Annotated in this window: 49 protein-coding genes and 2 pseudogenes (1 of these 51 only partly in view); 18 read left to right on the forward strand and 33 right to left on the reverse strand. The window is 65.9% G+C overall.

Features of this window, described 5'->3' with window-relative positions:
- A pseudogene (locus tag BN4332_RS10940) lies at positions 1 to 4,335 on the reverse strand (fatty acid synthase subunit beta domain-containing protein); the annotation flags it as partial.
- 581 nt (positions 4,336 to 4,916) lie between these two features.
- Positions 4,917 to 5,528, reverse strand: a complete 612-nt coding sequence (locus tag BN4332_RS10945) for a MerR family transcriptional regulator (RefSeq protein ID WP_074133046.1) — start codon at positions 5,526 to 5,528, stop codon at positions 4,917 to 4,919.
- 318 nt (positions 5,529 to 5,846) lie between these two features.
- Here BN4332_RS10945 and BN4332_RS10950 point away from each other — a divergent pair, with 318 nt between their 5' ends.
- The gene (locus BN4332_RS10950; RefSeq protein ID WP_066898463.1) at positions 5,847 to 7,115 is read left to right on the forward strand and encodes an MFS transporter; all 1,269 of its coding nucleotides are present in this window, start codon (positions 5,847 to 5,849) and stop codon (positions 7,113 to 7,115) included.
- On the opposite strand, the gene BN4332_RS10955 is transcribed toward BN4332_RS10950, so the two are convergent.
- A complete protein-coding gene (locus BN4332_RS10955) occupies positions 7,100 to 8,320 on the reverse strand; it encodes a low temperature requirement protein A (RefSeq protein WP_084459240.1) in 1,221 nt (406 codons plus the stop codon). The two genes, BN4332_RS10950 and BN4332_RS10955, sit on opposite strands and share 16 nt — an antisense overlap.
- Before the next feature lie 203 nt (positions 8,321 to 8,523).
- On the opposite strand from BN4332_RS10955, the gene BN4332_RS10960 reads away from it, so the two are divergent.
- A complete protein-coding gene (locus tag BN4332_RS10960; RefSeq protein WP_066898579.1) occupies positions 8,524 to 9,111 on the forward strand; it encodes an AfsR/SARP family transcriptional regulator in 588 nt (195 codons plus the stop codon).
- A 131-nt stretch (positions 9,112 to 9,242) separates the two neighbouring features.
- Here BN4332_RS10960 and BN4332_RS10965 read toward each other — a convergent pair whose 3' ends face one another.
- The 5 genes from BN4332_RS10965 to BN4332_RS10985 all read right to left on the reverse strand — a co-directional run bounded on the left by BN4332_RS10965 (position 9,243) and on the right by BN4332_RS10985 (position 14,972).
- A complete protein-coding gene (locus BN4332_RS10965; protein ID WP_066898580.1) occupies positions 9,243 to 9,881 on the reverse strand; it encodes a twin-arginine translocation pathway signal in 639 nt (212 codons plus the stop codon).
- 2 nt (positions 9,882 to 9,883) lie between these two features.
- Complete coding sequence (locus BN4332_RS10970; RefSeq protein WP_066898465.1) at positions 9,884 to 10,444, reverse strand: Rv1363c family protein; 561 nt, start codon at positions 10,442 to 10,444, stop codon at positions 9,884 to 9,886.
- 325 nt (positions 10,445 to 10,769) lie between these two features.
- Positions 10,770 to 12,287, reverse strand: coding sequence for a FadD3 family acyl-CoA ligase (locus BN4332_RS10975; RefSeq protein WP_074133040.1), 1,518 nt, complete (start codon positions 12,285 to 12,287; stop codon positions 10,770 to 10,772).
- A 2-nt stretch (positions 12,288 to 12,289) separates the two neighbouring features.
- The gene (locus BN4332_RS10980; protein WP_066898466.1) at positions 12,290 to 13,480 is read right to left on the reverse strand and encodes an amidohydrolase family protein; all 1,191 of its coding nucleotides are present in this window, start codon (positions 13,478 to 13,480) and stop codon (positions 12,290 to 12,292) included.
- Positions 13,481 to 13,559: 79 nt separating this feature from the next.
- Positions 13,560 to 14,972, reverse strand: a complete 1,413-nt coding sequence (locus BN4332_RS10985) for an AMP-binding protein (RefSeq protein ID WP_066898467.1) — start codon at positions 14,970 to 14,972, stop codon at positions 13,560 to 13,562.
- Between the two features lie 58 nt (positions 14,973 to 15,030).
- Here BN4332_RS10985 and BN4332_RS10990 point away from each other — a divergent pair, with 58 nt between their 5' ends.
- On the forward strand, positions 15,031 to 15,747 hold the full coding sequence (locus BN4332_RS10990) for an enoyl-CoA hydratase/isomerase family protein (RefSeq protein WP_066898582.1): 717 nt from the start codon (positions 15,031 to 15,033) through the stop codon (positions 15,745 to 15,747).
- 83 nt (positions 15,748 to 15,830) lie between these two features.
- On the opposite strand, the gene BN4332_RS10995 is transcribed toward BN4332_RS10990, so the two are convergent.
- Positions 15,831 to 16,355, reverse strand: coding sequence for a VOC family protein (locus BN4332_RS10995; protein WP_066898468.1), 525 nt, complete (start codon positions 16,353 to 16,355; stop codon positions 15,831 to 15,833).
- A 100-nt stretch (positions 16,356 to 16,455) separates the two neighbouring features.
- Between BN4332_RS10995 and BN4332_RS11000 the strand changes: the two genes are divergently transcribed.
- Both BN4332_RS11000 and BN4332_RS11005 read left to right on the forward strand, forming a co-directional pair.
- On the forward strand, positions 16,456 to 16,887 hold the full coding sequence (locus tag BN4332_RS11000; RefSeq protein ID WP_096866881.1) for a Zn-ribbon domain-containing OB-fold protein: 432 nt from the start codon (positions 16,456 to 16,458) through the stop codon (positions 16,885 to 16,887).
- A gap of 16 nt (positions 16,888 to 16,903) precedes the next feature.
- Entirely contained in the window at positions 16,904 to 18,058 is a 1,155-nt protein-coding gene (locus BN4332_RS11005; RefSeq protein WP_066898470.1) for a thiolase family protein, read from the forward strand.
- A 76-nt stretch (positions 18,059 to 18,134) separates the two neighbouring features.
- On the opposite strand, the gene BN4332_RS11010 is transcribed toward BN4332_RS11005, so the two are convergent.
- Positions 18,135 to 18,740: a TetR/AcrR family transcriptional regulator gene (locus tag BN4332_RS11010; RefSeq protein ID WP_066898471.1), complete on the reverse strand. Its 606-nt coding sequence runs from the start codon at positions 18,738 to 18,740 to the stop codon at positions 18,135 to 18,137.
- A 191-nt stretch (positions 18,741 to 18,931) separates the two neighbouring features.
- On the opposite strand from BN4332_RS11010, the gene BN4332_RS11015 reads away from it, so the two are divergent.
- From BN4332_RS11015 to BN4332_RS11025, 3 genes are all read left to right on the forward strand, one after another.
- The gene (locus BN4332_RS11015) at positions 18,932 to 20,218 is read left to right on the forward strand and encodes a cytochrome P450 (RefSeq protein WP_066898472.1); all 1,287 of its coding nucleotides are present in this window, start codon (positions 18,932 to 18,934) and stop codon (positions 20,216 to 20,218) included.
- Between the two features lie 186 nt (positions 20,219 to 20,404).
- The gene (locus BN4332_RS11020; protein WP_200820404.1) at positions 20,405 to 20,857 is read left to right on the forward strand and encodes a hypothetical protein; all 453 of its coding nucleotides are present in this window, start codon (positions 20,405 to 20,407) and stop codon (positions 20,855 to 20,857) included.
- Between the two features lie 3 nt (positions 20,858 to 20,860).
- Positions 20,861 to 21,298 (forward strand): Rv2576c family protein, encoded by a 438-nt coding sequence (locus tag BN4332_RS11025; RefSeq protein ID WP_066898474.1) that lies wholly within the window; start codon positions 20,861 to 20,863, stop codon positions 21,296 to 21,298.
- 62 nt (positions 21,299 to 21,360) lie between these two features.
- Here the strand turns inward: BN4332_RS11025 and BN4332_RS11030 are convergent, their stop codons facing one another.
- Positions 21,361 to 21,732, reverse strand: coding sequence for a hypothetical protein (locus tag BN4332_RS11030; RefSeq protein ID WP_066898583.1), 372 nt, complete (start codon positions 21,730 to 21,732; stop codon positions 21,361 to 21,363).
- A 216-nt stretch (positions 21,733 to 21,948) separates the two neighbouring features.
- On the opposite strand from BN4332_RS11030, the gene BN4332_RS11035 reads away from it, so the two are divergent.
- On the forward strand, positions 21,949 to 22,458 hold the full coding sequence (locus tag BN4332_RS11035; RefSeq protein WP_066898475.1) for an Rv2253/PknI dimerization domain-containing protein: 510 nt from the start codon (positions 21,949 to 21,951) through the stop codon (positions 22,456 to 22,458).
- 101 nt (positions 22,459 to 22,559) lie between these two features.
- Here BN4332_RS11035 and BN4332_RS11040 read toward each other — a convergent pair.
- The 10 genes and pseudogenes from BN4332_RS11040 to BN4332_RS11085 form a co-directional block, all read right to left on the reverse strand.
- Positions 22,560 to 24,147: pseudogene (locus BN4332_RS11040) on the reverse strand (MCE family protein).
- Positions 24,148 to 25,518, reverse strand: a complete 1,371-nt coding sequence (locus BN4332_RS11045; RefSeq protein WP_066898476.1) for an MCE family protein — start codon at positions 25,516 to 25,518, stop codon at positions 24,148 to 24,150. It lies immediately after the preceding pseudogene.
- Positions 25,515 to 26,978: an MCE family protein gene (locus BN4332_RS11050; RefSeq protein ID WP_066898477.1), complete on the reverse strand. Its 1,464-nt coding sequence runs from the start codon at positions 26,976 to 26,978 to the stop codon at positions 25,515 to 25,517. The genes BN4332_RS11045 and BN4332_RS11050 overlap by 4 nt, the downstream gene beginning before the upstream one ends.
- A complete protein-coding gene (locus BN4332_RS11055) occupies positions 26,978 to 28,060 on the reverse strand; it encodes an MCE family protein (RefSeq protein ID WP_066898478.1) in 1,083 nt (360 codons plus the stop codon). Before BN4332_RS11055 ends, BN4332_RS11050 begins: the two co-directional genes overlap by 1 nt.
- Positions 28,060 to 29,085, reverse strand: coding sequence for an MCE family protein (locus tag BN4332_RS11060; protein WP_066898479.1), 1,026 nt, complete (start codon positions 29,083 to 29,085; stop codon positions 28,060 to 28,062). The genes BN4332_RS11055 and BN4332_RS11060 overlap by 1 nt, the downstream gene beginning before the upstream one ends.
- Positions 29,082 to 30,359 (reverse strand): MCE family protein, encoded by a 1,278-nt coding sequence (locus BN4332_RS11065; RefSeq protein ID WP_066898480.1) that lies wholly within the window; start codon positions 30,357 to 30,359, stop codon positions 29,082 to 29,084. Before BN4332_RS11065 ends, BN4332_RS11060 begins: the two co-directional genes overlap by 4 nt.
- Before the next feature lie 9 nt (positions 30,360 to 30,368).
- Positions 30,369 to 31,226 carry an MlaE family ABC transporter permease gene (locus BN4332_RS11070; RefSeq protein ID WP_066898481.1) on the reverse strand — a complete coding sequence of 286 codons (858 nt, stop codon included), beginning with the start codon at positions 31,224 to 31,226 and terminating at the stop codon, positions 30,369 to 30,371.
- 9 nt (positions 31,227 to 31,235) lie between these two features.
- Entirely contained in the window at positions 31,236 to 32,033 is a 798-nt protein-coding gene (locus tag BN4332_RS11075) for an MlaE family ABC transporter permease (RefSeq protein WP_066898482.1), read from the reverse strand.
- 539 nt (positions 32,034 to 32,572) lie between these two features.
- On the reverse strand, positions 32,573 to 33,784 hold the full coding sequence (locus BN4332_RS11080) for a CaiB/BaiF CoA transferase family protein (protein ID WP_066898483.1): 1,212 nt from the start codon (positions 33,782 to 33,784) through the stop codon (positions 32,573 to 32,575).
- A complete protein-coding gene (locus BN4332_RS11085; protein WP_066898584.1) occupies positions 33,781 to 35,256 on the reverse strand; it encodes an aldehyde dehydrogenase family protein in 1,476 nt (491 codons plus the stop codon). The genes BN4332_RS11080 and BN4332_RS11085 overlap by 4 nt, the downstream gene beginning before the upstream one ends.
- 267 nt (positions 35,257 to 35,523) lie before the next feature.
- On the opposite strand from BN4332_RS11085, the gene BN4332_RS11090 reads away from it, so the two are divergent.
- From BN4332_RS11090 to BN4332_RS11110, 5 genes are all read left to right on the forward strand, one after another.
- The gene (locus BN4332_RS11090) at positions 35,524 to 36,225 is read left to right on the forward strand and encodes an SDR family NAD(P)-dependent oxidoreductase (protein WP_066898484.1); all 702 of its coding nucleotides are present in this window, start codon (positions 35,524 to 35,526) and stop codon (positions 36,223 to 36,225) included.
- A 39-nt stretch (positions 36,226 to 36,264) separates the two neighbouring features.
- Positions 36,265 to 37,137: a mycofactocin-coupled SDR family oxidoreductase gene (locus BN4332_RS11095; RefSeq protein ID WP_066898485.1), complete on the forward strand. Its 873-nt coding sequence runs from the start codon at positions 36,265 to 36,267 to the stop codon at positions 37,135 to 37,137.
- Positions 37,138 to 37,171: 34 nt separating this feature from the next.
- Positions 37,172 to 37,366: a ferredoxin gene (locus BN4332_RS11100; protein ID WP_066898486.1), complete on the forward strand. Its 195-nt coding sequence runs from the start codon at positions 37,172 to 37,174 to the stop codon at positions 37,364 to 37,366.
- Positions 37,367 to 37,397: 31 nt separating this feature from the next.
- Positions 37,398 to 38,759, forward strand: a complete 1,362-nt coding sequence (locus tag BN4332_RS11105) for a cytochrome P450 (RefSeq protein WP_066898487.1) — start codon at positions 37,398 to 37,400, stop codon at positions 38,757 to 38,759.
- A 126-nt stretch (positions 38,760 to 38,885) separates the two neighbouring features.
- Positions 38,886 to 39,233 (forward strand): hemophore-related protein, encoded by a 348-nt coding sequence (locus BN4332_RS11110; RefSeq protein ID WP_066898488.1) that lies wholly within the window; start codon positions 38,886 to 38,888, stop codon positions 39,231 to 39,233.
- A 97-nt stretch (positions 39,234 to 39,330) separates the two neighbouring features.
- Here the strand turns inward: BN4332_RS11110 and BN4332_RS11115 are convergent, their stop codons facing one another.
- From BN4332_RS11115 to BN4332_RS11160, 10 genes are all read right to left on the reverse strand, one after another.
- Positions 39,331 to 40,110 (reverse strand): spirocyclase AveC family protein, encoded by a 780-nt coding sequence (locus BN4332_RS11115; RefSeq protein ID WP_066898489.1) that lies wholly within the window; start codon positions 40,108 to 40,110, stop codon positions 39,331 to 39,333.
- Positions 40,111 to 40,248: 138 nt separating this feature from the next.
- Positions 40,249 to 41,127 carry a mycofactocin-coupled SDR family oxidoreductase gene (locus BN4332_RS11120; RefSeq protein ID WP_066898490.1) on the reverse strand — a complete coding sequence of 293 codons (879 nt, stop codon included), beginning with the start codon at positions 41,125 to 41,127 and terminating at the stop codon, positions 40,249 to 40,251.
- 25 nt (positions 41,128 to 41,152) lie between these two features.
- Entirely contained in the window at positions 41,153 to 42,421 is a 1,269-nt protein-coding gene (locus BN4332_RS11125; protein ID WP_066898491.1) for a cytochrome P450, read from the reverse strand.
- Positions 42,422 to 42,509: 88 nt separating this feature from the next.
- Positions 42,510 to 43,718 (reverse strand): cytochrome P450, encoded by a 1,209-nt coding sequence (locus BN4332_RS11130; RefSeq protein WP_066898492.1) that lies wholly within the window; start codon positions 43,716 to 43,718, stop codon positions 42,510 to 42,512.
- A gap of 13 nt (positions 43,719 to 43,731) precedes the next feature.
- Entirely contained in the window at positions 43,732 to 45,210 is a 1,479-nt protein-coding gene (locus BN4332_RS11135; protein WP_066898493.1) for an aldehyde dehydrogenase family protein, read from the reverse strand.
- Positions 45,203 to 46,093: an SDR family oxidoreductase gene (locus tag BN4332_RS11140; RefSeq protein WP_066898494.1), complete on the reverse strand. Its 891-nt coding sequence runs from the start codon at positions 46,091 to 46,093 to the stop codon at positions 45,203 to 45,205. Before BN4332_RS11140 ends, BN4332_RS11135 begins: the two co-directional genes overlap by 8 nt.
- Entirely contained in the window at positions 46,086 to 47,213 is a 1,128-nt protein-coding gene (locus BN4332_RS11145) for a spirocyclase AveC family protein (RefSeq protein WP_066898495.1), read from the reverse strand. Before BN4332_RS11145 ends, BN4332_RS11140 begins: the two co-directional genes overlap by 8 nt.
- Entirely contained in the window at positions 47,210 to 48,331 is a 1,122-nt protein-coding gene (locus BN4332_RS11150; RefSeq protein ID WP_066898496.1) for an ABC transporter substrate-binding protein, read from the reverse strand. Before BN4332_RS11150 ends, BN4332_RS11145 begins: the two co-directional genes overlap by 4 nt.
- Positions 48,332 to 48,419: 88 nt before the next feature.
- Complete coding sequence (locus BN4332_RS11155; protein ID WP_066898585.1) at positions 48,420 to 49,268, reverse strand: CbbQ/NirQ/NorQ/GpvN family protein; 849 nt, start codon at positions 49,266 to 49,268, stop codon at positions 48,420 to 48,422.
- Positions 49,269 to 49,423: 155 nt separating this feature from the next.
- Positions 49,424 to 51,073 carry a nitric oxide reductase activation protein NorD gene (locus BN4332_RS11160; protein WP_084459243.1) on the reverse strand — a complete coding sequence of 550 codons (1,650 nt, stop codon included), beginning with the start codon at positions 51,071 to 51,073 and terminating at the stop codon, positions 49,424 to 49,426.
- A 214-nt stretch (positions 51,074 to 51,287) separates the two neighbouring features.
- On the opposite strand from BN4332_RS11160, the gene BN4332_RS11165 reads away from it, so the two are divergent.
- Together BN4332_RS11165 and BN4332_RS11170 are read left to right on the forward strand one after the other, a co-directional pair.
- Positions 51,288 to 52,217, forward strand: coding sequence for an SDR family NAD(P)-dependent oxidoreductase (locus tag BN4332_RS11165; RefSeq protein WP_066898498.1), 930 nt, complete (start codon positions 51,288 to 51,290; stop codon positions 52,215 to 52,217).
- Between the two features lie 192 nt (positions 52,218 to 52,409).
- Positions 52,410 to 53,729, forward strand: coding sequence for a TetR/AcrR family transcriptional regulator (locus BN4332_RS11170; protein WP_066898499.1), 1,320 nt, complete (start codon positions 52,410 to 52,412; stop codon positions 53,727 to 53,729).
- 123 nt (positions 53,730 to 53,852) lie between these two features.
- Here BN4332_RS11170 and BN4332_RS11175 read toward each other — a convergent pair whose 3' ends face one another.
- On the reverse strand, positions 53,853 to 55,028 hold the full coding sequence (locus BN4332_RS11175) for an acyl-CoA dehydrogenase family protein (RefSeq protein ID WP_066898500.1): 1,176 nt from the start codon (positions 55,026 to 55,028) through the stop codon (positions 53,853 to 53,855).
- A gap of 1 nt (position 55,029) precedes the next feature.
- Positions 55,030 to 56,031 (reverse strand): acyl-CoA dehydrogenase family protein, encoded by a 1,002-nt coding sequence (locus BN4332_RS11180; protein ID WP_066898501.1) that lies wholly within the window; start codon positions 56,029 to 56,031, stop codon positions 55,030 to 55,032.
- Between the two features lie 277 nt (positions 56,032 to 56,308).
- On the opposite strand from BN4332_RS11180, the gene BN4332_RS11185 reads away from it, so the two are divergent.
- Both BN4332_RS11185 and BN4332_RS11190 read left to right on the forward strand, forming a co-directional pair.
- Positions 56,309 to 57,424 carry an amidohydrolase family protein gene (locus BN4332_RS11185; RefSeq protein WP_066898586.1) on the forward strand — a complete coding sequence of 372 codons (1,116 nt, stop codon included), beginning with the start codon at positions 56,309 to 56,311 and terminating at the stop codon, positions 57,422 to 57,424.
- 20 nt (positions 57,425 to 57,444) lie between these two features.
- Positions 57,445 to 57,671 carry the beginning of an amidohydrolase family protein gene (locus BN4332_RS11190; RefSeq protein ID WP_066898502.1) on the forward strand. The gene runs 928 nt beyond the window's last position, so only the first 227 of its 1,155 coding nucleotides appear in the window; its start codon is at positions 57,445 to 57,447; its stop codon lies beyond the right edge, outside the window.

Below are 57,671 nucleotides of genomic sequence, written 5' to 3' on the forward strand. Positions count from 1 at the left end.
GGGGCGGCAGCCGGGGCCGGGGCCGCCTCGGCAACGGGCGCCGATTCCGCGGTTTCGGCGGACGGGCTCGCCGGCTCTTCAGAGACCTCGGGCTCCGGCTCGGGATCGGTGTCGCTGGCGAACAGCACCGCGGCATCGCGCTCGGCGTTGAGCACCTCGACGGTGCTGTGGGCGTATTCGGGCAGCTTCAGCGTGTTGGTGGCCAGTCCGGCGACCGTCGGCGCGTTCTTCACGCCGATCTCGACGAACCGCTCCACCCCGAGTCCGCCCGCGGCTTCCTCGATGAACAGCAGGTCCTGGGTCTCGATCCAGCGCACCGGGCTGGCGAACTGCCAGGCCAGCAGCTCGATGACGATCTTGCGGCACAGCTCGATCGGCCGCTCGTTACGCCAGGTGTCGTAATCGGCGAGGATCTCGTCGAGCGGCTCGGCCGGCACCAGGTCGCGGATCTCCTGGATGAAGTCACGGTCCAGCGTGAACGGCCGGGGCACCAGGTTCGGGATGTAACGGCCGACCACCAGCTCCGGGTCGCGGTCGCGCGGCAGCACCCGCTCCAGGCTGCGCCGGAAGTCGTCCACGCCCACCCGCAGCACGCTGGAGTGGAACGGCACGTCGATGCCGGGCACCAGGATGAACGACCGCTTGCCGCCGCTGATCTCGCGACGACGCTCGACCTCTTCCTCCAGCGCTTCCAGGCCACGCACCGTGCCGGCGATCGCGTACTGCGAACCGCGCAGGTTGAAGTTCACGATCTGCAGGAATTCACCGGTGCGTTCGGCGATCTCGGCGACGAAGCTCTCGACGTCCTCGTCGGCCAGGTCGATCTGGCTCGGCCGGATCGCGGCCAGCCGGTAGTTGGACCGGCCCCGCTCGTCGCGCGGCACGATGTCGTGCATCTTGGAGCCGCGGTGGAACACCGCCTCCAGCAGACCTTCGAGTTCGATGACACCGGACACGCAAGCCAGTGCGGTGTACTCACCGACGGAGTGACCGCAGGCGATCGCGCCTTCGACGAACGCACCCTGCTCGCGCATCTCGGCGACCTGAGCGGCGGCCGTCGTGGCCATCGCGACCTGAGTGAACTGCGTCAGGTACAGCACGCCCTCGGGGTGCTCGTAGTGCACACCGGAGGCGATCAGCGAGGTCGGGTTGTCGCGCACCACGTGCAGCACCGAGAAGCCCAGCGTCTCGCGAGTGAACTTGTCGGCCTTGTCCCAGATCTTGCGGGCGGCCTTGGACCGGGCCCGGACCTCCATGCCCATGCCCTTGGACTGGATGCCCTGGCCTGGGAATGCGTAGACGGTCTTGGGTGCGGCGAGCCGTGCGGTCGCGGCCATCACCAGTTCGGAGCCGATGCGGGCCTGAACCTCGACAACCTCTGCGCCGACGTCGATTCCGACCCGGTCGACACGGAAGTCGACCTCGTCGCCCGGCTTCACCATGCCCAGGAATCGGGCGGTCCAGCCGACCAGCTTGGCCGGCGGAACCGGCTTTCCGTCGGTCGCGGTGAGGACGTGCTGNCGGACCGGTCACGTCGGCACGGCCCTGACGGCGCGACAGCACCGCCTGCGGCTGAACTCCCGCGGCCAGCACCTCGTCGACGGCGGCCTGCTCGAAGCGGTCCAGCAGGTCACCGACGGGCTCGTCGACCCGGGTGATCCCGGCGACCGCGGCGGTACCCGGGATGACGCACACCTGATCGGCGTCGTAGCGCGCATCGTGGGCCTGCCACAGCGAGTCGCTGCGCCACCAGCGGCGCACGTCCTTGTCGATCACCGGCACGAAGTTGACCGGCTTGCCCAGCGTCTTGCACAGCTCGACGAAGAACGGCACGTCGGCCGGGTGCAGCTGCACCGAGGCGGCATCCGGGTAGGCGGAGACCAGCGCGGCCAGTGCGGCCTTCGGGTCCTCGAGCAGCTGCTCGTCGTTGAAGAGGGTTTCGATCGGGCCGAAATCCTGTGCGTGCAAACGTGCTTCGGCCCGCTTGAGCATCTGCTCGAAGCGGTCGCGCCAAGTGATGTCGAGCCACGGCGAGTGGTCGCGCTTGGTGTCGGCGGTGCTGTTGCCGTCACCGATGGCCAGTTCGATGTAGCGGCGCAGCCACTGCAGGTAGGTCATCTCGGCGACGTCACCGAAGTAGGGCTTGGCGGTGTTGGCCATCGCGGCGATGATCTCGTCGCGGCGGGCGGCCACCGCGTCGGCGTCACCGGCGACCTCGTCGAGCAGGCGGCCGCAACGCGAGGCGGTGTTGTCGATCTCGTGGATGTCGGCGCCGAGCTGGCTGCGCCCGGAGGCCATACCGCCCGAGGCCTTGCCCGCACCGACCCATGCCTCGGTGCCCTTGGTGTCCACCAGCAGCTGCTTGACCTGTGGGCTGGTGGTGGCTTCCAGGGTGGCCATCGCGGCGGTGCCGACCAGGATGCCGTCGATCGGCATCAGCGGGTAGCCGTGGGCAGCCGACCAGCGGCCGGACAGGTACTCGGCGGACCGCTCGGGGGTGCCGATGCCGCCGCCGACGCAGATGGTGATGTTGGACCGGCTACGCAGCTCGGAGTAGGTGGCCAGCAGCAGGTCGTCGAGGTCTTCCCACGAGTGGTGGCCACCGGCGCGACCGCCCTCGATGTGGACGATCACCGGCTTGGTCGGCACCTCGGCCGCGATCCGGATGACCGAGCGGATCTGCTCGACGGTGCCCGGCTTGAACACCACGTGGCTGATGCCGAGGTCGTTGAGTTCGCCGATCAGCTCGACGGCCTCTTCCAGGTCCGGGATGCCGGCGCTGACCACGACGCCGTCGATCGGCGCACCGGACTGACGGGCCCGTTGCACCAGCCGCTTGCCGCCGACCTGCAGCTTCCACAGATAGGGATCGAGGAACAACGTGTTGAACTGGATGGCCCGGCCGGGCTCCAGCAGCTCGCCCAGCTCGGCGATGCGGTCGTTGAAGATCGGCTCGGTGACCTGCCCGCCACCGGCCAGTTCGGCCCAGTGGCCGGCGTTTGCTGCAGCCGCGACGATCTTGGCGTCGACCGTGGTGGGGGTCATACCGGCCAGCAGGATCGGCGAGCGCCCGGTCAACCGGGTGAACTTGGTCGAAAGCTTGACGGATCCGTCGGGCAGGCTGACGACGGTCGGGGCGTAGCTGGACCACGGGCGGGCCACCTCGGGCACCGCGCCGATGGTGAAGAGATTGCGCTGGCCGCCACGGGTGGCGGCGGGCACGATCCCGATGCCCAGACCACGCACCACCGGGGCGGTCAGGCGGGTCAGGATGTCCCCCGGCCCCAGGTCGAGAATCCACCGCGCGCCGGCCTCGTGCAGGTCGGTGATCTCGTCGACCCAGTCCACCTGGCTGACCAGGATGGCCTCGGTCATCTCACGGGCGAGCTTGACGTCGATTCCGACGGCCTCGGCCCACCGGCCGACGATCTCCACGCCATCGGCCAGACGCGGCGTGTGGAAACCGACCTCGACCTGCACCGGGTCGAAGACGGGAGCGAAGACCGCGCCACCGCGGACTTTGCTCTTGCGCTCGGCCTCTTCCTTCTCAGCGATCTGGTTGCAGTAGAGCTCGAAGCGGGACAGCTGCTCGGGTGTGCCGGTGATCACAACGGAGCGCCGGCCGTTGCGGATCGACAGCACCGGTGGCAGGACCGTGCGGACGTCCTGGCTGAATTCTTCGAGCAGTTCGTAGATGCGCTCGGGCTCGGCATTGGTCACCGACACCATCGGCGGCCGGTCCCCCAGGACGGTGATCCCGCGGCGGCGGGCCACCAGGGTGCCCGCCGCGCCGATCAGCTGGGCCAGGGCCAGCAGCTCCACATCCTTGGCGCCCTTGGCGGCCAGCGCCTCGACGGCCAGCACGCCTTGGGAATGCCCGGCCACTGCCACCGGCGGGGTGGCGGTGAGATCCATGCCCTGGCGGGCGAGCGCCCGCACAGCGGCGATCTGGGTCAGCAGCACGCCGGGCACCGACACGGCGGCCGAGGTGAGCTGCTTGTCGGAGGGCACCGGCTCCTCGGCGGCCAACGCCCGGACCCACTGCAACGGCTCGAAGCCGATGGGCCGCACCACGACGAGCTCGGAGGCCACCGGCTCCAGCAGCAGTTCGGCCTCACCGGCCAGGGTCGCCAGTTCGGACTCGATGCCGGCCGAGGACACCAGTTCCTCAAGAGTCTCCAGCCAGGCACTGCCCTGGCCGCCGAATGCGACCGCGTACGGCTCACCGGCGCTCAGCCGGTCGACGAGGGCATGGGTGGAGTCAGCCTGCCGACCGTCGGATCCTGAGTCGTCGTTGCGACCGGCGGACACCCGGTCGTGTTCATAGATCGTCACTGGCGCTATCTCCTCGGTGCTGCTGTGGTTCTGCGGTGAATGGTGTCGCGTATGGCTGTCGCGTGCGGTCTGATGTCTGTCTGCATGTCTGGGGCGGTGTGGCTGCCCGGCGACAGGCCAACGGCGATTCAGCGTCGAATCAAGCTGGAACGCGGTGCCGCCGGAGCCCTCCGGTCGGGGCACTCGCACTCCCGCCGTACTAAGAGTGTCATAAGAGCGGATGGGCTTTTTCCGCCCAGATTGGTTACTGGCGAGTTCTACGCATGGGTAACCGCCGGTAACGTCACGCCGCGCAGAGGGGCGCCCAAAGCTATTCGGGACAAACGTCCTGTTGGCAGGTGGTTACGGTCGAGTAGGGATAACTGCGCAGATCAAGGCAGTATTGTTATCGAATCGTTATCTAAATTTTCGGCCAGATCCGAGCCCGCCAACCGGCCGCGAACCAGCAGACAATCGGGCCGATTCTGTCTAGCGAATCCCGACCGAGAGCTCGAAAAGTTTGCTGAAATATCTTACTAGCCGGTAACTATTCCGTCCCACCGACCGAATCGCGGCTTCAGGACGTGGTTGACGCGGCGGATCTATTCGGCGGCGAAGAGACGGTGTCGCAGCGCGCGGTCCACCCCAACCGACGCCACCGCTTCGGCCAGTTCGCGAAGATCGGTGCGCGGCTGAAATCGCTCACATTCGGCAACCGCCGCGGCAGCCGATGCGGCCAGTTGATCGACGGCCGCGTCTGTGGACCGGGCGATGTGAGCCACGATCCGGACGTAGGCACGCGCATCGTCGGCCGTACCGACGATCGCGGCGACTGCGGGCTCGGTCAGTTCGACCTCGTCGTCCACGACGCGCGCCAGCCCGAACTCGACGAGCGTGCGGACGTCATCGTCGTCCGGGTCGACCGGCAACGTCGTTCCCGGCCCGCGCCAGTCCGAGCCCTGGATGCCCAAGGCATCGGCCAGATCCTGGCCGCGGCGGAGACCTGCGAAGAAGTCGGCGATGTGGGCCGAGCTGAAGCCCTTGGCCAGTAGCTGGCTGATCGCCGCGAGCTGCGCCACGTGCTGCTCGCCGTAGTACGCCGCGCGCCCCACGCGTCGCGGCGAATCCAGCAATCCACGCTCACGATAGGCGCGGATATTGCGAGTGCTGACGCCGGATATGCGCGCCAAGTCCTCGAGACGGTACTCAGCCAAGCCGACGTCCTCCGCGCCGGATGGAACAGCGAAACATGCCGACACCCTACCCCCGAAAAATGCTGCGAGCGAATTTCCACATCCACCATTCCATCGACCTCAGATTTCTCCATAGGTGCGACTATCTGCATCTATGCCGCACGCGTCGATAAAAGTCGGACGCGAGAGTGCATTTTCAGCCAACTCGGCGAATCAGTGGAAAGCCGCGTTGGAGACGAAACTCACTACCGCGACAAAGATCTCCGGTCGCTTCGGCGGCCATGGTGCTGAGAGCATGGACTCCGGTCGGAGAGAAACACATTGACGAAAGGTTCCCGCGTGCGTCCCTGGATCGTTTGGGCCACCGGGCTACTCGCCTACATCATCGCGGTGCTGGACCGAACCACCCTCGGTGTCTCCGGCCTTCAGGCTGCCGACAGGTTTGCCGCAAGCCCCGGCCTGCTGTCCACCTTCGTCGTGCTGCAGGTGATCGTCTACGCGGCGGCGCAGGTGCCCGCCGGATTGTTGTTGGACCGCTTCGGTTCCCGGATGCTCATCGTCTGCGGCGCCGCGCTGATGACCACCGGCCAGCTCGTGCTGGCCCTGAGCGAATCACTGCCGGCAGCAATCGGCGCGCGCGCAGTGGTCGGCCTCGGCGACGCGCTGACCTTCATCTCGGTACTGCGCTTGGTGCCCTATTGGTTCGAGCCGGCCCGCGTGCCCCTGGTGGCCCAGCTGACGGGGATCTGCGGTCAGCTCGGGCAGGTGCTGTCCGCCGTCCCGTTCCTGGCGATACTCACCGGCTCGGGTTGGACCCCGGCGTATCTGTCGGTGGCGGCGTTCGGACTCGTGGTCATCGCACTGGCGATGGCCCTGATCCGCGACACCCCGCACGGCGTGGTCACGACCGCCGAACCGATCTCGCTACACACGACCCTGTCCCGGATCAAGACCGTTTGGCTACGGCCGGGCACCAGGCTGGGCTTCTTCACCCACATGGGCACCCAGTTCTCGGTGACGGTGTTCGCCCTGATGTGGGGCGTGCCCTATCTCACCGAGGCACAGGGCCTTTCGGAGACCGCGGCAGGCACGCTGCTGACGGTGTCGGTGGTGGCCGCCATCTCAGCCGGCATCGTCATCGGCATATTCACCGGCCGGCATCCACACCGCAGATCTCGCCTGGTGCTCTGGATCATCGCGAGCAACGCCCTGGTGTGGACCGTGGTCCTGGCGCTGCCGGGCCCGGCACCGGTGTGGCTGTTGGTGGTGCTGATCGTCGTCATCTCCGTGGGCGGGCCGGGATCGATGGTCGGCTTCGACTTCGCCCGCACCTTCAATCCGACCCACACGCTGGGCACCGCCCAGGGCATGGTGAACATGGGCGGTTTCCTGGCGGCGCTGTTGGTGATGCAGGCCATGGGGCTGATCCTGTCCGGAACCGACGGGTATTCCTTCGCATCGTTCCGCCTGGCCTGGTCGGCGCAATACGCGGTCTGGATCCTGGCCACCATCGGAATTCTGATCACTCGCAGCAAGACGCGCCGCTTATTGGCAGCCGAGCAGGAACGAATGCTGTTGGAAGGCTTCGAGGCTCACCCTGGTCGCTGAATGCCCAGCCGGCGGTCGACGATCGCCGCGGCGTGCCGGTGGCCGATCGCCTCGAAGCCGATGACCACCACCAACGGCGCCGCGGTGACGACCAGCAGGCACACCGACATCGGCGTGCCACCGGCGGCCAGTGCGACCGCGCCCACCAGCGCCGCCGCGGACAGCACCAGCAGCAGGGCGTGAATGAAATCGACCTGCCCGACCAGAAGCGTGTAGATGACGAACATCGCCGTCAGGTAGATGCCCACCGGAATGGCCACTGCCAGCACGGTGCCGAACGAACCCAGCTTCGATTCGCCCTCGACGTAGTAGGCCGCGACGTGCAGTCCGGCGCCGGTGGCCACGATCGAGCCGAACACCGCGAGGTGCACGTAGCCGTACCAGAACGACAGCCGACGGCCGGCGTGCAGCAACGCCCCCGCGGGCACCAGGAAGTAGACCCACCACATTCCGAACGTCAGACCGATGCCCGCCGCCACCAGCAGGATCGCATCGGTGGTCCAGCCATGCTCCCCCACCGCGGCATTCAGCGACGCCACGGTGCCGACCACTCCTTCGCCGAGCGCGATGATCGCGAGCAGGCCGTAGCGCTCGGCGATGTGGTGGGCATGCCACGGGGTGCCGCCCATCCGCCGCTCGGCCAGCACCGGCCCGCTCAACTCGACCACCACCAGAACCACGGCGGTGACGAAGAAGACCACCACCGAGGTCTGCACGAAGATCTGGGCCGCCCACCCGATCTGGGCGACGACGACGGCGCACGCATAGGTCAGGCAGGCGGCCCGGCGCTGCGGATCCTGCGCCGCGGCGCGTAACCACTGCCCCACCAAGGCAATTCGCATGACGACGTAGCCGGCGACCATCACCGAGTTGTCGACGTGCCCGCCGTGCTCGACGGAGGCGAACACCGGCGGAATCCCGAGCGCCAGGATGATCACGCCGACCATCTGCAGCATCGTCATCACCCGGTACACCCAGTCGTCGGTGTCGTAGGCCGAGGCGAACCAGGTGAAGTTCATCCACGCCCACCAGATCGCGAATGCGCAGAAGCCGAAGCCCACCAACCCGGCCGCCACGTGGTCTGCCGCCATCAGATGCGCGAGCTGCGAGGCCGCCACCCCGAACGCGATCACGAAGGTCAGGTCGAACAGCAGCTCCAGTGGAGTCGCGGCCCGGTGCTGCTCGTGCGGATCCCGACCGGACATGCGGCTCAGCCGATGGGTCTGAACCGGGCTCGGCTTGTCTTCGTTCAAACTGGTATGCCCCTTCCTCGCTACATCTCACCGCAATTTCATCGCATCAGGACGCCTGGCCCCGGATTGGCCACGGCGTGGTGGGCAAAACGCACTCCAAATACAGGTAGTGCACTACTGATGTCATGGCCGCCGCCGCGCTCGAGGATGGATGTGTGTCCAAGCAATTCACGCTGAACCTGCTCGGCGAGTTCGCTGTCTACCGAGACATGCAGCCGTTGGCACTGCCACCGTCGTGTCGGCGGTTGGTGGCCCTGGCCGCCGTGAAGCGCCGCGAGCTGCATCGGAGCTGGGTGTGCGACCTGTTGTGGCCGGACAGTCCGCCCCACAAGGCGGTCTCGTCGCTACGTTCGGCGTTGTGGCGGCTTCGTCCGCTGGGTGCCGATGCCTTGCTGGTGGTGCGGCATCAGTACGTCAGCCTGGCACCCGAGGTGAAGGTCGATTGGCACGAGGCGATGGCGTTGCACGAGACCATGGCGATGATCGAGGGCCGCCTGCTCATCGCCGCAGGCAATCCGGCGCTGCACCGTCTGCTGCGCAGCGGCGATCTGCTCGAAGGCTGGACCGAATCGTGGTGCGCCGCCGAGCGCGAGCGGTACCGGGCCATCCAGCGCTCCTTGCTCGGGGTGCCGGACAATCCCGCACCGAGGCAGGTGACGCACTATGCGGGCCCCGGCTCGCCGAACCGCCCCGGATCGTCCGGAGGCCGGCACCACAACGACAGCGCGGGTTGCCGGCCATGAGCGGGCTGTTGCTCGGGCTGGGCGGGGTCAGCGCGCTGGCCGCGGCCTTGGGCGTGCACGAACTGCAGGCCTGGCTCGAGCGCTGGGAATACGAGCGGCACGCTCAGGACTGACGGTCCCCACTCGCGTCACTACACCGGGTCGAACGAGCCGATCAGCCATTTCCCGTCGACCTTGTTCATCCCGACTTTGACGGCGCTGGCCGAGAAGCTTCCGTTGGGATTCTCGTTGCTGGTGGTGGCCTGATTGACGAACACCAGCACCACCGCCGAATCGGGATGGATCTCCGCGACCGCCGAACGCACCACCGCTGCCGTCGTCTTGACCGACTTCTGCTTGGCGGCCGGAGCGACGATCTCGTCGGTGAACTGGGTGTAGTACGACAGGAAGTCGCCGGTCAGATGCGATTTCGCGGCGGTGAAATCTCGGTCCAGGCTGTCCGGCGCGTAGCTCAGCAGCGCCACTGTGCCGTCGTTGGCGGCCTTGAGCACGGCGGCCGACGCGGCCTCACCGGTCTGCTGGTCGACCTTGTACTGCGCGAAGTACAGCCAGCCGGCCAGCGCGGCCGACGCGATCAGCGCCGCCGCCAAGGCCAGTGGGAACCACAGGCGGGTCAGCTTCTGGCGCTGGCCTGGTGCGGTATCACCGGCGCTGTTGTCACCGGCCGTTGCGGCGGCGTCGCTGTCGGTGGCCTCGACGGCACCGCCGGTTTCCTCCGTTTCGACTGCCGTCTCGGTTTCTTTGTCGGTCTCTTTGACGTCTTGATCCAGGGTCACGGCACGAACTCGACTTTCGAGAGCTTGATCTGGTCGCCCTCACGGACCATGTCGACGGCCACCCGCCAGGGGCGTGGTTGCTGGTTGGCCCCCGTGGTGTTGGTGACCTTGGTGTTCACCGCCACCAGTACGACGGCGTTGTTGTCGGTCATGGTGTCCACGGCGGCGGCGGTCACGTTCGCCTCGGTCACCACCTTGGCGTCCTGGGCCAGTTTGACGAAATCCTTCGACTGAGCCTCGAAGTCTTCCCGGAACTCGCCCGTCGAGTTGTCGAGAATGTTCTTGACCGCGTCCTGCGCCCGATTGAAGTCCAGGGACATGAGCGTCACGACGGTTTGACGGGCCGCGGCGGTGTATTCGGCGGCCAACTGCTGGCGGTGCTCGGCTTGCCGGTGCTGCCAGATCATCCAGCCGCTCGCGGCGAGGAGGGCCGCGATGACGATGAGGGTCAGGCAGCTCGCCAGCACCTTCCAGAACAGACGCGATGCCCGCACTTGCGGTAAGCGGCTCGACTTCTTGTCCGCCGCGTCGAGAGGTTCGGCCGCGACGGCTTCCAACTTCTGCTCGGTGTTCGGTGTCTCCGGTTCGGTCCCCGCGCTGTCGGTGACCTCGGCGTNGCGGCGGCTGCCACCGCCTCTGCCTCGGCGGCCTCGGCTTCGGCCAATTCCAGCGCATCGCTGCGCGACGCGTCATCTTCGCTAGTATCGATTACCGGCGACGAAGGCTTGCGGGACGGCATGCCGACCTCCTGTCCGTTCAGCAGCCTGCTTAACGAGAATTACGTTATCAGTTTGCGATAGTGACCCGAGACTACAGCATCGGCAGCGGCCATCTGAATGGCCATTTACCTGCGGAAATGCTGTTTACGTGTTGTGCGCTCGCTTAGCTTGGACGGGCGGATAGCCGCGCCTCGAGTTGGTTCTTCATCACCTTGCCGGTGGCGTTGAGCGGCAGCTCGTCGAGGAACTCGACGTAGCGCGGCACCTTGTAGCCGGCCATCCGTTCACGGCTCCAGGCGATCAATTCCTCGGCGAGGACCTCCGCGCCGCCCGGTGCGTCCCGCAGCACCACGAACGCCTTGCCGACCTGGCCCATCCGCTCGTCGGCCACGCCGATCACAGCAACCTGCGCAACCGCCGGGTGCTCCAGCAGGAAGCCCTCGATCTCGGCGGGGTAGGCGTTGAACCCGCCCACGATGAACATGTCCTTCTTCCGGCCGACGATCCGTAACCGGCCGGATTCGGTGAACTCACCCAGATCGCCGGTGTGCAGCCAGCCGTCGGTGTCGATCGCCTCGGCGGTGGCCGCCGGATCATCCAGGTAGCCCTGCATCACGTTGTAGCCGCGGACCAGCACCTCACCGTCGTCGGCGATGCGCACCGCGACGTCCGCACACGGCAGCCCCGCGGTGGTCGCGACGTCCTCGGCCGTGTCCCCCGGCCGTGACAGTGTGACATTGCCGGCCTCGGTCAGCCCGTATCCGGTCATCAGCGTCTGGAAGGGCAGTTCGTCGCGGATACGTCGCACCAGTTCCACCGGAATGTCGGCGGCCCCGGTCACCCCAGCTCGCAGCGTCGCCAATCGGTCGCGGTCGGCGACCCCCAGCAGCGAGTGATACAGCGTCGGCGGGCCGGGCAGCATCGTGATGCGTTCGCGCTCGACCAGATCCACCACGTGATCGACCTCGAACACCGCGACCGGCAACATCGTCGCGCCACGCAGGAACGAGGCCACCAGCCCGGCCTTCAACCCGAAGGTGTGAAAGTAGGGGTTGATCATCAGATAGCGGTCGCCCTCGCGCAGATCGGCCAGCGTCGCCCACTCGTCGTAGGCCCGCAGCGTCTGACGGTGGTTCATCATGGCGCCCTTGGGCCGACCCGTGGTGCCCGAGGTGAAGATGACGTCCGCGATGTCGGTGGGCTCGAGCCACTCGGCCGGGGCCCGGCCGAATGTCGGTCCGCTGTTCAGGAAGTCCGACTTCAGATCGATGGTCGCGACTTCGAGATCGGCCTGGGAGAACGTGAAATCCTGTCCCAGGAAACCCTTTTGGACCAGCACCGCCTTGGCGCCGCTGCGGGCCACCACGTCCGCGGCCTCGTCGGTCTTGAACCGGGTGTTGACCGGGACCAGAACTCCACCGGCGACCATGATTCCGAACGCGGCGATGATCCATTCGGCCGAATTGGGCGCCCAGATCGCGACCCGGTCCCCCTTGCCGACACCGATCTCGGCGAACGCACCCGCCGCTTTCCGGATGCGGTCGCCCAGTTCGGTGAACGACAGGCGCAGCGGACCGCCGGCCCCGGCCGGATTGTCGCCATAGTCGACGACCGCTTCCGCGTCGCCGAACCGGTCCGCTGCGCTCAAGACCATCTCGGGGATGGTCTGCCAGGACACCACTCTCAGGTGGTGACGAGACGACCGAGGTTGCCGCCCATGATCTTTGCCTGATCCTCGACCGAGAGGTGTTCGAGCGCGGTCACGTAGTGAGTCGGCTCGGCCAGGCCCTCGGGGTGCGGCCAGTCGGAGCCGTACAGCACCTGGTCCACACCGATCAGGTTGATCAGGTCGTCGATTCCCTCCTCGTAGAACGGGCTGACGTAGATGCGGTTCTTGATCTCCTCGATCGGGTTGCCCAGGAAGGCCTCCGGGGCCTTCTTGTAGACCTCGGCCATCGAATCCAGCAGCGGGAACATCCATTTCGAGCCGGCCTCGACGATACCGACCTTGAGTTTGGGGTGCCGGAACAGCGCGCCGTGGATCACCCAGGAAGCCACCGCATCCTGAATGGGCCGCCATTCGTTGAGAATCGACATGGCGTTGGTCTGGAACGGCAGCATCTCCTGCACCGTGCCGTCCCATTCCGAGGTGTACCGCGAGTAGCCACTGTCCGAGGAGTGCATGCCGATGAACACGTCGTACTCGACGCAGCGCTCCCAGAAGGGGTCGAACTCGGGCAGGGCGAACGACCGCGGGCCGCGGAAGCCGGGCACCGGGGCCGGGCGGATCAGGATGGCGCGGGCACCGCGCTTGACGGCCCACTCCAGCTCCTCGATGGCCTTCTCGACGATGGGCAGGGTGATGACCGGGGTGACGAAGATACGGTTCTGGTAGTTGAAGCCCCAGACCTCGTCGAGCCACTGGTTGAGCGAGTGGATGATGACGTGGATGGCGACCGGATTGTCGCGCAAACGCTCCTCGATGAGGCTGGCCAGCGTCGGGAACATCAGCGAGCGGTCGACGCCGAGCTCGTTCATCAGCTCCAGGCGCGGAGCCGGTTCGAAGAATGCCGGTATGGACCGCATCGGCTCACCGAACAGCTCGCGCTTGCTCTTGCCGTCCGGGTTGCCGAACTTGAAGTACTCCTCCCAAGCACCTGGCTTGGCGACATGGGAGAACGTCGGGTTGGGGATGTAGTTGCTGATGTGGCCGTCGATCGCGATCTTGGTGCGGCCGTTGACCTCCACGTACTGGACGAGGTCCTTGTACTCCTTCGGGAGGTACTTGGTCATCGCCTCCGGCGGCTCGTACAGGTGGTTGTCCGCGTCGAACAGCGGAAACGGAATGTCGACCCTGTGCGACAGTTGTCCCATGGAAAACTCCTTTGCAATTCGAGAGAATCATATTCTCACTTGATGGCCGCCGCAATGCCCGCCTCGGCCGACGGGCTGCTCACCGGGCGATCGCAGCAATCTGCTGACGGATGACGAACTTCTGCACCTTGCCGCTGGGCGTGCGGGGAAGATCCTCGGCCTGGTGCAGCTCTTCCGGCCACTTCTGCCGGGCCACGCCGATGGACTCGAAATGGGTCCGGACCTGGTCGAGGGTGGGCATCGCCCCGCCGTCGCGCACGCGGAGAACCGCGGCCACGCGCTCGCCCAACCGCGCATCGGGGGCCGCGACGACGACCGCCTCGATCACGTCCGGCAAGCCCAGCAGCACCTCCTCGACCTCCAGCGCACTGATGTTCTCGCCGCCACGGATGATCAGGTCGGTGGTGCGGTCGGTGATGGTCAGATACCCGTCCTCGTCGAGCACGCCGATGTCACCGGTGCGATACCAGCCGTCCGAGTCGAAGGAGTTCGCCGTCAGTTCTTCGTCCGTGTACCCCAGGCACAGATCCGGTCCGCGGCTGAAGATCTCGCCATCGGGCCCGAGCCGGATCTCCACGCCGGGGCGCACGTTGCCATCGGTGAACAGCCGTTTCGCCTCCGGCGCCGACGGGCCCGATCCGGTGATCGACGGATGCTCGGTGCTGCCGTAGGACCGGAACACGAACAAGCCGAGATCGGCCAACCGCCGGGTGACGGCCGCCGGAACCGTCGAGCCGCCGAGCCCGACGGTCGTGAACCGGGCCAGATGGCGTTCGTCGAACTTCGGATGATCCATCAGGCTGGTGACGAAGTAGGGCGGCCCGCCGCCGATCGACAACTCGTCGCGCTCGATGAGCTCCAGCACCTTGCCCGGATCCCAGACATCACACAGATCGATCGGCGCCCCTTCGAGGACGGGGATCAGGAAGGCCCCGACCATGCCGATGAAATGCCCGACCGGCGTAGCGGTGAGCTGACGGCCCCGATCCGGCGGATAGTTCTCCAGCAGCTGACGGGTCTCGAACCCGAGCGTCTGATGACTGTGGATGACGCCCTTGGGATCCCGGGTCGTTCCCGAGGTGAAGGCGATCAGCGCCGGCGAGCCCGGATCGGCGGTCAAGGTGCCGGTCATCGGTTCGTCGGCGAGCAGTGTGTCGAAGGCGTGCACATGCTCGTCGCGCAAGCCCTCGTCGGCCGGCCGACCGACCAGACCCACGATCGGGACGTCCGCGCACAGATCCGGCTGAAAGCTCATCCGGCCGAATTGTTCGGTGGTGAGAAAGACCTTCGGCTTGGCCGTGGCCAGGATGTGGCCGAGCTCNTGTTCGACCTCGCCGAAGGTGCCCTGGTAGGGCCGGATGCCGGAGTGCACCCGGAACCCGGCATCGGGGCTGGCGGCGAGCCCGTCGGCCAGCATCTGTCCCAGGGTTTCCGGCCGCCACCAGCCCTCCTCGACGTACCGTTTGGTCAGCTCAACGGGGATGTCGCGCACGCTGGTGATGTTATTCTCACTCAACGAGAATGCCAATCCCGAAACTGGAGAACGTTTGATGGTCGACCTTGAAATCGACGGCGAACTGGCGATCATCACGATCGACCGGCCACAGGCTCGCAATGCGATCTCGCTGGACACCATGAATGCGCTGAACAAGGCGCTGGACGGCGCGGCGGATGCGCGGGCCCTGGTGGTCACCGGCGGCGGCGACCGCGCCTTCGTCTCGGGTGGCGATCTCAAGGAACTGGCGGCGCTGCGCACCGAATTGGAGGCCTCGGAGATGGCCTGGCGCATGCGCGCCATCTGCGACCGGATTGCTGGCTTCGAAGGACCGGTGATCGCCGCGCTCAACGGGCACGCGCTCGGTGGCGGTGCCGAGGTCGCGGTGGCGGCCGACATCCGAATCGCGGCCGACGACATCAAGATCGGCTTCAACCAGGTGGCCCTGGCGATCATGCCCGCCTGGGGCGGCGCCGAACGCCTGGCCACCCTGGTCGGCCGCAGTCGGGCACTGCTGCTGGCGGGCACGGGCCGGATTCTCGGTGCCCGCGAGGCCGAGCAGGTGGGCCTGATCGATCAGGTGGTTCCCCGCCCCGAGTTCGCCGAGACCTGGCGGTCGACGGCACAGTTGCTGGCCCGGCGTCAGGCCGGTGAGGTCAAGCGGGTGATCAACGGCGTGCCCACCACCGAGGCCGTCGCCGCATTCGCCCGGCTGTGGTGCTCCGACGAGCACTGGGCCGCCGCAGACAAGGTGATGAACAAGGGCAAGTAGGCCTGCCAGAGCTCGGGTGCCGAGCGGCCACTTGTGACGCGACTTGAGCGAAAACCCGTGTCATAACTGGACACCGGGCCGGTTCAGCCGCCCAACTCACGCACCGGATCGCTGCCGTCCCACGCTGCGGCCTGCGCCCGGACGTAGTCGGCCATGCCTGCCGAGGCCGCGGTCAGCTCCATGATCTCGACGATCGAGGCCCCGGTCGGCGGCTCGAAGTAGGCGAACCGCACGCCCTCGTCGCCCCCGCCGGACCACACCAGCGGCCAGCCCGCCTCGTCGATCCTGTCCATCGCCGCATCGAAATCGTCCGCCCAGTAGGCGAGTTGATGGAAGCCGCCGGCGGGGGCACCGGCGAGGAACTCGGTGAAGATGCTGGGTGTCTCGTCGAGCTGCTGGATCAACTCGACCTGAAGGTCACCGCTGTTCGACAGCGCCATCGACAGTTTCACCTCGCATGGCGCGCCCCGGAACGTCACCCGCTGCGGCAGGTTTCGGATCACGAACCACGGCCCGACGCCCATCTTCAGCCAGTCTGCGATCGCGTCGTCCAGATCGGTCACCACATACCCGAGCTGACGGACCTCACCCGGTAGTACCTCGCTCACGCCGCCTCCATCGATTCGTCCGATTCGACTCGCCGGCGCGAGCATATCGGCAGCAGGTTCTCACTAGACGAGAATTGCATTTCCGATTATCGTCAGCCACGTGTCAACACAGATTGCCCTGGCGCCCGAGATCTCGACGTGGCCCGCGCCCGAACCACAGCTGATCGGCAGCCGCTGCACCGATTGCAAGGCCACCGCCTTCCCGGCCCAGGCCCGCTGCCCCAAGTGCTCCGGCGGCAACACCGAACAGGTGAACCTCCCCCGCCGCGGCACCGTCGTCGCCTGGACCACCCAAGGCTTCCCTCCCGGCGCCCCATACAAGGGCCCGACCGGAAAGGACTTCGTCCCCTTCGGCGTTGGACTCGTGGAGTTGACCGACGACACCGGTCCGGTGATCCGCGTCGAGGGTCGGCTGACCGAAAACGACCCCGCCAAGCTGCAATTCGGCATGAACGTCGAACTCGCCATGATTCCGTTCACCACCGATGAAGAGGGCAACGAGCTTGTCACCTTCGCCTTCCAGCCGGTCTAGACAGGAGGCGCGCAACATGAGCAGTTCCGCGAATGACGTAGCCATCATCGGTGTCGGGCTACATCCGTTCGGCCGGTTCGACAAGACAGCGATGCAGATGGGCGCCGAGGCAATCCAATTCGCGCTCGAGGACGCCGGCCTGGAATGGAAGGACATCCAGTTCGGCTTCGGCGGCAGTTACGAGGTGTCCAATCCCGATGCGGTCACCCGCCTGGTCGGGCTGACCGGCATCACCTTCACCAACGTGTTCAACGCCTGCGCCACCGCGGCCAGCGCGATCCAGCAGACCGCCGACACCATCCGGTTGGGCAAGTACGACATCGGCATCGCGATCGGCCTCGACAAGCATCCACGCGGAGCCTTCACCGACGATCCGGCCAAGCTCGCACTCCCGCAGTGGTATGCCGAGAACGGCCAGTTCGTCACCACCAAATTCTTCGGGATGAAGGCCAACCACTACATCCACAAGCACAACATCTCCGAGGAGACGCTGGCGCGGGTGGCCAACAAGAACTTCCGCAACGGTGAGAAGAACCCGAATGCGTTCCGGCGCAAGGAGATTTCCGTCGAGGAGATCATGGCGTCGCCGGTGCTGAACTATCCGCTGCGGCAGTACATGTTCTGCGCACCCGACGAGGGCGCGGCGGCGGTGATCATGTGCCGCGCCGACATCGCGCACAAATACACCGACAAGCCGGTCTACGTGCGGGCCAGCGAGATCCGCACTCGCACCTTCGGCGCCTACGAGGTGCACGCCACCTCCGCGCCGCTCGACGAGGATCCGTCCCCGACGGTGTTCGCGGCCAAGGCCGCCTACGAGGCGGCCGGCATCGGGCCCGAGGATGTGGACATCGCCCAGCTGCAGGACACCGACGCCGGCGCCGAGGTGATCCACATGGCCGAGACCGGTCTGTGCGCCGACGGTGAGCAGGACAAGCTGCTGGCCGACGGGGCCACCGAGATCGGCGGATCGATCCCGGTCAACACCGATGGCGGCCTGATCGCCAATGGCGAGCCAATCGGCGCATCCGGGCTGCGCCAGATGCACGAGCTGGTGCGCCAATTGCGCGGCGAGGCCGGTGAGCGTCAGGTGCCGGGCAATCCCCGAGTGGGCCTGGCTCAGGTCTACGGAGCGCCGGGCACGGCCTCGGCGACCATCCTCTCGCTCTAGTCCTCGAGCAGCCGTGAAGGTCCCCCGCAACCGACGTTTCGGGGGACGTTCGCGGCCGGTCGCCCGCGGGCCGATCTCAGGCCGGCAGCTCCACCGGCTGGGGCTCGCCCTCCAGGCGTCGCAGCCAGTCCTCGCAGAACTTCAGCACCTCGGCATGCCCTGCCGTCATTCCGAGTGCCTGCTCCATGACCATCACCCGAGACACACTGGCCGCGATGAACGTCCACACGATCGGTGGGACCTCGGACGCCTCGACGCCGTAGCGCCGCAGCGCCCCGTCGATCGCCTTGGTTTCCGCCTCGCGGAACATCTCGGCGTAGCGGCCGATTTCGGCCCGCAGAGCGGGCCGGTGGTTGGCCAACCCCGTCATCTCCATCGTCAACCGCGTGGCGCTCGGGTCGGTGCCGAACCGCCACAACGCCCACAGCGGCTGCGGCGAGTTCAGCGCTTCGGCCTGCGCCGCCAACCCCTCCTCGGCTCGCCGCACGAACACCGCCAGGAACAGGTCGTCCATGGTGCGGAAGTAGTAGTGCACGAGCTGCGGCTTGAGACCGGCCCGCTCGGCCACTCGCCGGGAGGTGACCGCGACGTATCCCTCCTCGATCATCAACTGCTCGGCAGCGTCGAGCAGCACGATCCGGTTCTTCGCGTCAGGCGCCCCGATCCTTCGCGCCGATGCCATACCCGATCCTCCTCACCGCCAGCCCCCGACAACGTCTGGGCGATCGTAACTTTCGTCCCGCCGCGTGACCTTGACCATGACTCTAACGCCATGCTAAGCAGGTGCTCAGCAATTTTCGAAGATTCTTCGCACGGTGCAGCCCGTCGCGAAACCACCGCAGCGCACATCGATTTCGGGAGGCAGCCCACACCATGACCGATATCAACTACGACACCGTCGACTACTTCACCGACCAGTCGCTGGTACCCGACCCGCACCCGTACTTCGACCATCTGCGCAGCAAGTGCCCGGTGGTCACCGAACCGAACTACGGCGTCATGGCCATCACCGGCTTCGAGGAGGCCACCACCGTCCTCAAGGACACCGACACCTTCTCGTCCTGCATCGCTGTCGCGGGGCCATTCCCCCCGTTGCCTTTCACCCCGGAGGGCGACGACATCACCGAGCAGATCGCCGCACACCGCGCGCAGATGCCGATGTTCGAGCACATGGTCACCATGGACCCGCCCGACCACACCAATGCCCGTTCCCTGCTCAACCGGCTGCTCACACCGCGGCGGCTGAAGGAGAACGAGGACTTCATGTGGCGGCTGGCCGACCAGTGTCTCGACGATTTCATCGCGGACGGCAAGTGTGAATTCCTCAGCGCCTACGCGAAGCCTTTCTCCCTCCTGGTGATCGCCGACATGCTCGGAGTGCCGGAGGAAGACCACGAGGAGTTCCGCACGGTGCTGGGCGCCCCACGGCCGGGTGCCAATGTCGGCTCACTGGACCACACCGACCTGGTCAGTGAGAACCCGCTGGAATGGCTCGACGAGAAGTTCATCAAGTACCTCGAAGACCGGAGAAAAGAACCCCGCGACGACGTGCTGACCGCACTGGCCACGGCGAACTACCCGGACGGGTCGGTTCCGCCCGTCATCGAGGTGGTTCGGTCGGCGACCTTCCTCTTCGCGGCCGGACAGGAGACCACCACCAAACTGCTCTCGGCCTCGCTGCGGGTGCTCGGCGACCGTCCCGATATCCAGCAGGCCCTGCGCGACGACCGCAGCCGCATCCCGACCTTCGTCGAAGAGGCGCTGCGGATGGACGCCCCGGTCAAGAGCCAATTCCGGCTGGCCAAGAAGAACACCAAACTGGGCGACATCGAGGTGCCGGCCGGCACCACCATGATGGTGTGCCCGGGCGCGGTGAACCGCGATCCGGTCCGGTTCGAGGACCCACACACGTTCAGCCTCGACCGCAAGAATGTACGCGAGCACATCGCGTTCGGCCGCGGCGTACACAGCTGCCCGGGTGGACCGCTGGCCCGCGTCGAGGGCCGGGTATCGCTGGAGCGGATCCTGGACCGGATGGCCGACATCGGTATCGACGAGCAGTTTCACGGCCCCGCCGACGATCGTCGCTACACCTACGAGCCGACGTTCATCCTGCGCGGCCTGACCGACCTGCACATCACGTTCACTCCCGTGCGCTGAGCGCCGCCCGTCAGACGATCCACCGATCCCGTCTTCGTCGTACTTACTATTCTCCAATTACGAGAATGATAATCTCGCTAGCGAAGACGAGATTCTGGTTTCGGCACGGCGATGCCTGGTCCCGTTCTATAGTCAGCCGACGAGTGCCGATATGTGGAGGTGCCTGTGAAGTCCAGCTTGATCCGCATGGCGATGAGTGTCGCGCTCGGGTTCGGGACGGCAATCGCGTTGGCGCCGCCGACACAGGCCATGTACTTCGGCAACTACAACCTGAACATGCCGGACCGCAGGGACTTTCACACCTGGATCTGGTCGGCGATCACGCCCTGCCGCGACCCGGGGTCCGACGTCCGGCAGACCGACTGCATCACCATCCGGACGATCCCGCAACCGGTCGCCAAGGCGGTGCCCAACACGGGGAACGCGAAGCTGGTCGACGGTCGATACACGTTGACGATCGACGAGTTCTACGGCCTGCGGTGCGGGGATATCTACTACGGGCCGACCATTCCGACCCACGACGTCTACACCTGGGACGCGAACACCCTCGCGGGCGAAATGGTCTCGACGTTCGATGTCGGCTGCGACGGCGCTCCCGGCGGTTCGTTCACCTACCCGTTCACCCTGACGAGGATGTGATCGATGCGCTATCCGACGGGCCTGACCATCGCGACGGCCGCGGCGCTGGCGGCCGGCGCAATCGCCACGGCCACACCGTCTTTCGCCGACGAACCGGTGCCCGGTCCGCCGCTGCACCACGTGCGCTACACCGTGACGGCCGACGCCCCGTATTGGGTGCACATCTACTACCGCGAGGCCGAACCCGCGATGTTCTCGGACTACAGCCACAATCCGTACCAATTCAGTCCCAGAGTCGACGTAGACGTCGCACCGGACAAGCCATGGGTGTTCGACGCCATGCTCGCCAACCCGGACCTCTGGGCGATGGTCCTGGTGCAGAGTGGTGAGTCGCCCAATCATCCGACACCGGGGTTCAATTGCGAACTGGCAGTCGACGGTGTGGTGGTCAAGACCAACAGCGGCCCCAAGGGCGCGCTGTGCTCGATCCGGGACTGGTAGGCACGTCAAGCGATTGAGGCGACGCCGGTCGGCGTCGCCTCAATCGTTTTCAACGGTGGGACTCAGGCGTCGCCACGCAGCCAGCGCGTCTCGCCGTTCATCGGCACGCAGCTCAGGAACAATCCGTCCGGGGCCTGCGCCACCGAGTTCTGTTCGTTGATGCAGAGGCTGTTCTCGTCCCGGATCCCGACCATCGGAGGAGACCGAAACCATCTGGGCTCGTAGCGCCGCGGCGACCCACAGAACAGCAGCCGGCCCCAGCCGTTGCGGGCGTCGACGCCGAACACGTAGTACGAGGTGTTCTCACACGGGGCGCCGAGGATGGCATGGGGATTGATGCCCGGCGTACAGAACGCGTCGTTACAGGTCTGCGGTCCCGCATTCGCCTGCGGAGCAGCCAGCATCCCGGCGACAATCACTGAAGCGGTCGCCATCACCGTCACACGCACGTTGCTACTTTCGCACAGCTGGAAATCAAACTCTCAGTTTTGGAGAATATTACTACAAACGGCCCCAGCGCAGTTCATCCACCGGTTCCGACTGCGCCCGCCGGCGCGGTGGAATTCACCGTAGACCCGGTGCTGATAGTGATATTCTCGAAATTGAGAATTTGACTACCGCGCGGGCAGGTCGGCCAGAAGGAGCAGCTCATGTCAGTCTCCCGGGTAAGTGCCGCTGCGTTTGCCGTCGTCGCTGCGACAGCGGTCGGCCTCGGTGGCGCGGCCCCCGCCGGTGCCGGCGAGCAGTGGGGCATCAACGGCACCTTCGCCACATCGTCGAATGGCGACTGGGCCAAGGTCAACGAGCGGTACGAGAACCAACCACCGGTCCGCAGCACCTGGACGATCTCGACCCAGTGCATCTCGCCCACCGAGTGTTCCGGCACCGTCAACAGTGACGCGGGCTGGACTGCACCCATCTACACGACGAACGGCCTCTGGTACGTCAAGCGAGTGGTGCCCAACTGGCGATTCTGCGCCGACGGCACCCCGATCGAGGGCATGCAGGTGTACAAGATCTACCCGGTGGGCTTCGACGGCCACGTGGACCTGGCCTCAACCGAATACACCGGCGAGGACGTGACCACTGGCCCCAGCGGCTCGTGTGGGCGCAATCAGTGGCCAGTCGTCCGCATGCCGTTCTACATGCGCCCGGCGTAGCCGCCACGGTCGGACAGCGCCGCGGCGGCCTCGAAAACCACACACAGACAAAAGAACTGGCCCCGGGCTGTTGTCCGGGGCCAGTTCTTTCACCCTGACCGCTAGGTCGGCATCAGGTCCTGCCAGGTCTTCGGCGTCGACACGAGATCCGTCTGCTTGTAGAGGTTGCCGTCGCTGCCCATGTACTCCCCCGTACGCGGGTTGTACTTGGCGATGGCCACCGACGGCCCATCGCCACCGCCACCGTTGAACGCGCTGGGCGCCACGCCGGGTTCTGTGGGCAGGGGCAGCTCCGGAGCATCCGGAAATACCCCTTGTCCGTGCGGAANGCGCAGGCTGCGGTTCCGGTGCCGCGCCCGGTGGCGGAGCGGTCACTCCCGGCGGCAAAGGCGTGCCGCCGAGCGGGCCGAAGATCTTCTCGTCCGGCAGCACCCGGGAATCCGGCGGGATGCCCTGGGCGATCAGGTTGGGGTCGAGCGGGTACGGGCCCAGCGCGTGCTGGCGCTGCGCGATCGGTTGGAATCCCTTGGGGTCGTTGCACAATTCGACCGTGGGTGCCCGCTTGCCGGGATGCGCCATGCAGGGGTAGTTGCGCGCACCACGGACGCCGATCGGCGAATCCTGCGGCAACTTGCAGTAGATGTCGTCCGGGGTGTCGGTCACGGTCGTATCGGCCGGAGAACGCCACGCCGACGGCGGCAGGAAACCCACCGTGCACGTCGGCGGATCACCCAGCCCCAGTGAGAAGTCGGCCATCGGCAGACCACTCGTGTTATTGGTCGGCGCGTAGGTCTGTAGCTGGGCGACATATGGCGGCAACAACACCAATAACTGCTCGATCGACGGGTTGTAGGTCACGGCGATCTGGCCGAACGTGGTCAGGTTCGCCAGCAGGACCGGCAAGGTCGGCTTGATCTGCTCGAGCAGTTTGGTGGTCTCCTGAGCGAAACCCGGACCGTTGCGCAGCAGTGAGCGCACCTCGGGATCGTTCTCGGCGACCTGGCCGGTGATGCCGGCCATGCTGGCCGCCCAGGTCTTGATGGAATCGGTGGTCTGGGCCTGTGCATCGAGGAACGGTTTGGAGTCATCGATCAAGGCACGAGTCTGATCGGATACCGCATTGGAATCCCCGGTGATCGTCGATGCCGAGTCGAGCAGCGAACCGAAGTCGTAGCCGGTCCCGTTGAACGCGTTGTAGGACTCGTCCAGCAACTGGCTCAGCTTGTCCTTCGGGATGGTGTCCACCAGTGCGCTGAGCTGATCGAGCATCGGCCCGACCTGCTGCGGGATCTTGGTGTCCGACATCGCGATCACCGATCCGTTGTCCAGGTACGGCCCAGAGTCGGTGCGCGGCAACAACTCGACGTACTGCTCCCCGACTGCCGACATACTCCGGACCTCTGCGGCCAGGTCTGCCGGTACCTTCGGGGAGCGGTCCAGAGACAATGTCGCCTCAGCACCCTTCTCGGTCAGTTCCACCGACGTCACCTTGCCGATTTGGGAACCGCGGTAGGTGACATTGCTGAACTGGTACAGGCCTCCGGTCGCCGGCAGTTCCATCTTCACCGTGATGCGACCGATGCCGAGCAGTGTCGGCACCTGCATATAGGCGAACAGCATGACGGCCACACCGACTACGGAAGCGACGGTGAAGAGGATCAGCTGCGTCCGGATGAAGCGGGTGAGCATTTATCCGCCACCCCCTGTCGGTGGAGTAGGTGCTGGAGGTGCCGGGGGTGGATCCCCGGGGGCCGAACCGGCTTGCGGCGCATAGGGTCCGGCAAACACCGAGGTCGACCCAGCGGCCGGGGCCTCCGGTTGTGGCGGGCCGCCCGGCATGATCATCGGGGCCGGTGGCACCACCGGAAGTACCGGACCCGAGTAGGCGGGAGCCGGCATCTCCGGCGCGGGCGGCGCCTCGGGGGCCGGCGGGAACGCATCCGGCGGCGGCGGGGCGACCCCAGTCTTGAGCGGGTCATAGGTGTAGTTCAGGTAATTCGGATCCCCTGGCACCGGAACGTTCTGCGCGTCGCCCTGCTCCCAGCGGGTGCCCAGCATCAGGCTCCGCTTCAAGTGCGGGATTGTCATGTCGAAGTACGCGTAAAGATTGTAGTAATCGCCACGGATGGCCCGGTCCATGAAGCTCTGGGTAAAGGGGAAGTGTGGGGCATATTCGAGCGCCGCAGTCAGGTCCGGGCCGACATTGGCCAGGGCTTTGAGAGCGGGCTCCAGGTTTTTCAGATTTCTGACCAGGTCAGCCTGTGACTCGTTGACGAACTGGTTCGCGGTCGCGCTGAAGGTGCCGAGCTTCTGCAGCGCGGTGGTGAATCTCGGACGCTCTTTGATCAAAACATCGAGAGCGGGGGGAATCTTCTCCAGCGCCCGGGTGATGACATCGCGTTGTCCGGCGAAGGTCGATGCCAGGCGGTTCAAACCTTCGATCGACGCAACAATGTTGTCCCGCTGGGCATCCAGTGCCCCGACGAACGTATCCAGTCGAGTGAGCAGGTCACGGAAATCAGTTTCGCGGCCGTTGATCGCGGCACTGAAGTTGTGGATTATGTCGCCCATTTGGCCGAGACCACCGCCGTTCACCACCGCGGCCAGTGAGGACAGCGTCTGCTCCGTCGTCGGATAGGTCGACGAGTTGTTGAGCTGAATCGTCGCTCCCGGGGAAAGTTTTCCCTCCGGGGCCTGCCCCGCGGGCGGGTTGATCGCCAGATGCATCGAGCCCAGCAAGCTCGTCTGTCCGATGCTGGCCACCACGTTGGCCGGCACCACGACACCGGGCTTCACCGAGAACTCGACGTCGGCGTGCCAGTCCCGCACCGACAGACTGCGCACGCTACCGACGACGACATCATTCATCATCACCGGCGAATTCGGTTCCAGCGTCGCCACATTCGCAATCTCGACGTGGTAGACGCTGGACTCCGCACCCCGGCCCACCGCCCCGGGCAGGGGCAGCGAGTTCACGCCCTGGAAGGCACACCCACTGGTGGTCAGCGCGACGCAAGAACCGACCGCGATCGCCAGTCGTACCGGATGTCCCCTCGTCATGCTGGAGGCGTCCCTTCTGCTGGTGACGGTGCGGCAGGCGCCAGCGCTTCAGCGGCGAGCGGCCCTGGAGGGGGTCCCGGTTGCGGGCCCGTTTGTCCCGCAGCCGGATTGAGCATGTCGGACACCGTGTTCGGCATGTTGGGCGGATAGAACTCGCCACCCGGCAGCAGCTGCTGGGCACCTGGCGGCGGCACCCCGGGCTCCCTGCCGGTGAACGGCGGAGGCGGCTCCGGGCCGGGGTTGTAGGCCGAGATCGCCGGCGGGATCTCGGGCGCCATAGGCGATCCACCGTCACCTCCGGGTGCCAGACCTGGCTCGGAGTACTCGATCATCTCGGGGCTGGCCGACGGCATCAGGTACGGCGATATCGGGAACGGCAGGTAGTTGAAGTTGATCAACCGGAGCGCAGGCCCGAGATACTGCGAGCACAGTTTCGCGGTCTCTGGCGCGGTGGTGTTCTCGACCGCGCCGATGGCACCGCAGATGAACTCGACCGGGTTGGAGAAGTTGTTCATCACGAACTGGCCGACGGGACTGCCGGTGTCCGGGTTGTAGATGTTGTAGCCGTTCATGAACGCGTTGGGCGCGACGTGAAGCAGCTGCTCGATGTGCATCTTGTTGTCGACCAGGTTCTGGGTGACGTTGGCCAACCGCTGCACCTGCTCGGAGGTCTGGTCGCGGCTGCCCGCGACAAACCGCTGCACCTCGACCACCGCCACCGACAGGTTCGTCAGCGCCGCATCGAGGTCTGATCGGCTACCGTCGACCACGCTGGTCAAGGTCGCCAACCGATTCTGGAACTGCACCACCTGCTGGTTGCTGTCCCGCAGCGCGGTGACGAACGTCTGCAGATTTTTGATGATGTCCACGATGTTGCCGCTGCCCTCGGCCAGGATCCGGGCCACACCCGACAACTGCGAAATCGTCTGGCGCAGTTTGTCACCGTTGCCGGCCATCGCGTCGGCAGTGCTGTTGATGAACCGGGACACAGACGTCCCGTCGACCCCGCTCTGCGGTCCGAGATCGGTGGACAGCCGCATCAGCTGTTCCTTGACCTGATCCCACTCCACCGGAACGGCCGTGCGGTCCAGGCCGATCACCGCGTCGTCGGGCAGCGTAGGACCACTCGACCGGTAGGCCGGTGCGAGCTGCACATAGCGGGCGGCGACCAGGTTCTGGGCCACGATCACCGCCTTGGCATCGGCGGGGATCGGCACGTCGTGATCGACCTTGAGCGTGACGCGGGTCTGCGTGCCCTCGGGTTTGATGGATTCGATGGTTCCGACCTTCACCCCGGAGACCCGGACGTCGTCACCCGGGTACACACCGGTGGCCGAGGTGAACAGAGCGGAGATGGTCTTCTGACCGAAGAACGCCTGGCGCACCACCACTGCCGCACCGACCACCAGCAGCGCCACCAACGCCACCGCCAGCCACTTACCGACACGACTACGGTTCATCAGCGCGAACCTCCGGGAATTCCGTTGTAGGGCAACGGCAGTTCGGCGCGCGGGCCGGCATTGTCCGGCGGCTGGCCGGCGTTGGTCCCGCGCCGGAATCCAAATGCGTAGTCGAAGAACGGCTGCAACAGCTGAGCCGGCTGCAAGTTCGGGACGTAGGCGTTGTAGTACGCCCCGTTCGCCAGGGTCTCGGCCTGCGACAACTGGAACTTGTTCAGGTTCGGTAATGCCTTGCTGATGTTGTCGCGGTTGCGTTCCAGCATCGCGGTCACCGAGTTCAGCCGCTTGAGCGTCGGCGCCAGCTCCGCCTCGTTGTCGGCGACGAGTCCACTGAGTTGCTGCGAGACCGCCGAGGTGTTGGCCAGCAGATCCACGATGGCCTGGCGGCGGTCATTGAGCACCGCCAGCAGATCATTGGCGTTGAGGATCAACGTGTTCAGTTGCTCGCTGCGCTGCGACAGCACCACGGTCACGTCGCTGGCACTCTTGAGCAGGCTCGCCAGACTCTCGTTGCGCCCATTGATCGATTTCGACAAGCGGCTCAGGCCGTCGAAGGTCGGCCCCAGCTTGGGGGCAACCTGATCGATGGTCGCAGACAGCGTGTCCAGGGATTGGTTCAGCGACGCCGTGTCGGTCCCCGCCGAATTCGTGGTCAGGTCGCTGACCGCGTCGGTCAGCGAGTACGGCGATGACGTACGCGACGTGGGGATCACGTCGGTGGTGCGCAGCGTGCCGGCGCCATCTGATTCCAGCGTCAGCACCCGCTCTCCGAGGAGAGACCCGGTGCGGATGTGCGCGGTGGTCAACGACCCCAGCGGGTACTTGCCCTCGGTGGTGAAAGTGACCAGCGCGTCACCATTCTGCAGCGACACATCGGTGACCGAACCGATCTTGATGCCGGACAAGGTCACGTCGTTGCCGGGGGCAATCCCGCCGGCCTCGCTGAACAGGGCCTGATGGCGTACGGACGAGGCCCATTGCAGCAACCGTTCGGGCTGCAGCCCGACGGCGATGATGAGAATCATCAGCACGACGCCGATGAAACCTGCCTTGATCAGATTTGATTCGCGGTACTTGAGCATCAGGGCTCTGAGCACCTCCCGCCTTCTTGTTTGATCATCGGGAAGTGCGCGGTGCGCCCCTGCAGATCGGTGACACGGATGGCAAGTCCGCAGATGTAGTACATGATCCAGCTGCCGTAGGAGCCCAGCCGGGCCAGCTTGCGGAAGTTGTCGGGGGCTTTCTGCAGACCTCGGTCGAGAACGATCTGGTGGTCATCGAGCAACGGCGCCAATCGGTTCATCTCGTCGACCGTGCCCTTGAGCGGCGGCCGGGCCTCGGTGAGCAGGCCGGCAAGCGAGGCGGTTCCGTTGTCCAGCTGCGTCACCGCAGTGCCGAGCGGGTCACGGTCCTGTGACAGGCCGCTGATCAGCTGTTCCAGACGGTCAACCGTTCCGTCGAACTTCTTGCCGTCTTTCGCCAGGGTTCCGACCACCGAATTCAGGTTGTCGATCAGCTGCTGGATCACCTGATCGTTGTTGGCCAACGTGTTCGAGAACGACGAGGTCTTGCTCAGCAGTGAGTCGAGCGTGCCTCCCTGCCCCTGGAAGATCTGGATGAGCGACGAGGTCAGCGCATTGACGTCCTGGGGATTGAGCCCCTGGATCACCGGGCGCAGGCCGCCGAGCAACAGATCGAGGTCCAGCGCACTTGCGGTGCGGTCCTTGGGGATCTGCGATCCGGCCGGCAGCAGTTTCGTCGACCCGGGGCTGTCGATCAGCTCGAGGTACCGGTCCCCCACCAGGTTGAGGTAGCGGACCGCGACCTTGGTGCTGGTGGTGAGCGCGACGCTACGGTCGGTGTCGAAGTCCACCTTGACCGACTTGTCCGGTTGCAGCGAAACGCTTTTCACAGTTCCGACGCGGACGCCGGCCACCCGTACCGAGTCTCCGGCCTCCAGTCGTGACGCATCACCGAAGACCGCCGAGTAACCCGAGTAGGAACCGCCGCGGTACTCCGAGAACGTCATGAACAGGAAGGCTGTGAGCACAGCCATCACCACGGCGAACGACGTGAACTTGAGGAATGTGCTTCTGCCGCGCGTCATCCCGGTTGTCCGATCTGCATGGTGTTACGTGGCGGGCCGTCCAGCGGGCCGAACAGGATCTGCTTGAGGCCGTCGGAGTTCAGCAAGATGCCCTGGTTTCCGTACTTCCACGGGTTGGCGTTGGTGTCGGTAACGAGGTACTTGGCCTTGTTGCCGAATCCGATGTACGGCAACCCCATGCACTTCGGGCCGCCCTTGGCTGCCACCTTCGGCAGGTTCGACGGGTAACGGTAACGCTCGATGCCGAGCGTGAACGCCACGTTGACCACGACTCCGGGTTCCGCCTGCGGTGGCTGGTGCAGAAGGTACAGCATGCCCTTGAGGCCGCACTCGATTCCCGGCCCGTACTCGTTGAGCAGGTCGGTGGTGGGCGCCAACAGGTTCAGCGTGGTACTGAGCGCCTGCCGGTTGCCGCCGATCACCTCGTTGCCGACGTCGGCCAGGCCGATCGAGCTGACCAGGAAGGTGTCGAGATTCTGCTGCTCGGCCACGATGCTGTCGCTGAGGCGGTTGGTGTTATCGACGGTCCTGAGCAGATCGGGTGCCGCGTCACCGTAGGCCCGCGATACAGCAGCCATGCTCTCGATGTCGCCGGTGAGGTTGGGCAGGCTGGGCTCGAGTTTCTCCAGGAGGGCCTCGAAGTCGGTCACGGCCTGGCCCATCGCCTCACCGCGTCCCGAGAACGCGGACGACAGAGCGCCCAGGGTTTCGTTCAGCTTCGCCGGGTCGATCTTGTCGAGGACCTGGGTGAGTTGTTGGAAGACGGTGTTCATCTCGACGGTGACATGCTCACCCTGCAGGGTCTGGCCCGGGCGCAGTCTTTCCGCCGACGGCTCGTCCGGCGGGATGAGCTGGACGTACTTGGCGCCGAACACCGTGGTCGAGGCGATGTCGGCACGCACATTGCCCGGAATCAGGTGCAGCTGGGACGGATTCATCGCCAGGTGCAGCACGGCCTTGCCGTCGGGCCTGGTCTCGATCGAACTCACGGTGCCGACCTGCACACCGCGCATCTTGACCTTGGCGTCCGGGTTCATCACCAGGCCGGCCCGGTCCGAGATGAGGGTGATCGGCTCGGTCTTGGTGAAGCTGCCGCGGAACAGCGCGATCGCCAGGCCGATCACCAGGCCCACCGCGACCACGGTCGCCAGGCCGGCCAGTGGCCGTGCGGAGCCGCCCGCGCCGAAGCTGCGACCGGGGCGGGCCGCCACCGGCGCTGCGGCACTTGCGGTTTCGGACCGGTGGGCTGGGCCCGGACCGACGTTTCGTGTCAACTCTTCTCCCTAACCCGACAGGTTGAAGTTTCCGTTGGAGCCGTAGACCGACAGCGACACCAACAGGGTCACCGAGACCACGACGATCAGCGAGGTACGCACGGCGTTGCCGACCGCCACCCCGACACCCGACGGCCCGCCGGAGGCGAAGTAGCCGAAGTAGGTGTGGATCAACAGGATGGTGATGGCCATCAGGACGGCCTGCAGGAACGACCACAGCAGGTCGATCGGATTGAGGAACGTCGTGAAGTAGTGGTCGTAGAGCCCACCGGACTGGCCGAGCAGCACCACGGTGGTGAATTGGGAGGCCAGGAAGGACAGGATCACCGCGATGGCGTACAGCGGGGTGATGGCGATCATCCCGGCCACGATGCGGGTGGACACCAGATACTCGACCGGTCGGATGGCCATGGATTCGAGTGCGTCGATCTCTTCGTTGATCCGCATCGCGCCGAGCTGTGCGGTGACGCCCGCGCCGAAGGTGGCGGCCAGGCCGATGCCGGCCACCACGGGCGCCGCGATGCGGACGTTGATGAACGCCGCCAGGAACCCGGTCAACGCCTCGATGCCGATGTTGCCCAGTGAGGAGTAGCCCTGGATCGCCAGCACGCCGCCGGTGGCCAGGGTCAGGAATCCGACGATCACGACGGTGCCGCCGATCATCGCCAATGTGCCTGCACCCATTGAGATCTCGGCGATCAGCCGGACCAGCTCCTTGCGGTAGTGCATCGCCGCGTGCGGGGTGCCTGCCAGGGCCTTGAGATAGAACAGCGTGTGATCGCCGATCCGGCTCAGGGTCGAAACCGGCTTGTTGAACTGTCGGGTCAACCGTGGGTAGGTCGACCGCAGGATCGTCATGGTTCCCATATCCGCTACCTATCCCGACGTCATCCGGATACCGATGGCCGTGACGACCACGTTGATCACGAACAACGCCATGAAGGCGTACACCACCGTCTCGTTCACCGCGTTACCCACCGCCTTGGCTCCGCCGCCGACGATCGTCAGGCCGCGGAAGCAGGCGACCAGGCCGGCGATCAAGCCGAACAGCGCGGCCTTGATGCAGGAGATGATCACCTCGGGCACACCGGTCAGCAGCGTGATGCCTGCGGCGAACGCACCCGGGTTCACGTCCTGGATGAAGACCGAGAACACATAGCCGCCCAGGATGCCGATGATCACCACCAGGCTGTTGAGCAGCAGCGCCACCAGTCCGGATGCCAGGATGCGCGGGGTCACCAGCCGCTGCACGGGGTTGATCCCGAGCACCTCCATGGCGTCGATCTCCTCGCGGATGGTGCGTGAACCCAGGTCGGCGCACATCGCCGTCGCCCCGGCGCCGGCCACGATCAGCACCGTCACCATCGGACCGAGCTGGGTCACCGCGCCGAAGGCCGCACCCGCGCCGGACAGATCCGCCGCGCCCAGTTCTCGCAGGAGGATGTTGAGCGTGAAGCTCACCAGCACGGTGAACGGGATTGCCACCAGCAGCGTCGGCGCCATCGACACCCGGGCCACGAACCAGCACTGTTCCAGGAACTCCCGGCCCTGAAACGGTCTCTTGAAGATGAACCGAATGGCGTCCAGGGACATCGCGAACAATGCCCCGACGGCCTGCATCGGTCCCGACAGATTGCGGGCCAGCGAGACTCCGGTTGACCATTTATCTGCCATGAACGCTCCTGCCCCGGCTGGTGACTGCCACCCCCGCAGTCGGTGCGCCGATGTTAAGTGCTCCACCGCGCACATGCGCGAAGAAGTTCTGTCCGTACGGTGTGGCCGCCGGCCCGGGCCGGGTCATGCCGCAGCCCCGGTCGCGGCACAAGCCAACCGGCCGGTTGGCCGCCACGGGCTGGCGCAGCCACGTGAAACACGATGGGCCACAATATTTTTCACGTGGGCCGACGAGTACCGGGGGCGCTCGGACATCGGACGCACCTCCTGCTGCCGTCGGATCGTCGCCGCCTCACCGAACGCGCCGGTGAGGCCGGACAGAGTCGTCCACGTGACCGCCCCCCGAGTGCCCGATGCTATCGGACCGGGCATCTGTCGCGAGGGCAAATAACGTAGAACTTGCTCGCGTAGTTGGTAATTCGGACCTGGCCCATCGCACGATCGCACGTCACGGACAGCCTTGTCGAGGGCTGCGGCAGAGACGGCAACCCTTGGCGGGCGGTATGCGACGGAAGCGTTGACGGGCATACGTGGGCGGCTCAGGTGACGGCGCCGGCGGTCTTGAGTTCGATGATGCGGTCCCAGTCCAGGCCCAGTTCGACGAGGATGTCGTCGGTTTGTTCGGCGAACCCCGGTGCCGGGCCGGTGTTCGGCGCGGCGACGTCGAATTGCACTGGGTTGGCCACCAACTCAAGCTCGCCGGCCTGAACCAGGTACTCATTGGCCCGAATCTGGGAATCCTGTGCCGCCTGCAGAGTGTCCTGCACGGGAGCCCATGGCCCGGCCAGCGTTGCGAATCGCTCGCTCCACTCTGGCAAAGCCCGTTTCTTCATCGCCTCGGTGAGAATCTCGACCGCCTCGGGCGTGTTCTCCGCGAACGATTCCGCGGTGGCGAACCTCGGGTCGTCGATGTACTGCTCCAGGTCCATGTGCCGGCAGACGTCGGCCCAGAACTTGGTGGGCTGCATCATCACGAAGGAGATGTAGCGGTCGTCGGCGGTGGCGTAGAGCCCGACGAGCGGGTTGATCGGCGAGCCGTGCACCCCCGGCGGTGGCGTCACCATCAGTTGATCGAGGTGCTGGGTCAGCGCCACGGTGTGACCCATCGACCACAGGCCGCTGCCCAGCAGCGACACGTCGACGATCGACGGCTCACCGGTGCGCTCGCGTTTGAGCAGCGCCGCGGCAATGCCACCGGCCAGGTTGGTGCCCGAGATGGTGTCCCCGTAGGCCGGTCCAGGCGGCGCGATCATGCCTGGCATCCCGGCCGGCGTGATGGTGGCGGCCGTACCGGCCCGGCACCAGAAGGCGGTCATGTCGTAGCCGCCCTTGACCGACTCCTCACCGCGCGGCCCGAGCGCACTGCCCCTGGCGTAGATGATGTTCGGGTTCACCGCGCGAATGTCGTCGACGTCGATGCCGAACTTCTGCCGGTGCCCGGGCAGGAAGCTGGTCAGGAACACATCGGCCTTCTTGGCCAGCTCCAGCAGAATCTCTTTGCCTTCCGGCACCGACATGTCCAGGCCGATGCTGCGCTTGCCGCGGTTGGCGTGCTCGATGTTCGGGTTGGGGTCACCCTCGACCCGCAGCGGCCCGGTCTGGCGAAGCCCACGCTGCGGGTCGCCGGTGATGGCGTGCTCGACCTTGATGACGTCGGCACCCCACTCCCCCAGCACGGCTCCCGCCGACGGGACGAACCCGTACATCGCGACCTCGAGGACGCGAATTCCTTCGAGTGGACCGCCGGTCATGACAGCACCCGCGCAAACGTCTTGGCCTCCATGAACTCCTCGAGCCCGGCGGTGCCCATCTCCCGGCCGATACCCGACTGCTTGTACCCACCGAAGGGGCTGTCCGGACTGAAGTAATTGCCACCGTTGATCGAGAACGTCCCGGTCCGGATCCGGCGGGCCACGGCCAGAGCGCGATCCTCGCTACCGAACACCGCGCCGGAGAGCCCGTAGATCGAGTTGTTGGCGATCCGCACGGCGTCGTCGTCGTCTTCGTAGGCGATCACGGCCAGCACCGGCCCGAAGACCTCCTCCTGGGCGATCTCGCTGTCGGGATCCACGTCGGCCAGCAACGTCGGCGTATAGAAGTAGCCCGGGTCGACCTTCTCCCCGCCGGTGACCAGAGTGGCCCCGGCCTCGACGGCACGCTTCACCATGCCGTCGACCTTGTCTCGCTGCTTCTCACTGATCAACGGACCCATGTAGGTCTTCGGATCCGTCGGATCGCCGTACCGGACCAATCCGAAGTTGTTCTTGATCAGCTCGACGATCTCGTCCTTGTGTTCGGCCGGCACCAGCAGCCGCGACGTCAGTGCACAGCCCTGGCCGGCGTGGGTGACCATGCTGAACGCCGAGAAGAGTGCGGCGGTGTTGAAGTCGGCGTCATCGAGGACGATCGCGGCGGACTTGCCGCCGAGTTCCAAGAACACCTTCTTCAACGTCTCGCTGGCGGCGGCCATGATGCGCCGGCCGGTCGGCGTGGAACCGGTGAAGGTGACCATGTCGACGTCGGGACTCGTGGTGAGCACCGCGCCCACCTCGGGGTCGGCGCCCGAGAGCACGTTGACGACGCCGGCCGGGATCTCAGTGTGGTTGGCGATCAGCTCACCGAGGGCCAGCGTGATCAGCGGGGTGTCCGGGGCGGATTTGAGCACCACGGTGCATCCCGCGGCCAGGGCGGGCGCGAGCTTGGCCAGGGCCAGCTGATTCGGATAGTTGTAGGCGATGATCGCGGCGACGACGCCGGCGGCTTCCTTCTCCACCCACCGGTGATGCTGCATGCCACGGCTCTCGATGTTTCCGAGGTCCTCGGTCAGCGGATAGGTCTTGAGTAGCTCGCCGTAGTACCGAACGATGTCGATCGGTCCGTCGAGTTGGGCGCCGGCGCACAGCGCCGCGGTCGCCCCGACCTCGGTGGTGGTCAGCTCGGCCAGTTCGTCGCGATGTTCGAGCAGAGCCCGGTGCAACTGCTCCAGGCAACGGATCCGCAATTCGGTGTTGGTGGACCAATCGGTGGTGTCGAACGCCTGCCTGGCGGCGGCCACGGCGGCCTCGGCATCGGCGACCGTGGCGTCCGGGGCATGGCCGAACACCTCACCGGTAGCTGGATTGACGGAAGGAAACGTCCGCGGCGTCTCGCGCAGCTCTCCGCCGATCAACAACTTCCGGTCAGCCCGCTGTTCTTGCGCGATGGTCGGCGCTTCCTGCTGCATCATCCTCCTCAGGAGATTTACCACTGTGATGGAAACTGCATTCTCATCACCGGCGAATCATACATTCGCTTGATGAGAACTCAAGTGAAAGCTAGATCAGCTAGTCATGCCCTATTCGCTGAGGCTTGGGCATCTGCGCTGCAGGTACGCAGGTTGCACTTCAGATCTTGCGGTGCCGACCGCTCCGAGAGTACGGTTCTCATAATCGGAAGGATGATTCTTGACCCTTGAGAAAGTCCGGCACCGCCCGGCGACCGGAGAACTGTCATGAAGAATGCCGTCGTCACCGGAGGAGGTTCAGGTATCGGAGCGGCCATCGCCGCACGACTGCGCGCCGACGGTCTCAATGTCGCGGTACTCGACCTGCAGCAGTCCGATGATGAATTCGCTCATGTCGCAGACGTGACGGATCGCGCCGCCGTCGACGCCGCGCTGGACGCCGTTCGTGCCCAACTCGGCCCGGTCTCGGTGCTAGTCAACGCGGCCGGCCTGGACTGCTTCAAGCGGTTCACCGACGTCTCGTTCGAGAAGTGGCAGCAGATCATCGACGTCAACCTCAACGGCGTATTCCACTGTGTGCAGGCGGTATTGCCCGACATGCTCGAGGCCGGCTGGGGCCGCATCGTCAACATCTCGTCATCGAGCACGCATTCGGGTCAGCCCTTCATGTCGCCCTACGTCGCGGCGAAGTCCGCGGTGAACGGCCTGACCAAGAGCCTGGCACTGGAGCTCGGCCCCAGCGGCATCACCGTCAACGCCGTGCCGCCGGGCTTCATCGACACCCCCATGCTTCGCAAGGCCGAAGGCAAGGGATTCCTCGGGGACACCGAAAAGCAGATCGAGCAGACCCCGGTCCGCCGGATGGGCAAGCCAGAAGACATCGCAGCCGCCTGCGCCTTCTTCGTCTCCGACGAGGCGAGCTACATCACCGGCCAGATCCTCGGCGTCAACGGCGGCCGTAACACCTGACGCGCGCGGCGGGCACGAATCATCAGCGAAAGGACAATTGTGGGAAGCAGCGAAGGCAGGGTTGCCGGGAAAGTCGCATTCATCACCGGCGCGGCTCGGGGGCAGGGCCGCAGCCACGCGATCCGGCTGGCCGAAGAGGGCGCCGACATCATCGCGGTCGACATCTGTAAGAACTACGACACCGTCGGCTATGCGATGGCGACGCCGGACGATCTCGAAGAGACCAAGAACTACGTCGAGAAGACCGGCCGGCGCATCGTCACCGCGCAGGCCGATGTCCGCAACGAGGCCGAGTTGCGCGGTGCGCTCGACGCGGGACTGGCGGAGTTCGGCAAGCTCGACATCGTCGTCGCGCAGGCCGGCATCGCCGCGATGAAGGGCCAGCCCGCGATGCAGGCCTGGACCGACGGCATCAATACCAACTTCGTCGGCACCATCAACGCCATCCAGGTCGCCCTGCCACACCTCAAGGAAGGCGCTTCGATCATCGCGACCGCGTCGGCGGCCGCCCTGATGGACGCCCACAACAAGCCCAATCCGGGTGCCGACCCCGGCGGCATGGGCTACATGATCTCCAAGCGGCTGATCTCCGAGTACGTCCACGCGCTCGCGACCGAGCTGGCGGTGCGCGGCATTCGCGCCAACGTCATCCACCCCACCAACTGCAACACCAACATGCTGCAGAGCGAGCCGATGTACCGCTCGTTCCGGCCCGATCTGGAGAACCCCACCCGCGCGGACGCCGAGCCGGTGTTCGGTGTCCAGCAGGCCATGAAGGTCAATTTCATCGAGCCCGAGGACATCAGCAACGCGGTGCTGTGGCTGGCCTCCGAGGAATCGCGTTACGTCACCGGCATGCAGCTGCGCGTCGACGCCGGCGGCTATCTCAAGTGGTACGACTACCACGTCTGACCCCGCGGTTCTTGATTCGAAAGGAGTTGGCGTAGTGAAGGTTTCGGTTGATGCCAGTCGCTGCCAGGGGCACACCCTGTGTTCGATGATCGCGCCGGACTCGTTCGTCCTCGACGACGTCGACGGTCATGCGTCACCGGTTGACGATGTGGTGCCCGCGGATCAGGAGGACGTGGTCCGTGAGGCAGCACACTCCTGCCCTGAGCAAGCCATCGTCATCGAAGATTGACGACGACCCGAAAACCAAGGGAGACAACGCCGTGAGCATCGATGATGTCACGACCGACGACGACCGCAAGAAGAGCACCTACCACTTCGACCGGCACACGCCGGAATACCGGTTGCAGTTCGAGAAGATCACCGAGGAGATGCAGTCCCGCTGCCCCATGGCGTGGACCGACGTCTACAACGGGCACTGGGTGGCCGCCGACAGCAAGCATGTCTTCGAACTGGCCCGCTGCCCTGCGGTCTCGAATCATCACGACATCAGCGGCGAGACCCCCTTTCAGGGCATCACGATCCCGAAGGCCAGCCGCGCGACCGTGGTTCGCGGCGGCATCCTGGAGATGGACGAGCCGGAGCACAGCGCCTACCGCGGTGCACTGAATCCGTATCTGTCCCCGGCTGCTGTCAAGCGGTGGGTGCCGTTCGTCGACGAGATCACCCGCGCCGCGCTCGACGAACACATCGAGTCGGGACAGATCGACTTCGTCGAGCATCTGGCCAATGTGGTGCCCGCGGTGTTCACCCTCGCCATGATGGGCATCGAGCTCAAGAAGTGGAATGTCTACAGCGAGCCCACCCATGCCTCGGTGTACACGCCGGAGCACTCCCCCGATCGCGAGAAGATCAACGAGCAGCACCGCGAGATGGGGATCGACATCATCAACAACATGATGGAGATCCGGGAGAACCCGCGGCCCGGACTGGTCAACGCGATGTTGCAGCTGCGCATCGACGGCGAGCCGGCACCGGACATGGAGATCCTCGGCAACCTGGGTCTGGTGATCGGTGGCGGGTTCGACACCACCACCGCACTTACCGCTCATGCGCTGGAGTGGCTGGGCCAGCACCCTGACGAGCGCACCCGCCTGAGCGCTGAGCGCGCGACACTGCTCGACCCGGCCACCGAGGAGTTCCTGCGCTTCTTCACCCCCGCACCCGGGGACGGCCGGACGTTCTCCGAGGATGTCGAGGTCGAGGGGCAGCAGTTCAAGCAGTACGAGCGGCTGTGGTTGTCGTGGGCGATGGCCAACCGGGACCCGTCGGTGTTCGAGAAGCCGAACGAGATCATCTTGGACCGAAAGGGCAACCGGCACTTCAGCTTCGGCATCGGAGTGCATCGCTGCGTGGGTTCGAACGTGGCCAGGACGGTGTTCAAGTCGATGCTCACCGCGGTGCTGGACCGGATGCCGGACTATGTGTGCGACCCCGAGGGCACCGTGCACTACGACACGATCGGCGTCATCCAGGGCATGCGCAACCTGCCCGCCACCTTCACTCCGAGCAAGCCGCTGGGCCCAGGCCTCGACGAGACCCTGGAAAAGCTGCAACGCATCTGCAATGAGCAGGAGTTGGCCCGGCCGATCACCGAGCGCAAAGACGTCGCCGTCATCGACTAGTGCACCTGTCACCGTTTCGCGAGGACGCCTTGCACGTCTGGCGCCTGTTAACCTCGAACGAGGTCGGGTCCGGCAAACGTGCAAGGCGCCGCCCTTTTCCGGCGGACGACATGGGGGTTCTCACAAATGATCAAACTGTCTCGGAAGTATGTTGTCGCTGCACTCGGCGGTCTGGCGCTGTCGGTTCCGCTCTCAGTGCTGTCGGCGGGCGCCGCGTCGGCCCAGCCCGACTTCAGCGGCGTCGTCAACACCACCTGTACCTACGACCAGGTGATCGCTGCGCTCAACGCGCAACGTCCCGACCTGGCCCAGCAGTTCAACACCTCCCCGTTCGCCCAGGGCGCGTTGCGCAATTTCCTGGCGTCGGGTCCGGTCGAGCGCCAGCGCACGGTGGCTCAGCTGCAGGCCAGCCCGGCAGCGGCCGAGTACTTCGGGCCCATCAACTCGATCGCGAGCACCTGCAACAACTACTGACCGTTTCGCGTCAGTTTCAGCTGCAGCGGTCCCCTTCGCCCGCGTTGTCACGCTGGAGTGGCTCTCGGCCTCGGCCGCCACTCCAGCGTGACGATGGCTATCGCGGCTGGTTGGGTACCCCGGGGAACAGCTGCTCGCTGGGCCCAACGGTCACCCATCCGCCGAGCTTGGTGATCAGGTGCGGCGCGAACACGGATGCGTACACCGCATGTCCCACCACGATCACGGCGATCACCGACATCACCGCTGACTGCACCCGGGTCTTGGAGACCTTGTCGGCCCACATCTCGATGACGTTGCGGCCCTGGTCGTCGGTGCGGCCCAGCAGGTAGGTGAACACCATCATCTGGATCCCCATCGCAACCGCATCGTAGATCGGGTACTGGTGTCTGGTTCCCTCCCACAAGCCGAGCCCTTCGATCACGTAGCCGTAGTAGAACAGGCCGAGCCGCGCACCGATGACCGCGTTGAAGAACAGCGCCCAGCCGAACCCGACGGCGAAACCCACCACCAGCAGGGTCTGCGGCCGGTGCCATTCCCACTTGCGGGCCGCCCAGCGTCCCAGGGCCGCGCCGATGATGGCCGGCAGCACGAAGTACCCCATGTAGCCGACAGGCACCGCCGACGGCAGACCGCCCCAGGTCATGTTCAGCGGCCACCACGACGGCATCCGCGGCAGCGCGGGTGGGAACTGTGCGTACATCGCCCAGTCGTAGGGCGCCTCGATCCACGAGAACGACAGCGCGGAGACGCACAGCAGCAGCAACGGATGCAGTCGCCCGCGCCGGTAACTCAGATAGATGCCGATGGCCAGGAAACCCAGACCGGTGACATACGCGAACGCCACACCGGCCCTGATCAGGAAGTCGACGCTCACCGGTCGGCCTCCGGGGCCGCCCGACGCGCCTCGGGATCGAAGTACAACACCAGGCCGACGATCACGGCGACCAGGACGAGCAAACTGCCGATCATGATGAGTGCGCCCACTACCACCTCTTTCTGTCGAAACCTGTTGCTAGCGGCCGGGTCCGTTGGGCCACTTGAGCAGTGAGCCCGCATCGACCCGGATCTGCTGCCCGGTGATGTACCGGCTGTCGTCGCTGGCGAGGAACACCCCGAGATTCGCCATGTCCTCCGGCTCGATGTACGGGATCGGCATGGCCTGGAAGATCGTGAACAACGGCTCGGCATCTTCGCGGGTGGCCTTCTTGCCCTGCTCGGTGAGGTCGGGCCGGAACATCGAGTACATGCCGTCGTTCTGCAGCAGGTGGGTGTTGCAGTTGGTCGGGTGAATGGCGTTGACCCGGATCATCTTCGGAGCCAGGTGCAGGCTCATCTCTTCGACGTACTCGATCACCACACGCTTGCTCCACCCGTACCCCGCGCCACCCGGGCCCATATTGGGGTTGTCAGTGGTGCCCCGGATCATGCCCGCGGTCGAACCGGTGACGATGATCGACGACCCGTCGGGCAGGTGCGGAACGGTGACCGCGACGGTGTTCATCACGCCGACCAGGTCTACGTCGGCCGCATCGACGAACTGCATCGGGTCGGGCTTGCCCATTGCCATCGGCAGGATGCCGGCGTTGGCGACGACGATGTCGATCTTGCCCAGGTCGGCGACACCCGCCTCCACCGCGTCGCGCAGTTCGTGACGCTCTCGGACGTCGGCGACCCGGGCAATCACGCGACGGCCGAGTTCTTTGACCGCCCTTTCAGTTTCGGCCAGATCATCTGGTGTTGCCAACGGGTATGGATTCGTCGGGATGTCCCGGCAGATGTCGACGGCGATGACGTCGGCACCTTCGGCGGCCATCGCGACCGCGTGCGCCCGGCCCTGCCCGCGGGCGGCACCGGTGATGAAAGCGACCTTGCCGTCGAGTTTTCCGGTCATGTGTGCTCCTACCTGTGATGGCCGGTCAGGCGGCCGGCTTGAACTCGATGTGCAGCTCGCTGAGCCCGCGCATGATGAACGTCGGCTCGTAGGTGTAATGGCGATCCTCGGCCGGGCCGTGGTGCTCGGTGGAGATCGTGATGTCGGACATCCGGTCCAGGACCCGGTTCAGCGATATCCGGCCCTCCGCGCGCGCCAGCGGGGCCCCCGGGCAGGAGTGCACGCCCCGGATGAACGCGATCTGCTCGCGGACATTCGCGCGGTCGGGCTGGAAGGTGTTGGGATCGGCGAACTTACGTTCATCGCGGTTGCACGCACCGGGTAGCACCATGACGGTGGTTCCGGCCGGCACGTCGACGGCACCGACACTGGTGGTCCGGCTCGCCATCCGGAAGTGCGATTTGACCGGGCTCTCCATGCGCAGCGTCTCTTCGAGGAACGACGGAATCCGGCTGCGGTCGTCGCGCAGCATTGTCTCGAATCCCGGGTTGTCCGCGATGAACCGGACCGCCGAACTCACCAGCTTCGTCGTCGTCTCGGTGCCCGCGGCGAACAGGAACGTCGACAGGTTCATCACGTCTTCGATGTCGGGCGTCGATCCGTCCTCGTACTTGGCCTGGGCGAGGCCGGTCAGTACGTCGTCGCGCGGCCTGCGCCTGCGATCCTCGATGTAGGCGTAGAACTTGTCGTTGAGCCACTGCAGGGGATTGTGTGTGGTCGGTGCCTCCTTGCCGAGCTCGCCGACGGTCTCCAGGGCGAAGGCTGCCTTGAACTCCTCGTGGTCCTCGCCGGGTACGCCCAGTAGATCCGCGATGACCAACAGCGAGAACGGCTTTGCGTAATCGGCCAGGAACTCGGCCGAACCGCGGGCGACGAACGTGTCGAGCTGCTGATCGGCCAGCCGCCACATGAAGTCCTCGTTCTCCTTGAGGCGCTTGGGCGTGATCAGCTTGTTCATCAGACCGCGGGTCCGGGTGTGCAGCGGGGGATCCTGCGACGTGATGTGCTCGGCCATCGGCACCTGGCCGCGGTGTTGCTCGATCAGGTCCGAGACGTCGTCGCTCTCCCCCGGGCCGAACGGCATCCCACTGAAAGGTCCCGCGACCGAAACACACGACGAGAATGCCGGGTCCCGGTATACGGCGAGTGCTTCGTCGTAGCCGGTGACGGCGAGTACGTTGAACGGGGTGGCCTGGGAGACCGGACATTTGGCTCGCAGATGATCGAAGTACGGATACGGATCGGGCACCAGGGATGCGTCGGTGAAGAAGTCCACTGTCTCGAAGTCGGTCATCTCAGGCTCCTGTCTTCTCCGCGAGCAGACGCAAACCTGCCCCAAATCACGCCATTTCGTGCAGTTTTGCGTCTGCTCACCAAAGGTGTCATCCGAACAGCACCGGTAGCGACGTCGGCGACCGGAAGACCTGCCCGCGGATGTGTGGGTCGCCTCCGTCCGGGTCCAACCGGAGATCGGGCAATCGGTCCAGCAGCAGGTTGACGGCGGTCCGCATTTCGAGGCGGGCAAGGTGCATGCCCAGACACACGTGCACGCCGTGGCCCCAGCCCAGATTGCCCTTGGCGGTGCGGAAGATGTCGAACTCGTCCGGGTCGGGCCACCGGTCCTCCTGTCGGTTCGCCGAGCCGAGCATCGGCATCACCGAACAGCCTTCGGGGATGTGTACCCCACCGAGCTCGGTATCGCAGGTGGTGGTGCGGGTGATGGTCAGCAGCGGCGGATTCCAGCGCACCGCTTCCTCGATCGCCTGGGGCAGCAGCGACCGGTCGGCGCGGACGGCATCGAGCTGCGTGGTGTCCGAGAGCAACGCGAACAACAGATTGCCCAACGACCGGTACGTGGTCTCCACGCCGGCGGGCAACAGCAATCGGAGGAATGAGAAGATCTCGTCGTCTGTCAGCTTTTCGCCGTCGATCTCGGCCTCGGCGAGCAGGCTGATCATGTCTTCTTTCGGCTCGGCACGCCGGGCCTGCAGGATCGGTGCGAAGTACTCGCACAGCGCGGCCGACGCCGCCAGCCCGCGCTCGGGGTTCATGATCCAACTCAGCAGCGAGATGGACCAGCGCTGGAACTGCGGATAGTCCTGCTCCGGCAGTCCCAGCAATCCGGCGATGATCCGGCTCGGATAGTCGAAGGTGAATGCCTTGACCAGGTCGACCTTGCCGTCGGCGGCGAACTTGTCGATGAGCTCGTTGGCGACGCGTCCCACCAGCTCGTCTTCCCAACGCGCCAAGGCTTTTTGCGAGAACGCCTTCGACACCAGCGAACGGAGCCGGCCGTGCACCGGTTCGTCCATGCCCAGCATCACACGCTCGCCGAGCACCGGGCCGAATGCCGCGATGACACCCGACGACGAGAACGTCAGGTTGTCGCGCAGCATCTGCTGGGCGTCCTCGTAGCGGTAGACGATAAACACCGGCTTGCCCTGCTCCCCCGGCATCGCCGACATGTCGATCCGCTGGATCGGCTCCTCGCGCCGAAGCCTGGCCAGTTCCGGATAGGGGTCCCGGACGTCGCCCGAGACGGCATCGTCGAACGAGCCGAAGTCCTCCAGGTCGTCAAATAGCTGCGACAAAAGCTCTCTCCTCCTAACCGGCCGGATACGCGACGGATTTGATCTCCGTGTACTGCTCGAATCCGGCGATACCGTTCTGGCGCCCGACGCCGCTGTCCTTGTAGCCGCCGAACGGGGTGTCTGCTCCATAACCGGCTGTCCCGTTGAGCCCGATGAATCCGGCGCGCAGTCGGCGCGCCACGGACAGCGATCGCTCCAGCGAGCCCGACATGACGTTGCCGGCGAGCCCGTACGGGCTGTCGTTGGCGATGCGGATCGCATCCTGCTCGTCCTCGTAGGGAATGACCACCAGAACCGGTCCGAAGATCTCTTCCCGGGCGATCGTCATGGAGTTGTCCACGTCGGTGAAAAGTGTTGGGTTGACCCAGAATCCCTTGCTGAATTGCTTCGGCGCATCGAGGGTGCCGACGAGCAGCGTGGCTCCTTCGTCGACGCCTTTCCTGATGTAGCCCAGAATCCGGGCCTGCTGCTTGGCCGAGATCACCGGGCCGCAGATGGTTGCGGGATCCTGTGGGTCGCCGGCGCCGATGCTCTCGTAGATGGCCTTCAAGATCGCGACGCCCTCGTCGTAACGGGAGCGCGGCAACAGCATTCGGGTGGGAGCGGCACAGCCCTGCCCGGCATGCATGAGCGGGCCGATACCGATTAACAATGCGGAGTTGAACGCTGTGTCATCCAAGTCCTCCAAGACAATCGTCGCCGACTTCCCACCGAGCTCGAGGAACAGCCGCTTCATCGTCGCGGCACCCTTCTCCATGATCCGCTTGCCCACGGCCGTCGAGCCGGTGAACGAGATCATGTCGACCTTGGGTGACAGGGTGAGCTCCTCGCCGACAAGGTGATCCGATGCGGTGACGACATTCACCACTCCGGCCGGAATGTCGGTGTTCTCGGCGATGAGCCGGCCGAGCCGCGTCGCGTTGAACGGGGTGTCCGGGGCCGGCTTGAGCACCACGGTGTTGCCGGTGGCCAGCGCCTGCCCCAGCTTGTTGATGGTCACCTCGAACGGAAAGTTCCACGGCGTGATGGCCCCCACGACCCCGACCGGCTCGTGCCAGACCTTGCGCGTGGTGTTGACGCCGGTGACGGAGACGACGGTGTCCCCGAGATCGGTTTCCCACGGGAAGGTTTCGATGAGCCGGGCCGGATATCTCAGTCCGTCGGCGAAGGGAGCGTCGAGTTGTGGGCCGTGGGTGACGGCCCGCGGAGCCCCGACTTCGGCGATGAGCTCCTCACGCAACTGCTCCAGCTCGCCCTCGATCGCGTCGTGCAGCTGTTCGAGGCACCGCTTGCGGAATTGGTGGTCGGTGGACCAATTCGTCTCGTCGAAAGACCGGCGGGCGGCGTCGATGGCGCGGTTCATGTCGGCCGCCGACGCGTCCGAAACCTCCCCGAGCACCTCTTCGGTCGCCGGGTTGATGTTGGTGAAGGTGCCCGCGGCACCGTCGACCAGCTTGCCGTCGACGAGCATTCTGGCCTCGAAGTCAGCCATGACCGGCGCCTTTCCCTCGAAGTGCGCCGAACCGCGGGATGCCCATCATCAGCCGGGTCATCTGGTGCAGCGCGGATGACGGCAGTAACCGGTTGGCGATCAACAACATTCGGGCATCGGAACCGACGGCCGTCTTGACGAACGGTTTTGAGGTGTCGAGTGCCCCGGCCAGGCCGGCGGCGAACGTTTCGGGCGACTTCGCCGCACGCTTCATCATGGCCCGCCCACGTTTGTCCATCGTGCGGTGGTGCGGGGCGTACGGTCCGTCCAGGTCGCGATCGTCCGTCGTGCCCGCGTCGGTGATGATCTCGGTGTCGTAGGTCCCGGTGACCAGGATGGTGACGCCGATCCCGAACGGCGCGACCTCCCCCGCCATCGCCTCGCCCCACCGCTCAAGTGCGCCCTTGACCGCCGAGTACGGTGCGGTTGCCGGCATTCCACGCACCCCCGCGGCGCTCGAGATCAGCACGATGCGGCCGCGGCCCGCGCTCCGCATGGACGGCAGAAGAGCTTTCGTGAGCGCCACCGGGCCGAAGACGTTCGTCGCGAACATCCGCTCCCACAGCTCCGGCGAGGTCTCCTCGACCATTCCGGCCGCCGAGATGCCTGCGTTGTGCACCAACGCATCCGGCGCGCCGACCGCCTCGTCGATCGACTTCGCGGCCGCCGAGATCGAGGCAGCATCCATCAGGTCGAGCTGGACCCCGATCAGCCTGTCGTCGTCCTCACCGGCGCCCGTCGCCTCGCGCAGCAGCGGTAGGCCCTTCTCCGGTGTCCGCATCGCGGCCACCACGCGCCACCCCTCGCGATAAAGGCGCGCGGCCGAGGCGAACCCGAGTCCCCGGGAGGCCCCGGTGATGACGACAGAGCGGGGCTCATCCATCCTGCTTCTCCGATGCGCATCGGTTGCTCTTCGAGCCCAGCTCGACGTCGGGGTTGCGGGCCGGCCCCTGCTGCCAGGTGGACCACTTGCCCACCGAGTACGGGCCCTCGGCTCCGTTCGCCCGGTAGTACCCCTGCGGGTCATAGATCTTCGCCTCGGGGTACGGCCAAGGGCAGGCCACCGAGGTGGCCAACCCACTGGCCTTGATCGCCCAGAACCAGCCGCCGTAGGCGAAGTACGAGACGTTGATGATCGCGAACATCACCAGGAACGTGCCGAGGACCGGCTTCGACGGAAAGAGCTTCGCCTTCGCGGCGAGCTTCTCCGCCACCGACTTTCCCGTGTCGTCGCGATAGACGAGGATGGCGGCCGGGATCATCACAAAGGTCACCGACAGCGATTCCCAGATCAGTGGGAACTGGAAGGTGCTGCCGGGGAACAACGTGCCGAACGGGATCGCCTGCGAATAGATGTAGAGCCCGGTCCGCACCAGGCTCACTTCCAGGATGGCGTCGAAGATGAAGCCGATCACGAGCACCAGGCCGCCCAGGCTGATGAGCGGATGTCGCGCGACGAACGCCTCCGGACCGTGCTTGGCCTGCAACTTGCGCAGGATCCAGACGGCCGGGAAGTACGGCCCGAAGTAGAACAGGACGTAGCCGAACACGATGAACGGTTCCACCGTGGGCGACATCATGATCAGGTACCAGTTCTCTGGCCAGTGCAGCAGCATCGGGTTGTACACCGCGAACGGCGACCAGTTCATGATCGGGTCCTGCCAGACGATCAGCGTCGTGCACAGAACCATGAGCAGCACCGGACTGCCGGGGTTGCGCCGCCAGCCCACGATGAACATGACGGTGAACACCACGACGATGATCACGGCGCCCACCTGCGGGATGATCTGCCAGTGATCGAACGCGGTCAGGAATCCGACCGGACGTGGCCGCCCCTCGACGTTCGGGTTGGCCACCCGCGGGTCGACATCTGTGCGGCCGACCGCGGCGAACAGGCCGAGGAATCCGAGCCAGGCGAGCAGGGCGATCACCCGACCCCAGTTCGGGCGCTTGCGTTCCGGCGCTTCGACCCGGGTGTCCGGGGAGGATTCCTGCGTCGTCATGACGCGTCCGCCCCGAAGCGGTCGACCAGGTGCGAATTGATGCCGTCTTCATCGAGGGTCCGGGCAACCAGATACCCCGCACCCATCCACGCGCGACGGGTCCACTTACCCAGAGACACCCGGGTTCCGGGAGCTCCGGAGGCGGCGGGCATCATCTTCACCCGCTCGAGTGCCTCTTTGACGCCGCGCGGGCTCAGCGGGTGCGCATCCGTGAAGGCGCGCACGAGCGTGGCGGCGACGTCGTGGTTGACCACCGACACGCAGTACTCGGGGCGACTCCCGTTGTACCGCTTCGCATATCGATCGAGCCACGCCTGTCCGACCGGGTTGCCCTCGTCGTACTGATCCACTCCGACCCAGCCCAGGAACGCGTTCCACATGATCGGGTTGACCCATGCGTTCTGGAACGCGGTGGTGGTGAAGCGCGGCGGATCCCACTCGACGGCCTCGAGTGCCGGGTTGATGAAGACGATGCCGAAACCGAAGCCGAGGTGCACGATCGCCTCGGCCTTCGCGTCGTGCAGGGTGCTCACCGCGGCGTTGATGTCCTGGGCGGTCTGTGCGATACCGGCTTCGGCGACGATCCGAATCCCCTTGCGGGCACAGGCGCTCCGCAGATTCTTCAGATAGCTCTCACCGATGAGGTTCTGCTCGACGAGTACGCCGATCTCGGTCAGACCGCGCTTGGCGACCAGGTCCGCGAGAAAGATGGGCTCGTCGGTCATCGAACCCTGGGGGAAGGCAAACGTCCACTCACCGAGCCAGTCGTCGGTGCCCGTGACGCTGATGGCCGGCACCTTGAAGCGGTCCTCGATCGCTTCCCGCAACGGCACGCAGTTGTCGGTGATGTTCGGCCCGAACACCACCAGGCAGCCCTCGTCCACGAGTTCGCCATAGGCGTCGATCACCGCCTTCACCGAACCCTTCGGCAGCCCTTCCACCTCGCGGTAGATCATCTGCACGCCCCGGTCCATCAGGCCCTGCTCGACCGCCTCCTCGAACACCAGGTCAAAAGTCTGGGTGAACGATGCCCGCAGTTCGTCCGGGAAGCCGGGAGGCAAGGTGAAGTCCATCAGGTAGCCGACCTTGACGGGCTCTGCGGTGCTCTCGTACGACATCTGTCCTCCCGTGGTGCGGCGTCCGTCGCGGCAAGCGCGCCTGAAACCTAATATTTGTTCTGAACGTAACGAGGGCAGCAGTACCTCGTCAATCACCCGGCGCAGATCCGCCCAGGTAGACGTCGATTAACTCGTGCAGACCGCGATTCACCGCAACGTCGTCGGTGAGCGGTCCGGCAACCGCCACCCGGGCCGCCAGGGCCATCGGTAGCCCCGCGGCGACCAGGCGACCGGCCGCGATGAGCACCCGGGTCGAGGCGACTTCGCGCAGGCCACCCACCTCCAGGCGCCGGACGGCTTGTCCGAACCGCACCAACTCGGCAGCGGTGGACCGATCCACCCCCGCCTCGTCGGCGATGATGCCCTCTTCGACGTCCGGATCGGGAAAACCGAACTCGATGGCCACCATCCGCTGCCGCGTCGAATCCTTGAGGTCTTTGAGAACGCTTTGGTATCCCGGGTTGTAGGACATGACCAGGCCGAATCCCGGCGCCGCCTCGAGCGTGACGCCGAGACGCTCGATCGGGAGCTGACGCCGGTAGTCGGACAGCGGGTGCAGCACCACGGTGGTGTCCTGACGGGCCTCGACCACCTCGTCCAGGTAACAGATCGCCCCCTCGCGCACGGCGCGGGTCAGCGGGCCGTCCACCCAGACCGTCTCGTCGCCGCGCAGCAGATACCGCCCGACGAGATCGGCGGTGGTGAGGTCGTCGTGGCACGCCACGGTGATCAGCGGGCGCCCCAGGTCGTACGCCATCGCCTCGACGAAACGGGTCTTGCCGCATCCGGTCGGGCCCTTGAGCAACAGCGAGAGGCCTTGGCGGTAAGCCGCCTTGAACACCGTCTCCTCGTCGCCGACGGGCGTGTAATACGGACGCGCGGCCGGCCCATCCGATTTTGCGCCGTTCCGGTAAGCGAGACCCGGCTCGTTGGCCATCGACACACCTTTCGTCGCACCCGCCACGCTGCGGTACCGATCGGAGCCTAGCCGGAACAGATGTTTGTTTTCAACCATCGGGACGAGTTCGTCGATTGGGCGAGGATCCCGCCAATGACATTCTGGGACTTGGCATCACCCGATTGACGGAGTCCTCAGGACACCCGTCGACGGACCTCACCCGAGCGGATCGCCGAGTGGAACAGCGGTCCGATGACACCGGCGAGCTGGTCCGGGCTGGCGATGGTGGCATGTGCAGCACTGCCGAACACCCTGCGTAGGGCGTCCACGTCGGTACTGGCGCCGATGGTCAGACAGACACAGCCGGTGCCGCGGTGCCGAGCCTCGGTCAAGGCGCGTCTGGCATCGGCGGCACCGTACGCCCGTTCATAGCCGTGGTCGTACGCGAGCCCATCCGACAACACGACCAGCAGGCGCCGGGAGGTGCCACCCCGCTCCTCCAACACCGCCGACCCGTGCCGGATGGCCGCCCCCAGTCGCGAATATGCACCGGGCGCAAGGCTGTTCAGCCTACGGATCGCCTGCGCGTCCAGGTGGTCGTCGAACCGTTTGACCGGAACCATCGCCACCGCCGAACGGCCCTGCGAGTAGCACGCATACAGCGAAACCCGGTCGCCCAGGTCATGTAGCGCCACCATCAGATGGGCTGCCGCCGCGCGCTGCTGTTCGTGCACCGTGCGCCCCGCAGTGCCCGGCTCCGCGGTCGACCCGGAGACATCTAGCAGCAGCAGGACCGACAGATCCCGGCGGCGGCGCAGGCTGTCCAGGTAGACGGCCTCGTCGGGCACCGATCCGGCTCGCACCTCGACGCGCGCCTCGAGCGCGGCGTCGAGGTCGATATCGTCGCCCTGAGGCTGGCGATGGCGCCGATGCAACCCCATGCCGAGCCGTGCCAGCGGGCGCCGCACACTGATCGCATCCTCGATCCGCTGGGTCGCGTGTGCCTTGATCTTCGGTTCTGTCTCGCGGACGGTGCACCAGTCGAGCCGGTAAATCCTGCGCTCGGCGTTCCACTCCGGATACTTCACTCCGTCGGTCTTGACGTCGACGACTTCCTCCGACGACACCGTGGCCAGCGACGAAACGGCGTGGGCCCCGCGTTTCGTCGAGTCGGTACGGTGCGTCGGCGAGTCGGCACCCGGCGGTCCCCCGCCGTTGCCACCGGTCTTGCGCGTCGATGACAACAACTTCTTGAGCCACTTACCGATGGGCCCGCCGCCACCGACCGGGCTGGAGAACAGATCGGGCTCATCGGAGTCGTCCCAGTTGTCGGGGTCGTCGTCCTCCAATTCCTCGAGCTCGCGGGCAACCTCCCGCCTCGGCACATGACCGACCGACCGTTGATCTGCCGGCTTCGCCGCCGCGCACGCCGCCAGGACTTTCCTGGCCTGGATCACCCCGAAACCCGCAGGCGGGTCTGGCAGTGGGGCGGATCCCTGCGCGATCGCCAGCGAGGTCGCAGCCGAATCGCCGAACGCACCGATTCCTCGATCCGCCAAAGCACCAAGGGATTTCGGCAGCAGGGCCTCGTTGACCAACAGTGCCCGGTGGCCCTCGACCGCCAGATAGCGCTTGGCCAGCCGCCGATTACGGAGTGCGCCCACCACATCGGGATCCAGACTGCCCGCCGCAATCAGCGATGCCTGCACGGCGACCGATTCGACCTGACGCCGCGTGGGTCCGTCGAGGTCGATGAACAAGGTCCGACCGTCGGTCCACGGAGCGGCCCCAGGGTCGGTCGCGGTCACCCCGACCTGGCGCCCAGCGAGCGCGGACGCCAGCATGCCCAGCCCGGAGAGCCGTCCGCCGTCACCGCCACCGTCAGCAGCCACCCGCTTCCTCCGATTCCCACCCTGAAGCGTTGACCAAATATCTGTTCAACCGTAGAGTTCGGCCGGACCGGAAGTCAATCGCACGAGGCTGAGAAGTGCGTGAGTTCGAGGCGGCACGGGGACTGTTCCCGAACGGTTCCAGAAACGAATAGGTAAGGGTTACACAGTGATTGACTTCAGGGGCCAGGTCGCCGTCGTGACGGGTGCCGGACGCGGACTGGGCCGGGTCTACGCGCTCGAACTGGCGAGGCGTGGCGCCGCTGTGGTGGTCAACGACCTCGGCGGCACGATGGCGGGCCGGGGTTACGACGCCGCAGTCGCCGATCAGGTCGTCGAGGAAATCACGGCCGCCGGCGGCACCGCGGTGGCGTCCTACGATTCGGTCGACAGCCCCGAGGGTGGCGAGGCGATCGTGCGTACGGCCGTCGACCGGTTCGGTCGGCTCGACGCCGTGGTCAGCAATGCGGGCATCTTCGACAGCATTCCGTTCGATGAGCTGTCGGCCGAGGACTGGCGCCGCATGCTGAGCGTCCATCTCGACGGCGGCTTCTATCTCGCGCAGCCTGCCTACCGCCTGATGAAGCGCCAAGGCTACGGCCGGTTCGTCTTCATCGCCTCGTCCGCCGGGATGTTCGGCCAGCATCTGGAGGCGCACTACGCCGCGGCCAAGGCCGGGCTGGTCGGGCTCACCAACGTGATCGCGCTCGAAGGCGCACCGCACGGGATCATGGCCAACACCGTGCTGCCCTTCGGCATCTCGCGAATGGTCACCGAAACACTGGCTGATCCGAAAGCCATGGAGGACAACGGGTTCTTCACCGCGATCCGGCCGGAGCTCGTCGCGCCGCTGGTGGTGTACCTGGCCAGCCGGGACTGCGGTTTCAGCCACCAGAACCTTTCGGCCTGCGCCGGCCGTTATGCCCGCGTGTTCGTCGGATTGGGCAAGGGCTGGATGGCGCCACCGGACAGCGACCCGAGCGCCGACGACATCGCCGCTCATCTGTCGGACGTCACCGCGACCGATCCGTTCACGGTGCCCGGCTCGATCTACGACGAGGTGTTCGAGGTGAGCGCACGCCTGAGCGTCGCCCCGTGATTCGGGCGAACCGGTTGTCGTCGGTCCGCTCGGCGCCACCTCCCGCACGCCCGGGTGCCGATGCTCCCCCGCCACGTACGGCGACGCACGATCCCCAGGTCACCAGGGCTATTCTGGTAGCCTCACCAAATATTGGGTCAGGTCCGTGACCCGAAACGTATGACGGGAGCCGGCAATCATCGAGGAGCCGCTGTGGGCCGTCCCCAGGTAACGCCTGGGGAGCGCAGGACGCTCAAGCGCACCCCAGGTCGCGCAACCGACGCCGGCCCCACAGCTGAGGATCGCACCCGCCGCACCGAGATCCTCCAGACCGCGGCATCGTTGATCGCCACGTCGGGCCTCCGCACGTCGCTGCAGGAGATCGCGGACGCGGCCGGAATCCTGCCGGGCAGCCTCTACCACCACTTCGAATCCAAAGAAGCGATCCTGGTGGAACTGCTCGAGCGGTATCACGAGGATCTCGATCGCATCGCCGAGCAGGCGCAGAGCCGGCTGGACGGCCCCGATCCGGCGTCACCGTTCGACCGTATCGCCGAACTCGGCGCGGACATCGCGCGCTGCGCCGTCGCGCACCGGGCGGCGCTTCAGATGTCGTTCTACGAGAGCCCCAGTTCCAACCCCGAGCTCATCGCGCTGGCACAGCGTCGGCCGACAGCCACCCTCGAGGCCATGCAGCAGACGCTGCGGGCCGCCCGCTGGAGCGGCTACCTGCGGGCCGACGTCGACCTGGCCGTGCTGGCCGACCGGATCTGCCAGTCGATGCTGCAGGTGGGCCTCGATGTCATGCGGCACAACGCCGCCCCCGAGAAGGTCGCCACCCTCCTCTGCCGAATCCTGCTGGAAGGCCTGTCCACCGGCCACCCCACCGATGCCGACCTCGATCGCTCTCCGGCGTTCCTGGCGGCAGACGACGTGGTGCAGAGCTGGATCGCCGAACCTGGGTCCGAGGCCGACGACAAGACCACCCACATCCGCGCGGTAGCCCGGGCCGAGTTCGGCCGGCGCGGCTACGAGGGCACGACCGTGCGGGACATCGCCTCGGCGGCCGGCATGGGCACCGGCACCGTGTATCGGCTCATCGGCTCCAAGGACGAACTGCTCGCGGCGATCATGCAATCCTTCGGCGAGAAGATCGCGGTCGGCTGGAACGGTGTCCTGAGCTCCGAGGGCACCGTGATCGAGAAGCTCGATGCGCTGAGTTGGATCCACACCAATGCACTGGACCAATTCGGAGACGAGTTCCGGATCCAGCTGGCCTGGATGCGTCAGTCACCGCCGGACACGCCCAACCCCGGCTGGTTGTTCACGCAGCGCGTCAAGCAGGTGAAAGCCCTTCTTGCCGAAGGGATCAAGGCAGGCGAAATCAGCATCGACAGCCCCTCCAACGAGATTCTGGCCCGGTCAATCATCGGCGTGGGGTGGATACCGGAGAACATCCTGCGGCAGCTGGGCACGCGGGCCTCGCAGATCCACGTCCGGGACACCAGTCTGCGCGGCGTGATCGTGCACTAGCCCCGCTTGCCTCGGCGCTGTCCGTTCCTTTCACGCCACGTCGTCACGCCAGAGTGGCTCTCGAACGCGAGAGCCACTCCCGCGTGACAGTGCAGATTTCGGGCGCCGAAGGCGCCACGGCACTCAGCGGCGAGGCAGACCGAGCACCTGGGTGGCAATGATGTTGCGCTGAATCTCCGACGTGCCACCGGCGATGGTGCCGCCGAAGCTGCGGGCATAGCGTTCGAACCAGCTGGCGAAATAGTGGTCGAGGTTCATGTGCTCGTACGGCCCCGTGGTGGTCGGGTGGATCAGCCCATCCGGCCCGGCCGCGGCCAGCGCATTCTCGAAAGCGTTACGCTCGGCCTCGGAACCGAACAGCTTGAGCACCGACACCGACGCGGTGTCCGCCTCACCACGCGAGGCCTTGGCCAGCGCCGCGGATCCCATGGCGCGCAAGGCCTGGTAGTCCATGATCGTGGTGGCGTACTGGTCACGCTCCAACTCGGTGCGCGGATGGAAGTCGGCCAGCATGTTGTCGATTCGGTCCGCGAAACCCAGCCACATCATCGTGCGCTCGTGCCCGAGTGAACCGTTGGCCACCCCCCAGCCACCGTTGAGCGGGCCGACCAGGTTCTCGGCGGGCACCCGCGCGTCGGTGAAGAAAACCTCGTTGAAGTCGAGGTTCTCCTCGCCGGTCATGTCGGCGAACGGCCGGCACACCACACCGGGGGTGTCGGTCGGGATGATCAGGACGCTGATTCCTTTGTGTTTCGGCGCATCCGGGTCGGTACGTACGAAGGTCAGCAGCCAATCAGCGTCGTGCGCCCCCGAGGTCCAGACCTTCTGTCCGTTGACCACGAACTGGTCGCCATCGAGAACAGCGCGGGTCCGTAGTGAAGCCAGATCGGATCCCGCACTCGGCTCGCTCATGCCCAGCGACGCAGTCTTCTCGCCACGCAGCACCGGCACGGCCCACCGCTGCTTCTGCTCGTCGGAACCGAACGTAAGCAGCGATGCCGCAATGATATTGACGCCCTGCGGGTTGAAACTGTGGTAGATCCGGCGCCGGCACAGTTCGTCGAGGTGGACGAAGGTCTGGACCACCGTGGCGTTGCGGCCACCGAACTCGGGCGGCTGAGCCGGCAGCAGCCAGCCATTGTCGAACAGCAAGCGCTGCCAGTCGCGAGCCCACTGCGGCATATGCGAAACCGAACGCGGACGCTCGAGTGTCTGGGCTTCCGACGGGAGATTGGCATCGAGGAACGCGGAGAACTCGGCCCGGAACTCCTCGACGTCGGAATCGTATGTCAGCTGCATGTCACAGTCCCCTGTAGGTCGTGCGGTACTCGGCGGCGATCGTCGCGCGATGCTCGGCGGCGCCGCCCAGCAGCAGCTCACCGGCCTTCGCGCGCTTCAACGCGAACTGCACGTCGTTCTCCCAGGTGAACCCCATCGCGCCGAACAGCTGCAGGCCGTGGCGGAACACGATCGCCTGGCATTCGCCCGCAGATGCCTTGGCCATCGCCGACGCCAGCCGCCGGCGCGGGTCGTCAGCGGCGATGGTCAGCGCAGCGAAATACGCTAGCGCCCGGGCTCTTTCGATGGCGACGTGCATGTCGACGGCCTTGTGCTGCACGGCCTGGAACGATCCGATGGCCACCCCGAACTGCTGGCGCTGTTTGACGTGTTCGAGCGCCAGGTCCAGGACTCGCTGGCAGGCACCGACCATCGTGATAGCCATTCCGGTCAGCGCCAGGTGGCGCGCCTTCTCGGTGTCGACGTGAATACGGTCCGTGTCGTCGACATGCACGTTGTGGAACGACACCTCGGCGACGTGGAGCACCGGATCGAAGATCGGGCTGCGCTTGACGGCAACCTTGGTCGCGTCGACGAGGAACACGCCGCCGTCGGTCACCACGGCCAGGTTCTGGGCCCGGTCGCCGTCGAGGACGTGATGGGCGGTTCCGGTCAGCACCCAGCCGGTGGCATCCCGGGTGGCGGTCACACCGCCGTACACCGCAGTGCCGGCCTTGGCCGGGTCGAACCGGTCCCCGGCCAGCGGCGCGTACTGCGTCATGGTCGCCAGGTACGGCGTCAGGTCCGTAGCCCGGCCGAGTTCCTCGAGCACGATCGCGAGCTCCACCGCATTCGGCTCGGTGAGTTCGGTCCAGCCCTGGTCGATATAGCTCTGCCAGAGCGGTGCCGGATCGACACCCTGCTCGGCCACCTCTCGGACCAGCGTGGCCGGGCACTGTTTGGTCACCGCGTCGCGCACGGTGTCCTGCCATAGTCGCTGATCGGCATCGAATTCGAGTAGCACCCCGCCGCCTCCTGCTGCATGTCGTAACCGAAGTGAGAATAGCATTCTCTTTTGGTGGTTCGTCCTTCTCCTGCAGCAAGTAGCGATTCTCTCGGGCGCTCCGCTAAGCGAATGACCAGCACCGGCGCTTACCTGCGAGGAAAGGTTGAGATGCTCTGAGAACTATGTTCTTGCCATAGAAGAATATGGATCTAGACTGACTGTAGGGTCCGGCGTAGGAAGCGCGCCGTCAACAGTGCGCGCCCCGCTCTGCCGGACGAACATCGGAGGACAGGTCTTGGCCATAGAGCAATCTGACGGGACGCGCGTTCCCGTCATTGACGCGAGCGTGCACGTCTTCTTCGGCTCGAACAAAGACCTGCGGCAGAACTTCTTGAAGGAACCGTTCGCCAGCCGCGGCTTCCCCGACTACGAGATGAACTGGTATGGCGCACCGGGTGGTGAGTACGCAAAGGGCACAAAGGGGCCCGACCGCCAGTACCCCGGCTCCGATCCCGACGTCGCCGCGCAACACTTGTTCGCCGATCGGGGCGTCGACGTCGCGATCCTGCATCCGATGACCCGCGGCATCATGCCGGATCGTCACCTCGGGACCGCGATCGCCGCCGCGCACAACGCGATGATGGTGACCCGGTGGCTCGAGCACGACGCACACGGCGAGCGGTTCCGCGGCACCATCCGGGTCAACCCGGACGACATCGTCGGCGCCCTGCGCGAGATCGACAAGTACAAGGACCACCCGCGCGTGGTGCAGATCGGCATCCCGATGCAGTCGCGCGAACTCTATGGCAAGCCCCAGTTCTGGCCCTTGTGGGAAGCTGCGGCCGAAGCCGGCCTGCCGGTGGCCGTTCACATCGAAGGCGGGGCGGGCATCCAGTTCGCGCCGACGCCGTCGGGCAAGACCCGGACGTATGAGCAGTACCTGGGGTTCATGGCGCTCAACTACATCTATCACCTGATGAACATGATCGCCGAGGGCGTGTTCGAACGGACACCGAGCCTGAAGTTCGTCTGGGCCGACGGCGCCGCCGATCTGCTGACGCCGTTCATGTGGCGGATGGATTGCTTCGGCCGCCCCCATCTCGAGCAGACGCCGTGGGCACCCAAGATGCCCAGCGATTATCTACCCGGCCACGTGTACTTCGTCCAGGGCGCGCTCGACGGCCCCGGTGACACCGAATTCGCCGGCGAATGGATGAGCTTCACCGGCAAGGAAGACATGGTGATGTTCGGCTCCAGCTATCCGCACTGGCAGCTGAACGAGCCGGCGGTCCCCGGCGCGTTCAGCACCGAGCAGCGCGACAAGTTGTTGTGGCGCAACGCCGCCGAGCTGTACGGCCTGCAGGAGCTGTTCACGAACTCCGGTTCCACGTCCGCGGTTGCGGCACAGTAGAGGCACGCGAGGGAGACCTGATGACCATCACCGAGCCCATCACGACGAACCCACGGGTGGCCGCGGCCGAGCGGATCGCGGTCCGGTGCGTCGACTCCGACGTGCATCCCATGCCGCGGCGTGGCGAGCTGATCGAGTACATCCCCGAACCGTGGCGCAGCAAGTATTTCTTGAGCCACAAGGTCGGCGAGCAGATCTACTACGACGCACCGGATTACGCCCACGCGTATGCGATGCGCGTGGACGC

The organism is Mycolicibacterium houstonense, assembly GCF_900078665.2.
In the GTDB taxonomy this organism is placed as follows: Bacteria; Actinomycetota; Actinomycetes; order Mycobacteriales; family Mycobacteriaceae; genus Mycobacterium; species Mycobacterium houstonense.

Bases quoted from the DNA above. Each gene is read 5' to 3' on its own strand.
- BN4332_RS11140 (WP_066898494.1), bottom strand. From the start codon at position 46,093: ATGGATGAGCCCCGCTCTGTCGTCATCACCGGGGCCTCCCGGGGACTC.
- BN4332_RS11125 (WP_066898491.1), bottom strand. From the start codon at position 42,421: ATGACCGACTTCGAGACAGTGGACTTCTTCACCGACGCATCCCTGGTG.
- BN4332_RS11030 (WP_066898583.1), bottom strand. From the start codon at position 21,732: ATGGCGACCGCTTCAGTGATTGTCGCCGGGATGCTGGCTGCTCCGCAG.
- BN4332_RS11080 (WP_066898483.1), bottom strand. From the start codon at position 33,784: ATGACCGGCGGTCCACTCGAAGGAATTCGCGTCCTCGAGGTCGCGATG.
- BN4332_RS11085 (WP_066898584.1), bottom strand. From the start codon at position 35,256: ATGCAGCAGGAAGCGCCGACCATCGCGCAAGAACAGCGGGCTGACCGG.
- BN4332_RS11120 (WP_066898490.1), bottom strand. From the start codon at position 41,127: ATGACCGGAAAACTCGACGGCAAGGTCGCTTTCATCACCGGTGCCGCC.
- BN4332_RS10990 (WP_066898582.1), top strand. From the start codon at position 15,031: ATGGTCGACCTTGAAATCGACGGCGAACTGGCGATCATCACGATCGAC.
- BN4332_RS11090 (WP_066898484.1), top strand. From the start codon at position 35,524: ATGAAGAATGCCGTCGTCACCGGAGGAGGTTCAGGTATCGGAGCGGCC.
- BN4332_RS11055 (WP_066898478.1), bottom strand. From the start codon at position 28,060: ATGCTCAAGTACCGCGAATCAAATCTGATCAAGGCAGGTTTCATCGGC.
- BN4332_RS11025 (WP_066898474.1), top strand. From the start codon at position 20,861: ATGCGCTATCCGACGGGCCTGACCATCGCGACGGCCGCGGCGCTGGCG.
- BN4332_RS11175 (WP_066898500.1), bottom strand. From the start codon at position 55,028: ATGCAGCTGACATACGATTCCGACGTCGAGGAGTTCCGGGCCGAGTTC.
- BN4332_RS11160 (WP_084459243.1), bottom strand. From the start codon at position 51,073: ATGCTGGCGTCCGCGCTCGCTGGGCGCCAGGTCGGGGTGACCGCGACC.
- BN4332_RS11070 (WP_066898481.1), bottom strand. From the start codon at position 31,226: ATGGGAACCATGACGATCCTGCGGTCGACCTACCCACGGTTGACCCGA.
- BN4332_RS11015 (WP_066898472.1), top strand. From the start codon at position 18,932: ATGACCGATATCAACTACGACACCGTCGACTACTTCACCGACCAGTCG.
- BN4332_RS11045 (WP_066898476.1), bottom strand. From the start codon at position 25,518: ATGACGAGGGGACATCCGGTACGACTGGCGATCGCGGTCGGTTCTTGC.
- BN4332_RS11075 (WP_066898482.1), bottom strand. From the start codon at position 32,033: ATGGCAGATAAATGGTCAACCGGAGTCTCGCTGGCCCGCAATCTGTCG.
- BN4332_RS10955 (WP_084459240.1), bottom strand. From the start codon at position 8,320: ATGTCCGGTCGGGATCCGCACGAGCAGCACCGGGCCGCGACTCCACTG.
- BN4332_RS11155 (WP_066898585.1), bottom strand. From the start codon at position 49,268: ATGGCCAACGAGCCGGGTCTCGCTTACCGGAACGGCGCAAAATCGGAT.
- BN4332_RS11060 (WP_066898479.1), bottom strand. From the start codon at position 29,085: ATGACGCGCGGCAGAAGCACATTCCTCAAGTTCACGTCGTTCGCCGTG.
- BN4332_RS10980 (WP_066898466.1), bottom strand. From the start codon at position 13,480: ATGGGACAACTGTCGCACAGGGTCGACATTCCGTTTCCGCTGTTCGAC.
- BN4332_RS11050 (WP_066898477.1), bottom strand. From the start codon at position 26,978: ATGAACCGTAGTCGTGTCGGTAAGTGGCTGGCGGTGGCGTTGGTGGCG.
- BN4332_RS11145 (WP_066898495.1), bottom strand. From the start codon at position 47,213: ATGACGACGCAGGAATCCTCCCCGGACACCCGGGTCGAAGCGCCGGAA.
- BN4332_RS11005 (WP_066898470.1), top strand. From the start codon at position 16,904: ATGAGCAGTTCCGCGAATGACGTAGCCATCATCGGTGTCGGGCTACAT.
- BN4332_RS11135 (WP_066898493.1), bottom strand. From the start codon at position 45,210: ATGGCTGACTTCGAGGCCAGAATGCTCGTCGACGGCAAGCTGGTCGAC.
- BN4332_RS11035 (WP_066898475.1), top strand. From the start codon at position 21,949: ATGTCAGTCTCCCGGGTAAGTGCCGCTGCGTTTGCCGTCGTCGCTGCG.
- BN4332_RS11150 (WP_066898496.1), bottom strand. From the start codon at position 48,331: ATGTCGTACGAGAGCACCGCAGAGCCCGTCAAGGTCGGCTACCTGATG.
- BN4332_RS11010 (WP_066898471.1), bottom strand. From the start codon at position 18,740: ATGGCATCGGCGCGAAGGATCGGGGCGCCTGACGCGAAGAACCGGATC.
- BN4332_RS11110 (WP_066898488.1), top strand. From the start codon at position 38,886: ATGATCAAACTGTCTCGGAAGTATGTTGTCGCTGCACTCGGCGGTCTG.
- BN4332_RS11020 (WP_200820404.1), top strand. From the start codon at position 20,405: ATGGCGATGAGTGTCGCGCTCGGGTTCGGGACGGCAATCGCGTTGGCG.